At 48.9% G+C, this 57,671-nt stretch carries 44 protein-coding genes, 1 tRNA gene, 1 pseudogene and 1 other annotated feature (2 of these 47 cut by a window edge); of the genes and pseudogenes, 33 read left to right on the plus strand and 13 right to left on the minus strand.

The window, feature by feature from the left end:
- The 4 genes from WFJ73_RS00290 to WFJ73_RS00305 form a co-directional block, all read left to right on the plus strand.
- Positions 1 to 1,045, plus strand: the 3' portion of a protein-coding gene (locus tag WFJ73_RS00290; RefSeq protein ID WP_336770908.1) for a PAS domain S-box protein. It extends 368 nt beyond the left edge of the window; the window shows 1,045 of its 1,413 coding nt (coding positions 369-1,413); its start codon lies off the left edge, out of view; the stop codon is at positions 1,043 to 1,045.
- A 176-nt stretch (positions 1,046 to 1,221) separates the two neighbouring features.
- Complete coding sequence (locus tag WFJ73_RS00295; RefSeq protein WP_336770910.1) at positions 1,222 to 2,139, plus strand: bile acid:sodium symporter family protein; 918 nt, start codon at positions 1,222 to 1,224, stop codon at positions 2,137 to 2,139.
- Positions 2,140 to 2,191: 52 nt separating this feature from the next.
- The gene (pnpS, locus tag WFJ73_RS00300; RefSeq protein WP_336770911.1) at positions 2,192 to 3,967 is read left to right on the plus strand and encodes a two-component system histidine kinase PnpS; all 1,776 of its coding nucleotides are present in this window, start codon (positions 2,192 to 2,194) and stop codon (positions 3,965 to 3,967) included.
- A gap of 91 nt (positions 3,968 to 4,058) precedes the next feature.
- Complete coding sequence (locus WFJ73_RS00305) at positions 4,059 to 4,778, plus strand: response regulator transcription factor (RefSeq protein ID WP_116393787.1); 720 nt, start codon at positions 4,059 to 4,061, stop codon at positions 4,776 to 4,778.
- Between the two features lie 23 nt (positions 4,779 to 4,801).
- Here the strand turns inward: WFJ73_RS00305 and WFJ73_RS00310 are convergent, their stop codons facing one another.
- Positions 4,802 to 5,668 (minus strand): helix-turn-helix domain-containing protein, encoded by an 867-nt coding sequence (locus WFJ73_RS00310; protein WP_336770916.1) that lies wholly within the window; start codon positions 5,666 to 5,668, stop codon positions 4,802 to 4,804.
- Between the two features lie 165 nt (positions 5,669 to 5,833).
- On the opposite strand from WFJ73_RS00310, the gene WFJ73_RS00315 reads away from it, so the two are divergent.
- Positions 5,834 to 6,808 (plus strand): 2-hydroxyacid dehydrogenase, encoded by a 975-nt coding sequence (locus WFJ73_RS00315; protein WP_336770918.1) that lies wholly within the window; start codon positions 5,834 to 5,836, stop codon positions 6,806 to 6,808.
- Between the two features lie 62 nt (positions 6,809 to 6,870).
- Here WFJ73_RS00315 and WFJ73_RS00320 read toward each other — a convergent pair whose 3' ends face one another.
- Complete coding sequence (locus WFJ73_RS00320) at positions 6,871 to 7,419, minus strand: pyridoxamine 5'-phosphate oxidase family protein (protein ID WP_336770920.1); 549 nt, start codon at positions 7,417 to 7,419, stop codon at positions 6,871 to 6,873.
- Positions 7,420 to 7,532: 113 nt separating this feature from the next.
- Between WFJ73_RS00320 and pdxR the strand changes: the two genes are divergently transcribed.
- The 3 genes from pdxR to WFJ73_RS00335 all read left to right on the plus strand — a co-directional run bounded on the left by pdxR (position 7,533) and on the right by WFJ73_RS00335 (position 11,149).
- On the plus strand, positions 7,533 to 8,936 hold the full coding sequence (gene pdxR / locus WFJ73_RS00325; protein ID WP_336770922.1) for a MocR-like pyridoxine biosynthesis transcription factor PdxR: 1,404 nt from the start codon (positions 7,533 to 7,535) through the stop codon (positions 8,934 to 8,936).
- A gap of 52 nt (positions 8,937 to 8,988) precedes the next feature.
- On the plus strand, positions 8,989 to 9,345 hold the full coding sequence (locus tag WFJ73_RS00330) for a nucleotide excision repair endonuclease (protein WP_336770924.1): 357 nt from the start codon (positions 8,989 to 8,991) through the stop codon (positions 9,343 to 9,345).
- A 184-nt stretch (positions 9,346 to 9,529) separates the two neighbouring features.
- Entirely contained in the window at positions 9,530 to 11,149 is a 1,620-nt protein-coding gene (locus WFJ73_RS00335; RefSeq protein ID WP_336770926.1) for a glycoside hydrolase family 9 protein, read from the plus strand.
- Between the two features lie 602 nt (positions 11,150 to 11,751).
- On the opposite strand, the gene WFJ73_RS00340 is transcribed toward WFJ73_RS00335, so the two are convergent.
- From WFJ73_RS00340 to WFJ73_RS00355, 4 genes are all read right to left on the minus strand, one after another.
- Positions 11,752 to 12,624, minus strand: a complete 873-nt coding sequence (locus WFJ73_RS00340) for a GNAT family N-acetyltransferase (RefSeq protein ID WP_336770928.1) — start codon at positions 12,622 to 12,624, stop codon at positions 11,752 to 11,754.
- A 14-nt stretch (positions 12,625 to 12,638) separates the two neighbouring features.
- Entirely contained in the window at positions 12,639 to 14,333 is a 1,695-nt protein-coding gene (locus tag WFJ73_RS00345) for a M3 family oligoendopeptidase (RefSeq protein WP_336770930.1), read from the minus strand.
- 190 nt (positions 14,334 to 14,523) lie between these two features.
- Positions 14,524 to 15,705, minus strand: coding sequence for a M20 family metallopeptidase (locus WFJ73_RS00350; protein ID WP_336772097.1), 1,182 nt, complete (start codon positions 15,703 to 15,705; stop codon positions 14,524 to 14,526).
- 104 nt (positions 15,706 to 15,809) lie between these two features.
- A complete protein-coding gene (locus tag WFJ73_RS00355; protein WP_336770932.1) occupies positions 15,810 to 16,637 on the minus strand; it encodes an AraC family transcriptional regulator in 828 nt (275 codons plus the stop codon).
- 126 nt (positions 16,638 to 16,763) lie between these two features.
- Between WFJ73_RS00355 and WFJ73_RS00360 the strand changes: the two genes are divergently transcribed.
- The 7 genes from WFJ73_RS00360 (at position 16,764) to phoU (ending at position 26,865) form a co-directional block, all read left to right on the plus strand.
- Positions 16,764 to 18,839 carry a beta-galactosidase gene (locus tag WFJ73_RS00360; RefSeq protein WP_336770934.1) on the plus strand — a complete coding sequence of 692 codons (2,076 nt, stop codon included), beginning with the start codon at positions 16,764 to 16,766 and terminating at the stop codon, positions 18,837 to 18,839.
- A 68-nt stretch (positions 18,840 to 18,907) separates the two neighbouring features.
- Positions 18,908 to 19,136 (plus strand) — a binding site (T-box leader).
- 60 nt (positions 19,137 to 19,196) lie between these two features.
- Positions 19,197 to 20,456 carry a tyrosine--tRNA ligase gene (gene tyrS / locus WFJ73_RS00365; protein WP_336770936.1) on the plus strand — a complete coding sequence of 420 codons (1,260 nt, stop codon included), beginning with the start codon at positions 19,197 to 19,199 and terminating at the stop codon, positions 20,454 to 20,456.
- Between the two features lie 218 nt (positions 20,457 to 20,674).
- A complete protein-coding gene (locus tag WFJ73_RS00370) occupies positions 20,675 to 21,223 on the plus strand; it encodes a Gmad2 immunoglobulin-like domain-containing protein (protein ID WP_336770938.1) in 549 nt (182 codons plus the stop codon).
- A gap of 443 nt (positions 21,224 to 21,666) precedes the next feature.
- The gene (locus WFJ73_RS00375; protein WP_336770939.1) at positions 21,667 to 23,859 is read left to right on the plus strand and encodes a hypothetical protein; all 2,193 of its coding nucleotides are present in this window, start codon (positions 21,667 to 21,669) and stop codon (positions 23,857 to 23,859) included.
- Between the two features lie 191 nt (positions 23,860 to 24,050).
- Positions 24,051 to 25,190, plus strand: coding sequence for a methyl-accepting chemotaxis protein (locus tag WFJ73_RS00380; RefSeq protein WP_336770941.1), 1,140 nt, complete (start codon positions 24,051 to 24,053; stop codon positions 25,188 to 25,190).
- 206 nt (positions 25,191 to 25,396) lie between these two features.
- Entirely contained in the window at positions 25,397 to 26,170 is a 774-nt protein-coding gene (pstB, locus tag WFJ73_RS00385) for a phosphate ABC transporter ATP-binding protein PstB (RefSeq protein WP_116393773.1), read from the plus strand.
- A 23-nt stretch (positions 26,171 to 26,193) separates the two neighbouring features.
- Positions 26,194 to 26,865 carry a phosphate signaling complex protein PhoU gene (phoU, locus tag WFJ73_RS00390; protein ID WP_041614094.1) on the plus strand — a complete coding sequence of 224 codons (672 nt, stop codon included), beginning with the start codon at positions 26,194 to 26,196 and terminating at the stop codon, positions 26,863 to 26,865.
- Positions 26,866 to 26,923: 58 nt separating this feature from the next.
- On the opposite strand, the gene WFJ73_RS00395 is transcribed toward phoU, so the two are convergent.
- Positions 26,924 to 28,126, minus strand: a complete 1,203-nt coding sequence (locus tag WFJ73_RS00395; protein WP_336770945.1) for a HupE/UreJ family protein — start codon at positions 28,124 to 28,126, stop codon at positions 26,924 to 26,926.
- Positions 28,127 to 28,452: 326 nt separating this feature from the next.
- On the opposite strand from WFJ73_RS00395, the gene WFJ73_RS00400 reads away from it, so the two are divergent.
- The 6 genes from WFJ73_RS00400 (at position 28,453) to WFJ73_RS00425 (ending at position 41,319) form a co-directional block, all read left to right on the plus strand.
- Positions 28,453 to 35,532 carry an S-layer homology domain-containing protein gene (locus tag WFJ73_RS00400; RefSeq protein WP_336770947.1) on the plus strand — a complete coding sequence of 2,360 codons (7,080 nt, stop codon included), beginning with the start codon at positions 28,453 to 28,455 and terminating at the stop codon, positions 35,530 to 35,532.
- 129 nt (positions 35,533 to 35,661) lie between these two features.
- Positions 35,662 to 38,334: a DNA polymerase I gene (gene polA / locus WFJ73_RS00405; RefSeq protein WP_336770948.1), complete on the plus strand. Its 2,673-nt coding sequence runs from the start codon at positions 35,662 to 35,664 to the stop codon at positions 38,332 to 38,334.
- A gap of 98 nt (positions 38,335 to 38,432) precedes the next feature.
- Complete coding sequence (gene mutM, locus WFJ73_RS00410) at positions 38,433 to 39,296, plus strand: DNA-formamidopyrimidine glycosylase (RefSeq protein WP_336770949.1); 864 nt, start codon at positions 38,433 to 38,435, stop codon at positions 39,294 to 39,296.
- Between the two features lie 113 nt (positions 39,297 to 39,409).
- Positions 39,410 to 40,114, plus strand: coding sequence for a sporulation membrane protein YtaF (gene ytaF / locus WFJ73_RS00415; protein WP_336770951.1), 705 nt, complete (start codon positions 39,410 to 39,412; stop codon positions 40,112 to 40,114).
- 45 nt (positions 40,115 to 40,159) lie between these two features.
- Complete coding sequence (coaE, locus tag WFJ73_RS00420) at positions 40,160 to 40,756, plus strand: dephospho-CoA kinase (protein WP_336770952.1); 597 nt, start codon at positions 40,160 to 40,162, stop codon at positions 40,754 to 40,756.
- Positions 40,753 to 41,319, plus strand: coding sequence for a lytic transglycosylase domain-containing protein (locus WFJ73_RS00425; protein WP_015843144.1), 567 nt, complete (start codon positions 40,753 to 40,755; stop codon positions 41,317 to 41,319). Before coaE ends, WFJ73_RS00425 begins: the two co-directional genes overlap by 4 nt.
- Before the next feature lie 82 nt (positions 41,320 to 41,401).
- On the opposite strand, the gene WFJ73_RS00430 is transcribed toward WFJ73_RS00425, so the two are convergent.
- On the minus strand, positions 41,402 to 41,614 hold the full coding sequence (locus WFJ73_RS00430; RefSeq protein ID WP_116393767.1) for an alpha/beta-type small acid-soluble spore protein: 213 nt from the start codon (positions 41,612 to 41,614) through the stop codon (positions 41,402 to 41,404).
- A gap of 116 nt (positions 41,615 to 41,730) precedes the next feature.
- Between WFJ73_RS00430 and nrdR the strand changes: the two genes are divergently transcribed.
- From nrdR to WFJ73_RS00455, 5 genes are all read left to right on the plus strand, one after another.
- On the plus strand, positions 41,731 to 42,198 hold the full coding sequence (gene nrdR, locus WFJ73_RS00435; protein WP_336770956.1) for a transcriptional regulator NrdR: 468 nt from the start codon (positions 41,731 to 41,733) through the stop codon (positions 42,196 to 42,198).
- A gap of 73 nt (positions 42,199 to 42,271) precedes the next feature.
- Complete coding sequence (locus WFJ73_RS00440; RefSeq protein WP_336770958.1) at positions 42,272 to 42,655, plus strand: VOC family protein; 384 nt, start codon at positions 42,272 to 42,274, stop codon at positions 42,653 to 42,655.
- A 92-nt stretch (positions 42,656 to 42,747) separates the two neighbouring features.
- Positions 42,748 to 44,475 carry an SGNH/GDSL hydrolase family protein gene (locus tag WFJ73_RS00445; protein ID WP_336770960.1) on the plus strand — a complete coding sequence of 576 codons (1,728 nt, stop codon included), beginning with the start codon at positions 42,748 to 42,750 and terminating at the stop codon, positions 44,473 to 44,475.
- Positions 44,476 to 44,541: 66 nt separating this feature from the next.
- A tRNA-Ala gene (locus WFJ73_RS00450) sits at positions 44,542 to 44,617 on the plus strand.
- 423 nt (positions 44,618 to 45,040) lie between these two features.
- A complete protein-coding gene (locus tag WFJ73_RS00455; RefSeq protein WP_336770962.1) occupies positions 45,041 to 45,412 on the plus strand; it encodes a hypothetical protein in 372 nt (123 codons plus the stop codon).
- On the opposite strand, the pseudogene WFJ73_RS00460 reads toward WFJ73_RS00455, so the two are convergent.
- A pseudogene (locus WFJ73_RS00460) lies at positions 45,407 to 46,153 on the minus strand (ATP-dependent DNA ligase); the annotation flags it as partial. The gene WFJ73_RS00455 and the pseudogene WFJ73_RS00460 sit on opposite strands and share 6 nt — an antisense overlap.
- Positions 46,154 to 46,577: 424 nt before the next feature.
- On the opposite strand from WFJ73_RS00460, the gene WFJ73_RS00465 reads away from it, so the two are divergent.
- The 4 genes from WFJ73_RS00465 (at position 46,578) to WFJ73_RS00480 (ending at position 49,230) form a co-directional block, all read left to right on the plus strand.
- Entirely contained in the window at positions 46,578 to 47,261 is a 684-nt protein-coding gene (locus tag WFJ73_RS00465) for an HAD family hydrolase (protein ID WP_336770964.1), read from the plus strand.
- 159 nt (positions 47,262 to 47,420) lie between these two features.
- Positions 47,421 to 47,876: a hypothetical protein gene (locus WFJ73_RS00470; RefSeq protein ID WP_336770966.1), complete on the plus strand. Its 456-nt coding sequence runs from the start codon at positions 47,421 to 47,423 to the stop codon at positions 47,874 to 47,876.
- Positions 47,877 to 47,975: 99 nt separating this feature from the next.
- Positions 47,976 to 48,431 (plus strand): hypothetical protein, encoded by a 456-nt coding sequence (locus WFJ73_RS00475; RefSeq protein ID WP_336770968.1) that lies wholly within the window; start codon positions 47,976 to 47,978, stop codon positions 48,429 to 48,431.
- A gap of 289 nt (positions 48,432 to 48,720) precedes the next feature.
- Positions 48,721 to 49,230, plus strand: a complete 510-nt coding sequence (locus tag WFJ73_RS00480; RefSeq protein ID WP_336770970.1) for a hypothetical protein — start codon at positions 48,721 to 48,723, stop codon at positions 49,228 to 49,230.
- A 491-nt stretch (positions 49,231 to 49,721) separates the two neighbouring features.
- Here WFJ73_RS00480 and WFJ73_RS00485 read toward each other — a convergent pair whose 3' ends face one another.
- Complete coding sequence (locus WFJ73_RS00485) at positions 49,722 to 50,423, minus strand: DNA/RNA helicase domain-containing protein (RefSeq protein ID WP_336770972.1); 702 nt, start codon at positions 50,421 to 50,423, stop codon at positions 49,722 to 49,724.
- Between the two features lie 336 nt (positions 50,424 to 50,759).
- On the opposite strand from WFJ73_RS00485, the gene WFJ73_RS00490 reads away from it, so the two are divergent.
- The 3 genes from WFJ73_RS00490 (at position 50,760) to WFJ73_RS00500 (ending at position 54,389) form a co-directional block, all read left to right on the plus strand.
- Positions 50,760 to 52,046, plus strand: coding sequence for an IS110 family transposase (locus tag WFJ73_RS00490; RefSeq protein ID WP_336770975.1), 1,287 nt, complete (start codon positions 50,760 to 50,762; stop codon positions 52,044 to 52,046).
- A gap of 509 nt (positions 52,047 to 52,555) precedes the next feature.
- Positions 52,556 to 53,167: an alpha/beta hydrolase gene (locus WFJ73_RS00495; protein WP_336770977.1), complete on the plus strand. Its 612-nt coding sequence runs from the start codon at positions 52,556 to 52,558 to the stop codon at positions 53,165 to 53,167.
- A gap of 343 nt (positions 53,168 to 53,510) precedes the next feature.
- Positions 53,511 to 54,389, plus strand: coding sequence for a class I SAM-dependent methyltransferase (locus tag WFJ73_RS00500; protein ID WP_336770979.1), 879 nt, complete (start codon positions 53,511 to 53,513; stop codon positions 54,387 to 54,389).
- 365 nt (positions 54,390 to 54,754) lie between these two features.
- Here the strand turns inward: WFJ73_RS00500 and WFJ73_RS00505 are convergent, their stop codons facing one another.
- The 3 genes from WFJ73_RS00505 to WFJ73_RS00515 all read right to left on the minus strand — a co-directional run.
- The gene (locus tag WFJ73_RS00505; RefSeq protein ID WP_336770980.1) at positions 54,755 to 56,401 is read right to left on the minus strand and encodes an RNA polymerase sigma factor; all 1,647 of its coding nucleotides are present in this window, start codon (positions 56,399 to 56,401) and stop codon (positions 54,755 to 54,757) included.
- 520 nt (positions 56,402 to 56,921) lie between these two features.
- Positions 56,922 to 57,566, minus strand: coding sequence for a stalk domain-containing protein (locus WFJ73_RS00510; protein ID WP_336770982.1), 645 nt, complete (start codon positions 57,564 to 57,566; stop codon positions 56,922 to 56,924).
- Positions 57,567 to 57,645: 79 nt separating this feature from the next.
- Positions 57,646 to 57,671 carry the end of a hypothetical protein gene (locus tag WFJ73_RS00515; RefSeq protein WP_336770984.1) on the minus strand. It continues 163 nt past the right edge of the window, so the window shows 26 of its 189 coding nt (coding positions 164-189); the start codon falls outside the window, past its right edge; the stop codon is at positions 57,646 to 57,648.

Raw genomic sequence — 57,671 nt, forward strand, 5'->3', positions numbered from 1 at the left:
GCTCTTCAAATATAATCCGGATGCGGTATTTGCCTTTGATCTGGAAGGGAATTATCTAAGCGTCAATCCGGCAATGGAGCAGCTGTTAGGCTATAGGGCGGATGAATTTTTGAAGATGTCCTATATCCCGCTCATTCCCGCGGAGGAGCTGGAGAAGACAAAAAGTCTCTTCAAGCTGGCAGCAAAGGGAATGACGCAGCATTATGAAACAAAGGCGATTCACAAGAGCGGTAAAGTTATTGACGTAAAAGTAACGAATATGCCGATCATCGTCAATAACGAATCCGTAGGAGTATTTGGCGTTGCCAAAAACATTATGCAGGAGAAACATAACAAAACAAAGCTGCTGGAAGCGGAAAAATTGACGGCAGTCGGCCAGCTTGCAGCTTCCATTGCTCATGAAATAAGGAACCCGCTTACTTCGCTGAAAGGTTTTGTTCATCTCATAGAGCAGGCCGTATCCGGCGTTAACGAAAATTATTTTACGATTATGAAGGACGAGCTGCGAAGAATTGAGCTGATTACGAGCGAGCTGTTATACCTGGCCAAGCCGCAGGCTCAGGAATTCAAGGATGAACGAATTTGCCAGATTATTCAGGATGTTTACATGCTAATGAGCTCCCAGGCTTTAATGAATAACGTGGAAATCCGAATATCGGGTCTGGATGGTCTGCCGGCAATCCGTTGCGTGGCAGCGCAATTGAAGCAAGTATTTATCAATCTGATTAAAAACGCGATGGAAGCCATGCCAGACGGCGGAGTCATCGATATCCAAGCCTGCTGTCCGAATCAGGAAACGCTGGTCATTCAGGTGTCCGATACGGGAAAAGGCATTCCGCAGGAGCTTATCGCGAAGATCGGCTCTCCCTTTTATACAACTAAAGAGAATGGAACGGGTCTTGGCATGATGGCCACCCAGCAAATCATACATTCGCATGGCGGAACGCTTGATATCACAAGCACGGAAGGCAAAGGGACTACGATCCATATCTGTCTGCCGGCCGCTAGCTCACAGGATCAAGGTGAAACAGGGGATAAGAAATGAGGAAAAGTATAAGTGAGGCAGCCGGAATGCTCGGTTGTCTTTCTTTGTTTTCGGGCAGTTATCTTTCATGGAGTGTGCTATTATAAGGGCTATAATGTTGATCGAAATCATATAGAAACGAGGGATGGCTTACGAGGGAATTTGGACTTCGGTTTAATTATTTCTTTGAACGATGGATGTTTCTGCTGATCCCGGGATCGCTTGTCCTGGGTTTTCTTTTTGCCGATACGCTTGCTCCGATGGTGGATGCCGTTCCGTATCTGTTCGCTTACGTGACCTTGACGATGGGCATTGGCTGCGGACTCCGGCATTTATACGAGGTGGTCAAAAAGCCCGGCATTCTGGTATGGACGCTGATATTGGCGCATCTATTGTCTCCGCTGGTCGCCTACGGGCTTGGCTCGTTATGGTTTGGAGCGTCCTCGCCTTATGTGGTCGGGCTTGTGCTCTTTACGATCATTCCGCTTGGCGTATCCACCGTTCTGTGGGTCGGGATGTCAGGCGGCAGCGTGCCGCTTGTGCTTGCGATGGTCGTGCTGGACTCCGCGTTAAGTCCGCTTGTTGTACCTTACGGCATTCATTTATTTTTTAATACCTCCGTTGATATTGCGATTGGCCCAATTATGTTCGACTTGTTTGTTATCGTTGTTCTGCCGACTATCATTGGCGTAGCTCTGTATGAGCTGAGCAAGGGACGGATTCAGGAGAAGGTGAAGCCCGTTGCGATGCCAATCTCGAAACTTTGCTTTGTTGCGGTGGTCGCCCTGAACGCTTCCGCAATTGCGCCGTATGTTGACCAGCTGAAGCACGATATGCTGAAACTGATCCCGCTTGTTATTGTTCTGGTGGGGGTATGTTATGCGGTAGGGTTCCTCGGAACGGCGAAATTCGGCGGCAAAGAAGTACAGGTAACCGTATCCTATGCGACGGGCATGCGGAATATTTCGCTTGGCATCGTGCTTGCGCTGGGCTACTTCAGCCCGCTGGCTGCCGTACCGGTTGTACTGTCTATCCTTGTGCAGCAGCCGCTGGCGACAGTACATCATTTTGTTTTACAAAAACTTAACAAAAACAAGACTGGCGAAGCCGCATGACGGCATGTACGATAAAACGAGTGACAAATAGGCATATTGGAGATGAAAGGCCATGAACAGCTTTCGCAACCGATTAACGTTAACCATGATCATCATCCTTGCGTTATCCGTAACCGCAGCCGGTCTCTTCATGGCAAAGACGTTTAAGGATAACCATATTAATGCGCTTGAGGACAATATGATCCGCGAGATGCATATCATTCTGGCCAAGACCGAATGGAAGCAGGGAGATAATGCGGCGTTGTTCCCTTATTTCACGGAGGAAGCCGAGAACCTTAAGACCTATGCGGATACAAGGGTTACCTTCATCGCAGGCGACGGTACCGTCCTTGGCGATTCGGACCATGCTCCGGAAACGATGGATAACCACAGCACACGGGTAGAAGTTGTGGAGGCTCATAAAGACGGCATTGGACGGGCTATCCGATATAGCGATACGTTGAAGGAAAATTTATTGTACGTTGCCCTAGCGGTGGATCCTTCCGATCCGCACTCTAACGTTATCCGACTTGCGATGAGTCTGAAGGAAGTCGACAAGAGTATCGATCAGCTATGGACCGTATTGATTATCGGGCTGCTGATTTTGTTTATCGTTGCCGCTTTTATCAGTTACAGGATCGCCTTAAGCTTAACCCGTCCGCTTGAACAAATTACGAAGGTTGCCCAACGCATCAAGCAGATGGATTATAAAGCAAGGGTGAAGGTCAGGAAACAGGATGAAGTTGGCGAGCTTGGTCATGCTATTAATGCCATGGCCGAAAGCCTTGAGGTGCAGATGACACGGATCCGGCAAAACGAAAGCCAGCTTGAGAGCGTGCTGGATAACATGATTAACGGGGTAATGATGATTGACCCGGCCGGCAAGATTCTGCTGATGAGCCGCCGTGCGGGAGAGCTGCTCGGTATTTCGTCCGGCGAGCTCGTCGGAAGGAATTACGCGGAAGCCAAGCAGCAATATGAGCTGTCCCAACTGATTCAAGAGGCTTTGGAAGGACGCGAGCATATCCGCGAGGAGATTACGTTCTACTTCCCGGAGGAACGCTTGCTGGAGCTTAACCTCGTGCCGATTCATCAGGAGAACCAGGAATTCGGCGGGGTTCTGCTTGTGCTTGCGGACGTAACGGCGATCCGCCGCCTCGAGCGGATGCGCAGCGAATTCGTGGCGAATGTATCGCATGAGCTGAAGACGCCAATCGCAGCCGTAAAGGGCTTTGCCGAGACGCTTCTTGGCGGCGCTGTTAACGATGAGGAGACCGCGCGTTCGTTCCTGCAAATCATTTATGACGAGAGCGACAGGCTGAACCGTCTCATAGGGGACATACTGGCTTTGTCGAAAATCGAGTCGAAGCGCGTTCCGCTTTACTTCTCGCCGGTGGAAATGGATTCGTTCATGACGAAGACCGTGACGATGATGGAGTCGGAGGCAGCGAAGAAGTCGATCAAGCTGCAGCTGGAGATGGAGCATGGCTTGTATGTGGAAGCCGATGAGGACCGTTTACGACAAATTATGATGAATGTCATCGCAAATGGCGTAAACTATACACCAGAAGGCGGTAAAGTGTCGGTTCATATCGAAAGCATCGATGAGGATCATATCCGGATTCAGATCAGCGATACCGGCATTGGCATTCCGAAGAAGGATTTGCCAAGGATTTTCGAGCGGTTCTATCGGGTGGATAAAGCAAGATCCCGCAGTTCAGGAGGCACCGGACTTGGTCTGTCGATCGTCAAGCATCTGGTTGAGCTGCACAAAGGCACAATAGCGGTGACAAGCGCCGTAGGTGTTGGTTCCACATTTGTCATTGAGCTGCCCGTTCTCCAGCAATAACAGCCGGCCGAAAAATTTACCCATTCTTCATGAAATCGTGCTAAACTAAGGTAGAAAATTTGTGTCCAGGCTGGACAAGCTGGAGGTACTCATGTCACATAAAGTGCTCGTTATTGAGGATGAACCGACACTCGCGCGACTTTTGTCGTATAATCTGACGCAAGAGGGTTACGATACGACTGTCATTGATCATGGTGCGACCGGGCTGCAAACCGCTTTGCAGCGCACCTTTGATCTCATTATTTTGGACATCATGCTGCCAGGCTTGAACGGCTTTGAAATATTAACAAGGCTTCGCCAGAACGGCGTTAAGACGCCTATTATTATTTTGACCGCCCGCAATGCGGAGGAAGAAGTCGTTCAAGGGCTGAAGCATGGCGCTGATGACTACATTACGAAGCCGTTTGGCGTTGCGGAGCTCCTCGCGAGGGTATCGGCGGTATTGCGCCGGACGCAGCAGGATGACAGCGTGCCGATCGAGACGTCGGAGAAAGTCATTACCGTGGGAGATTTGTCGATTTATCCGGAAAAATACGAAGTTATTCTGAACGGAGAGACCGTTCCGCTTCGTCCGAAGGAATTCGAAGTGCTGCTGTATCTCGTACAGCGTCCGGGGATGGTTATTACGCGCGATGATTTGATGAACGTGGTCTGGGGCTTTGATTATATCGGCGGCCAGCGTACGGTTGACGTCCATGTCAGCTCGCTGCGCAAGAAGCTGGAGCTTGGTCAATCCGTACAGATCGAATCGATTCGCGGCGTTGGTTATAAATTAGTCATGTCAAAAAAACTCGTCACACCAAAGGGATAAGGTGGACGAGTTTTTTGTTTGCGCTATTGCCGGTTCCAATCCAGCATCTTGCGCTGGAATTGCTTAGGGGAGCAGTCATTGTACTTCTTGAACATCTTATAGAAGTGGGCCATGTTAGGCATTCCGATCCGTTCTCCGACCTCGGTAATGCTTAGATCCTTCGTAAGAAGAATACGTTCCGCCCATTTGATCTTCCGGTAATTGACGAATTCCGTGAAGGACATCCCTATTGTTTTCTTGAAAAACTTGACGAAGTAGTAATAGCTCATGTTGGCGATCCGGCATACTTCTTCCACCTGAATCCGGTCGGTCAGCCGGTTCTCGACATAGTCCAGGACAGGCTTAAGCCGAAGACGGTCGAAGTCGTCCTGCTCGGCGAGCATCTTCCGGTTATCGTTGCGCAGCAGCGTCAGCAGAATCTGCTTGATCAGCACGCTAACCGCGATTTCATAGCCGGTCTCCTTGCGCTCCGCCTCATAATGCAGCTGGCGGATGTAATCTCCGATCTGCTTCTTCACTATGCCGTTCTCTTGGAAAATATAATTGGCCATGCTGAGCGGATTCTCGGTCTCGGAGAAATAACGCATATATGCAATCGTGCTTTGATCGAAAAACGGCTCCAGCTCGAACTGCAGGACGATGTAGTCGAGATGCCCGACACTCTTGTCGCGGTGCAGCTGGGAAGCGCCGATCATAATAATGTCGCCGGGCTGCAGATGGTAGCTTTCTTCCTCGACATCCACATCCAGCCTGCCTTTTATAATATAGAGCAGCTCAAGCTGCCGGTGATAATGCCAGTTGGTGAAATCGTCATCCTTCCGGATCGGCTGCCAGACACGCAAGGATAACAAAGGGTTTTCATAGACAACTTTTTCGTTAAACGGCTCCACCTTTGCTGGTCCCACCTTACGTTGAAGTTTGATTCCGCACACTTGCCGCCATAGGCGACAGGTTGCCTTCTTCATTGTAGTGGGCTTCGGCGTTAAAGGCAACCATTCGCCAAATCGCCGGGGACATAGGTATAATAGAGTCAGAACGCGAGAGGAGATGACGGCATGCGGCCAAAAGTGTACCTATCATCCAAAGTATCCGATGAGGTAAAAGCATACCTCGACCAATATTGTGAATGCGAAATGTGGCAAAACCCGGAGAGAGCGATTACCGGACAGGAGCTTGCCGAAAAGATCGGCGACGCGGAAGGACTGCTTGCGGCCGGCAATGCCATCAGCGAGCGGCTGCTAAGCGCAGCGCCAAAGCTGCGGGCGGTCAGCAATATTTCGGTAGGCTATAACCATAACGATCTGGACGCGATGAAAAAACGCGGCATTATCGGCACTCATACGCCGTATGTGCTGGATGAAACGGTAGCCGATTTAACGCTTGCCCTTATGCTGGCAGCGGCTAGAAGAGTAACGGAGCTGCATAATCTCGTCCGTGCGGGGGGATGGCAGCGCGGTGTTGGCGAGCAGCTTTTCGGACTCGACGTGCATCATGCCAAGCTTGGCATTATCGGGATGGGACGCATTGGCGAGCAGATTGCCAAGCGCGCCAAATTCGGCTTCGATATGGAGGTTTCCTACTATAACCGCAGCCGCAAGCCGGAGACAGAGGAGCGTCTTGGCGTAAATTACCTGGCGCTGAACGAGCTGCTGGAGCAGTCTGATTTTATCGTGCTGATGACTCCGCTTACGCCGGAGACTAAGCATATGATCGGCGAAGAGCAATTTAACCGGATGAAAAGGACCGCGATCTTTATTAACGTATCGCGCGGCGAGACGGTTGATGAAGCAGCTCTGATTGAGGCTTTGCGCACGAAACGCATTTATGCGGCAGGCCTCGATGTGTACGAGAAGGAACCGGTCAGCCCGGACAATCCGCTGCTTCAGCTCGATAACGTGGTGACGCTGCCGCATATCGGCTCGGCAACCAGGAAGACGAGGAACGACATGGCCATGGTTGCGGCCCGCAATCTGGTAGATGCGTTATACGGCAGAGAGCCGCAATACGTGATTCCGGAATTGAAGAACTAATAGTGAAAGAGGCTGCTCCCGTGAGGGAACAGCCTCTTTTTAAGTGCAGGATAAGACCGTGTTCAATGCCGGTCTTCGTGGCTTTTCCGGCCTTCGAAGTACATTTTTGCCTCATTCACTTCGCTTTCCTTCGCGGAGATGGAGCTGGATACCAGCTTGAATACGGAGGTTTTGCTGCCCATTGAAGAGACGTACCGTTCCAAATGGGTTCTTGCAAGCGGCCGGTCGAAATAACCGGGAACGTATTTGTCCAGCATGATCTGCATCGCCGCGGTTGCTTCATCCCAATCAACGACCTTCTCGACGGTCCCGAAAATAATGGCGCTCATATAAGCGGTATCCACATGGGCAGGCGTGGGATCCGCGATCGTGCCGTACTCTTCGCTGACCGAAAAGCAGGCCGCCGGGTTTTCGGCAATCATTTCGATTTTTCGTCCTTCGGATGCACCGTGGAAGTAGATGGCGTTATCCTTCCAGACGAAGTTTAAAGGTACGACGTAAGGAACATTATCCGAGGCAAGGCCAAGAAATCCGGTCCGGGCCTGCCCCAGGAAGCGTTCGATTTTGCCAGCATCGGTGCAGGCTCTTTTTTGCAAGCGGATGGGAAACATTTTACTTCACTGCCTTTCTTTTTCGTTCATTGTGTTATCATTGTAGAAGGAATCTGTCCCTGTCAAAAGGTACAGTTTTGTTCGAAATAAGGGGTACAGATGGGGGTGACAGGATGATCAGCTTAACGCCGGAATTGGATAAACAGAGTGAGATTCCGCTTTATCAGCAGCTATTTGCCTATATAAAAGGACAGATCGAGTTGGGCATGCTGCGCGAAAATGACCGTCTGCCTTCGATCCGGCAGCTGTCCGTTTATTTGTCCGTCAGCAAAAATACCGTCGAGACGGCCTATCAGCAGCTTTTGGCGGAAGGCTATATTCAGAGCCGGCTTCGCAGCGGCTTATACGTCATGCCTCTTGATCGGCTTGAGGGGATTAAGGAGTCACAGCCAGCCAGATCGGAGGTAAAGCCTAGTGCGGAGCCGCTGCCCCCTAACGCGATCAATTTTGAATATGGCGATGTAGAGCTGGAGCATTTTCCGGTGAGGCTGTGGAAGAAATGCCTGGTGGATGCGCTGGAGGAATGTACGACAGAGGTATACGGCTACGGCGACCGTCAGGGGCATAAGGGGCTCCGGTCGGAGATTGCCCGTTATTTGTATCAGTCACGCGGGGTGGTCTGCGCGCCGGATCAAATTTTCTTAAGCGCCGGGACGCAAACGATGGTTAGTCTGCTGGCCCAGCTGCTGCCTTTGCCTGAGTCAATTGCAATGGAGGAGCCCGGATATAACGGGGTTAGAACGGTTCTGATCAATATGGGAAGAAGGATCATTCCTATGCCGCTCGAGCAAGACGGGATTTCGGTCGATCATCTTAAGGAAAGCTCGGCGAGTATGGTATATGTGACGCCCTCCCATCAGTTTCCCCTCGGGATGATCATGCCGGTCCACAACCGGATCAAGCTGCTTCAATGGGCTTATGAGCGGGACGGCTATATCGTTGAGGATGATTTCGACAGCGAGCTGCGCTATCAAGGGCAGCCTATTCCGGCGCTTAAGGCGCTGGACACCGGGGACAAGGTTATTTATTTGGGGACCTTCTCGAAGTCGTTCCTGCCGGGAATACGGTTGAGCTATATGGTGATGCCGGAACGGGCTGCGCAAGATTTCAGAAGCAAGCTGCAAGCGTACAGCCAGTCGGTATCGCCGCTTATTCAGGCCGCCATGTACCGATTCATGAAGGAAGGGTATTTCGAAAGCCATATCCGCAAGATGAAGAAGCTGTACCAGGCCCGTCACCGGATGCTGCTTCGTACGATTCAGGAACAGCTTGGCAGCCATGTCGGCATTATCGGAGAGCGGTCGGGCATGCATCTGCTGCTTGACGTCTATGGGCGCTCCGGCGATGAGCTTGTGGAGAAGGCATTGGAATATGGGGTCATTGCTTATACGCCAAGGAAGCATTGGCTGCACCCGGAGGCATGTCCGCCCTCGTACATCATGCTTGGATTTGGCGGACTAAACGAGCAGAAAATCCGTGAAGGAATTATTGGGCTGCGTAAGGCTTGGTTCCCCTAAGATGTGATACAATACGGTGGAGACCTAACTAAGGAAAGAGAAGTGAATTTTTTTGATTACGATTACGATTCCGGAACCGGACGTTACGATTTACAAGCAGACGAACCCGCAGCTTAGCCATATTTACAACTTTACGGATTTCCATCTGATTACGCGTGAAAAGGGCGGCTTCTTTATTTTCTACAATTTCAAAGGAGACGTGCTCTTTGTAGGCAAAGCGAGAAAGCTGAGACCGCGCATTAAGAAGCATTTCGAAGACAGTGTATCTCCAATGAAGAATTACCGCGACGAAGTGACCAAGATCGAGATTTACGTGAATGAAGATCCGGTGGAGCGGGAAATTTACGAGACTTACCTGATCAATCAATTCCGGGCGAAATACAATGTGGACAAGGTGCTGTTCCGCTAGGAAATAGAAGCGATTGGATGAAAAGGCTGCTCAGCTATGAGGGCCTTTTTTCTGTTGGGATCGTTGTTGGAATGGATAGATGTGAAGATCCTGCAGGATGTTCTATAGTTTCGGTAGTCCCATTCACGAGAGGATGAGCTATACTGTATCGGCATGATTGATTTCCTGAGAGAAGAGGGATTGCATGGAACAGGAGAAGCGGAATAGGATTGCGGTTAACCAGCTTGGCTTTCGGAGGCTGGACCGGAAGACGGCTGTTATAGAGGGTGAAGGCGGAACGTTCAAATTGATTAGCCAGGAAACGGGCGAAGTGGTGTTGGCGGGGGAAACCGGGACTGCCACTGAGGACAGATCCAGCGGCAGGAAGGTTTGCCGGGCGGATTTTTCGAGTGTGCAGCAAGCGGGGATCTATAAGCTGGAGATGGAGGAAGGGCAAGTCTCGGATTGGTTTGTTATTGGAGATGAGGGTTATAGGGCTGCTCATCAAGCATTATTGAAAGCGTTTTATTATTTCCGTTGCGGGATCGAGCTGGAGGAGCCGTACGCGGGAGTATGGAAGCATGATGCCTGCCATCTGACGCCTGCGATCGTATACGGAGATGAAACGAGGCATGTGGATGCTTGGGGCGGATGGCATGATGCCGGCGACTATGGCAAATACGTGGGACCGGGTGCAAAAGCCGTTGCGGATTTGCTGCTGGCTTATGAATATTATCCAGGTGCTTTTGCGCGTGCGCTGCCTTTGCCTGAAACAGACGGCGTGATGCCGGATGTGCTCCATGAATGCCGGTATGAGCTGGAATGGATGCACCGCATGCAGGATGCGGAGTCCGGCGGCGTTTTCCACAAGCTGACGACGCTGCGCTTCCCTGCTCCGGATACAATGCCGGAGGACGATACGGACGAGCTGTACGTTTCTCCGGTATCGGCCACGGCAACGGGCTGCTTTGCTGCTATAATGGCGATGTCGGCGCGCGTGTACGAAGGTTTTGATGCAGCGTTTGCTGCCGAATGCAAAGCGGCCTCCGAACGGGCATGGGATTGGCTCCAGAAGCATCCGGAGGTGCCGGGCTTCCGTAATCCGCCGGAGATCGTAACCGGTGAATATGGTGATGAGGTGGACACCGATGAGCGGTATTGGGCGGCGGCCGAGCTGTATCGTACAACCGGAGAAGAACGGTATCAAGAGGCTTTTCTTCAGTTGGCGGAGCGGGAATTCGACAAGTATGAGCTGGGCTGGGCCGATATGGGCGGCTACGGGACAATCTCGTATCTGTTGTCGGAACGGAAGGGAGAACCGGCTGTTATAGAACGGCTGCGGACAGGTCTGCTGGAACGTGCAGAGCGGCTTGCCGCTGTAAGCCGGAAGGACGGATATGGCGTATCTTTACAGCCGGAGGAGTACAACTGGGGCAGCAATATGGTGGTACTAAATCATGCGATGCTGCTGCTAATTGCTGATCGCGTGGCGGGAACAGTTACGTATGCGGAGCTGGCGCTGGATCATATTCATTACCTGTTCGGGATGAATGTGATGGGTATCAGTTATGTAACGGGATTCGGCAGTCGGCCGGTAAAACATCCGCATCATCGTCCATCCGAAGGCGACGGCGTGGACGATCCGGTTCCGGGGCTAGTATCGGGCGGGCCAAACCTTGGCATTCAGGACGATTATGCCCGCGAGCATCTGGCAGGCAGAGCACCTGCCGCTTCCTTCGCCGATGTGATGGAGAGCTACTCGACAAACGAAGTGACGATCTACTGGAATTCTCCTGCGGTGTTTGTGCTAAGTCATTTTGTGTAAGAGGGCCGGTTGCTGAGCGTGGATAGGAATAAGATCCTGATGGGGTCTTATTGATAAGTTCGAAGTGCTAAATGGCAGTGATAAGACCCTCATAGGGTCTTATTGCATTTGCGGGTAACTGAAAAGGCTCGCAAAGGCAGGCTAAACACGAAATAAGACCCTATGAGGGTCTTATGGATAAGTTCGAAGTGCTGAATGGCAATGATAAGACCCTTATAGGGACTTATTGCCTTGACGGGGAGCGGAAAAAAGGCTAGCAGCCGTAGTTTAAACATGAAATAAGACCCTCATAGGGTCAAATCAACTGCCGACAATTGTTTATAGACTTTTGATGGCAGGCTAGTAATGAAAAAGACCCCGACGGGGTCTTTTTGCGTAATCGAGAGTGTAAGTTAAAGTCCCTTAGGGACCTTAACTCACATCTGAAGGCAACGTATTTCTTAATTAAGGTCCCTAAAGGGCCTTAATTAAGAACCGACAGCCTAGAGTAGTAGAAAATGAAGGGAGTAACGGGCTGTTAGGGTCCTAAGGGACCTTAACAGGGAGTAAACGGAGCAACTCGATATGGTTAAGGTCCCTTAGGGATCTTAACCATATCCCAGTTACATCTCTCGCACCATCAACACCTGCTCCATCGTGGTCACAAGCCCCATCTCGGCGAGCAGCTCGACTAGCACCGCGTTGGATGCCTGGATATTAAAGGCCGAGCGCCGGCAAGTCTCGCCGGGCTGCCATATCTCGTGCAAGGCGGCCGTCATTACATCCTTGGCGTCGGTACGTCCCGGAGCGGCTTCAACCCGGTACAGGACAATACCAGTTAGGTCGCCGTCCGAGCTAAACGTCCTTCTGTATAAGGCATATCCGGCTGCTTCTCCGCCATCAAAGACGGCAACGCTTTCGCCATCCTTCAGGCTGGACAGACCGGCCTGCCAGACTTCGCCCGGGGAGTAGAACGGAAGACGTGCGGCTTCCGCTGCCATGCCTAGCGCAATCTGGTACGGATGGTCGTACGTGTCGTCCATATCCGGGATTGGCTGATCCGTGGACTGGATCAGCAGACGGTCGATCTGCTTATAACCAATCGATTCGTACAACCGAATGGCATTCGCATTTTGCGAGATCGCCTCGAGATTCGCTTGGTCAACGTCCAACTCCTCGTATAGCTGCAGGTTCCTCCGCATAAGTGCCTTGCCGATTCCTTTGCCCCGAAAGGCCGGTTTGATGGCGGTTCCGCCGTTCCATGCCAGCTTCCGGCCATCGTATTCACGGAAGCCGTTCATAACCAATCCGGCTGCTTCGCCGTCGACGTAACAGGCAAGGGAATGCTCAAGCGACAGACCTTCAGAGGCTGTCCGGCCGATGAACCGATCAAGCGGAAGCGCAGCCGGAACAAAATAACCTTCGAAGGAATGGTTCCACAGCTCCGATATTTCCTTAACCGGAAGCTCACTGAGAGGTCGGAATGTCACATTCATAAGCAGTAGTCTCCTTACAGCGCTTTGTCATCTACGCTTTCCAGCCAGCCATCGATGCTGCCGATGACGGAAGTTACGCAGCCATCCTCAAATGGCGAGATCAGGCCGGCCACCTTAACGAGCTCGGTGAAGGAGAGGCTGCCGCCCTGCTGGCAGAGCTTGAGATAATCGGCCCATGCCGAGGTACGGTCCTCGTGCATTCTTTTCCAGAACTGAAAGGCACAAATTTGCGCCAGGGTGTAGTCGATATAGTAGAACGGACTGCCGAAAATATGCCCTTGACGCTGCCAGAAAGCACCATGCTCGAGATAGCTGTTCTCCTCATAATCCCGGTGAGGCAGATACTTCTTCTCGATTTCGCGCCATGCAGCTTTCCGTTCGTCCGGCGTAGCATCCGGATTCTCGTAGACAAAATGTTGAAATTCGTCAACCGTTACGCCATAAGGAAGGAAGAGAAGGGCGCTCGCCAGATGCTGGAACCGGTATTTATCCACGTCTTCCTTGAAGAACAGGTCCATCCACGGCCAGGTGAAAAACTCCATGCTCATTGAATGAATCTCGCAGGCTTCATAAGTAGGGAAGGCGTATTCAGGCACGGCAAAGCTTCTGCTCTCGTACACTTGGAAGGCATGGCCGGCTTCGTGCGTGAGCACATCGATATCTCCGGAGGTACCGTTAAAGTTGGAGAAAATAAACGGTGCGCCGTATTCGCTGATATAGGTGCAATATCCGCCGCCTTGCTTGCCTTTTTTCGCAACGAGATCCATCAGGCCGTTATCCAGCATAAACCGGAAAAACTTATCCGTCTCCGGCGACAGCTCAGCATACATCCGAGCTCCGTTCTCGACGATCCAATCCGGGCTGCCTTTTGGCTTCGCATTGCCGGACAGGAAAGCTAGATTCTCGTCGTAGTAGTAGAGATGGTCGACGCCGATGCGCTCGCGCTGGCGTTCCTTCAGCTTGCTCGCCACAGGCACGATATGCTCAAGCACCTGATTGCGGAAGTTCGCCACCATCTTCGCCGTGTAATCGGTGCGGCTCATGCGGGCATAACCAAGCTCAACGAAATTAGTGAAGCCGAGTTTTTTGGCGATGCGGGTACGTACCTTCACAAGCTCGTCGTAAATCCGGTCAAACTCGGCTTCATTCTCGCTCATGAAACCGGAAGAAGCTTCGGAAGCTTGTTTGCGAACGGAGCGGTCGGTCGATTGCTGAAACGGCGATAACTGCGAAAGCGTCCGCTCTTCGCCGTCGAACATAATTTTGGCGGAAGCGATAAGCTTCGTATATTCGGTGGACAGCTTGTTCTCCTGCTGCAGATCCTCGATAACCTCGGGGCTGAAGGTTTTCAGCGAGAGTTCGGCCAATTGGAACAATTGACGGCCCCATTTGGCTTCAAGCTCCGTGCGGAATGCCGAATTCACAAGCGCCCGGTAATAATCCGTTATGTATTCCTGAACGACAGGTCCGTTCTCGTCGAAGAAATCCTGCTCGGCTTTATAAAATTCATCGTTGGTATCAATCGAATGACGGATGCTCGCAATTTGCTGCATCGTATCAAATTCGCTCCGCAGCTTGTTCAGGCCCGTCATTGCGTCGTCTTGCTCCTCGAAACGGCTTGCCGCGTTAAAGGCGGATAAAAGCTCCTTGAACTGCTTCTCGAAAGAAGCTACATCGGGACGTTCGTAACGGTACTCATTAAATTTCACTTGGATACACCTGCCCTCTCTTGATCATTGTTTTTTCGAAAAAAGGAAAAGGATGGGAGAACCATCACCTTGAATGTCTATTCGTTAGGATTAGCGGTTAATCCTGCTTCATCCGCAAGCAAAAAGGCTTCCTTCACCAATGCTCAGGCGAAGAGAAGCCTTTCATGAAAGTATGTTCAGAATGTTGCGGTTATTTCCGGGTTCTGAGCTCAAATTCCTCGCGAATCCGTGCAAGCAGGGCGGGATCGGCAACCACGTCATAAGCGGTCGTCGCCAGTGTCTTGGCGGCAAAAATCATCCGCTCGAGCGCGCGCTCCGTCATCGCCGCGTCACGGAATTCCGCGGTGTGGAGGAGGAAACGCTCCTCCACGATTTTGACGTAAGGATGAATCGCAGGACAGCGAACGGATACATTGCCCAAATCCAGCGAGCCGTGATCCTTTCCGGTCTCGATCTCCTCTTGCTTCACGCCTAGCGCAAGCAGATTGGCGGTAAAGCATTCGGACAAAGCCTCATTCGTAAGCAGCTCGTCATAGGAAAATTCATAATTGCTCATCTCCAGCCTGCAGCCGGTCTGCAGAGCGGCACCTTCGGCGCAGCGGCGAACCTTTTCGGCGAGCTCATTCGTGTAAGCCCGGGAAGCGGAGCGGACATAAAACTGGGCGGAAGCGTAGTCGGGAATAACGTTAGGCGCTTTGCCGCCGTTATCGATAATGCCATGTATGCGGGCATCGCTCCGGGTTTGCTGGCGCAGAGCGTTAACGCTGTTGAACAGCTGCAGAACCGCATCAAGGGCATTAATGCCTTCGTAAGGGCTTGCCGCCGCATGGGCGGGCTTGCCGAAATATTCGAACCGGATCGCGTCAAGCGCAAGCGAATCGCCGGAACTCTCAAACGTATAATAAGGATGGGCCATCAGCGCGAAGTCGCAGTCGTCGAACAGACCGGCTTCGGACATCGGCACCTTGGCGCCCTTGGTTTCTTCGGCAGGCGTGCCATAGACGCGGATCGTCCCGCCAAATTGATCCATCACTGCCTTTAGCCCAACAGCCGCCGCAATCCCCATCGTGCAGATGAGATGATGGCCGCAGGCATGTCCGATTTCCGGCAGAGCGTCATATTCGCATAGAAAAGCAACGGTTGGACCCGGCTTGCCGGTCGTATAGGTTCCGATAAACGCGGTTGGAATGCCAAGCGTTCTCCGTTCAACCGAGAAGCCTTGTCTTTCCAGCTCTTCGATTAACATGGCCGCGGATTTGAACTCCTGGTGGCCCAATTCCGGATTGGCGCCAATCGTTCGCGAGATTTGTTTGAATGAGTCCGCATGGGATTCAATGGTGTCAATTACGAGTTGTTTGTTGCTGCTTGTCATGGACATGGACAAGCCTCCTTCTATCAAGCTTCATCCCTATCATTATAACCGAAATGCCGCATGATTGCCTTCTAGTACCGGTCAATAAAGAATCCTTCCCAACCTTAATGAATGCCGTGCATCTTCTTGAATTGTTCCGGACTCATGCCCTCAAGCCTTTTGAAGACGGTGCTGAAATAGCTGGCGCTGTCGAAGCCTACCTTCGCCGCAATCTCTTGCATTTTATGTTCCCGGCCGAGAAACATCAGTTCTTTGCTGCGGTTAATCCGTTCCCGGTTTACGTATTCCATCGGACGCATGCCCATCAGCTGCTTGAACAAGCGGCACAAATATTGCGGAGTAACGCCGATGCGCGAAGACAAATCCTGTATCGTCATGACGCTGTCGATATGCTCCTCGATATAGCGGATGACGGGGTTGAGCCGCATGTAATATTGCTCTGCGGATTGGGTGCTGACCTGCACGACCTTCATCAAATCGAGCAGGAACAGATACAATAGCTTCGAGCATTCAAGGCCGAGAAAAGGAAGTCCAGACTCCGCCATGGCGGAAATGCCGCGCAGATGGGCAACGATCATTTCGCTGTCGGTAACGGAGTACAGACCGGGTTCCTTGATGCCGGCTTGGCCAAGCAAGTCCTTGGCAAGGCTGCCGCCAAAGCTGATGAAATAAACATCCCAAGGGTCCCGGACCGCGTAATAACGGTGGGGAACGCCGGGGAATAAACAAAACCCCTGACCGGGCTTTACGGTATAGCTCTCGTCACCGATCCAAAGCTCGCCTTCGCCGCCCGTGGACTGAAGCCATTGATAATGCGGAAAGCCCTGCTGCCGGTCGATCGTCTCCTGGTTATTCCAGTGCCCGATAATGTCCACGTAGATAGGGAGCTTGCGGTCGGAATCGGCAAGAATCGGAAATACCAATTTATCCATAATGGAGTCACTTCCAGTTTCATATATTTAAAGTGATGTGAATATAATGTGATTTTATTGGATCTGAAAGCGTATTACAATATTAATATCGTAATAGACATTATACTTGTATGGAGGTTAACACCGATGACCTTGAAGTTCCCGCCAATCAGCCCTAAATTCCCGCAAATGCTCCATGGAGCGGATTATAACCCTGACCAATGGCTTGATTATCCTCATGTTCTGGAAGAAGATATCCGCCTGATGAAGCTGTCGAGCAGCAACGTGATGTCTGTCGGCATTTTCTCTTGGGCAGCTTATGAGCCTGAAGAAGGCGTATATACGTTTGAATGGATGGACCAGCTGCTTGACCGTTTCGCGGCGAACGGCATTTATGCCTTGCTTGCCACGCCAAGCGGCGCAAGACCGGCTTGGATGTCGGAGAAATATCCGGAGGTTCTCCGCGTAGAGGAGAACGGAATCCGCAATATGCACGGCGCGCGCCATAACCATTGCTTCTCCTCGCCGGTATACCGCGCGAAGGTGAAGGAGATGAACGGCAAGCTGGCAGAGCGTTATTCGCAGCATCCGGCCGTAATCGGCTGGCATATCTCCAACGAATACAGCGGCGAATGCCACTGCAACTACTGTAGAGAAGCTTTCCAGAACTGGCTGGAGAAGCGCTACGGCACGATTGAAGCGTTGAACCACGCATGGTGGACAACCTTCTGGGCTCACAAATATACAAGCTTCAGCCAGATCGATACGCCAACCTACCGCGGGGAAAAAGCGGTACACGGCATGAACGTGGACTGGAGAAGATTCGTAACCGATCAAACGGTAGATTTCTGCCGCAACGAAATGGAGCCGCTTCGCGAGATTAATCCGGACCTGCCGATTACAACCAACTTCATGCTGGACTTTGAGCCGCTGAACTACTGGAAATTCTCCGAGCTTCTGGACGTAATCTCATGGGATGCTTATCCGACCTGGCATGACGCGAAGGATCAAAGCGAGCTTGCGGCGTGGATCGGCTTCAACCATGACGTATTCCGTTCGCTCAAAGGCGGCAAGCCGTTTATGCTGATGGAGAGCACGCCAAGCATGACGAACTGGCAGCCAATCAGCAAGCTGAAGAAACCGGGCATGCATCTTCTGGCTTCCCTGCAGGCGGTTGCCCACGGCTCGGATACGGTTCAATATTTCCAATGGCGCAAGAGCCGCGGCTCCAGCGAGAAGCTGCACGGCGCTGTCGTAGACCATGTTGGCCATGAGAATACCCGCGTTTTCAAGGATGTTACGGATGTTGGCCAGGCGCTTGAGAAGCTGCAAGAGGTAGTTGGCACTTCGGTTAAGCCTCAGGTCGCGCTTATCAATGACTGGGAGAACCGCTGGGCGGTGAAGGATTCGCAAGGGCCGCGCAACGGCGGTATCCATTACGAAGAAACGTTGAAACGTCATTACCGTCCATTGTGGGATATGGGCGTGCCAGTCGACATTATTGATTCGGAATGCGCATTTGATTCTTACAAGCTGCTGATTGCGCCAATGCTGTATATGGTTCGTCCTGGCGTTGGCGAGCGCATTGAGGAATTCGTTAAGAATGGCGGTACGTTTGTTGCGACGTACTGGTCGGGTATCGTTAACGAAAGCGATCTCTGCTTCCTGGATGGCTTCCCTGGACCGCTCCGCAAGACGCTTGGCATCTGGTCCGAGGAGATTGACTCCCTGCATGACGGGGAAAAGAACAGCGTTGTGATGACGGAAGGCAACAAGCTGGGGCTTGTTGGCTCCTATGATGCAATTGAACTCTGCGACCTGATTCATCTGGAAGGCGCGGAAGCTTTGGCCGTGTACGGCGACGACTTCTACGCAGGCCGTCCGGCACTGACGGTGAACCAGCTTGGCGAAGGCAAAGCTTATTATGTCGCTTCCCGCAATACCGAGCCGTTCTTCACCGATTTCTTCAAGAAGCTGGTCGAGCAGGAAGGACTTAAGCGCGTCGTTGAGACGGAGCTTCCGCAAGGCGTTACGGCTCAATTGCGTTCCGACGGCGAGTTTGATTATGTATTCGTGCTGAATTTCAGCGAGTCGGCGCAGCAAGTGAAGCTTGACGAGCAGGAGTACGAGGATGTTCTTGCCGGCGGCAAGGCGGGCAATGAGCTTGAGCTTCCGCTTAACGGAGTGCGAATTCTGAAAAGAAAAGCAAGCTTCCACTCCTAAGCCGGATGCGAGCGAAAGGCGATTGACATTTATTGCGCCATTCTCTATAATTTCTGTAACTTGATATAACTTATGCGGCGAAAGAGCGCAGTAGCGGCTTAATCCCTGTCCTAGAAAGCCGGGGGGCGATGGAACCCGGCACACATTAAGTCCCGCGAAATACACTCTGGAGCATCCCGGGTAATGCCGGGCGGTTACGGCGAACGATATCTCGCCTAGAGCGGTATGAAGATTAGCCTTGCGCTAGGCGGCTTCATGCAAGTTGGGTGGTACCACGGTAAACGAATCGTCCCTATGTCTATTTAGACATAGGGGCGTTTTTTTGTTTTTAACACGACTGAAAAGGAGAGCTAAACAATGAACATTATTGATGAACTGGAATGGCGCGACGCCATTAACCAACAGACCGACGCGGAGGGACTGCGGGAATTGACAAACGAGAAGGCCGTCTCGCTCTATTGCGGAGTGGATCCGACGGGAGACAGCATGCATATCGGCCACTTGATCCCGTTTATGGTGCTTAAGCGGTTCCAGCTGGCGGGCCACCGTCCGGTTATTCTGATCGGGGGAGCGACCGGTACGATTGGCGACCCAAGCGGCCGCACATCCGAGCGCTCTTTGCAGACGCTGGAACAGATTCAGGCGAATGTGGAAGCGCTTGGCGCGCAGCTTCGCAAGCTGTTCCTCACCGAAGGCGATAACAATATTCGTATGGTCAACAACTATGACTGGACGCATAAGATCAATGTCATCGAGTTCCTTCGCGACTACGGCAAAAACTTCAGCATCAACACGATGCTGGCGAAGGATGTCGTATCGAGCCGGCTTGAGAGCGGCATTTCGTTTACGGAGTTCTCGTACCAAATTTTGCAATCGCTCGACTTCCTGCATTTGTTCCGGGAAGAGGATGTACAGCTTCAAATCGGGGGCTCCGACCAATGGGGCAATATCACGAGCGGCCTTGACCTCATTCGCAAGAAGGAAGGCAGCGAATCGAAGGCGTTTGGCCTTACGATTCCGCTTATGCTGAAGGCTGACGGAACGAAGTTCGGCAAAACGGCGGGCGGCGCCATCTGGCTTGACCCGGAGAAGACAACTCCTTACGAGTTCTACCAGTTCTGGGCTAACACGGACGACCGTGACGTCGTTAAATACTTGAAATACTTCACGTTCCTCTCGAAGGAAGAGATTGAAGACTTGGCCGAGAAAGTGGCTACGGAGCCGCATAAACGCGAAGCTCAGAAGAAGCTTGCCGAAGAGATGACGCGCTTCGTTCATAGCGAAGAGCTGCTGCAGCAAGCGCTGCGCATTACGGCTGCGTTGTTCAGCGGGGATATCAAATCGCTGAGCGCAGACGAAATCGAGCAAGGCTTCAAGGAAATGCCGACATTCGAGTCGACGAATGAAGCGAAGAACATCGTTGATTGGCTGGTTGACCTTGGCATTGAGCCTTCCAAGCGTCAAGCACGGGAGGATATTACGAACGGTGCCATCTCCATGAACGGCGAGCGCGTAACCGACCTTACGCTCGAGGTGTCCTCGGAACACGCGATTGGAGGACGATTTATCATTATCCGTAAGGGCAAGAAGAAATACAGTCTGGTGAAGATGGCTTAAGGCTGATTGAAATAACAACCCCTGCTTCTACCCCGTTTGGGAAGAGGCAGGGGTATTTTTATTTTTGCCGATCAGATTCGTTGCAGTAATAGGCATGTCAGGCACGCTTGTCCACATAGAATGGAATATAGCAGGTAGGCGAATTCTTGAGATGGGGTGTAGACATGCTTCGAGGATATAAAGGGTTTTTGGTTGGATTAATAATGGGAGGTCTGCTCATGACAGCTTTTCCGTCCATGGCGGCTACGAATACGAATAAGACGGAATATACATTGAGAGAAGCGGCATACCCAATCGAAGTTAACGGCTCGGTCTATACCGGGGAGGGATTGCCTGTCCTCACTTACAAAGGCAACACTTACGTTCCGCTCCGGGCGATGGCGGATATGCTGGGTGCCTCCGTGGCCTGGAACGAGAAGCTGGGCAAGGTCGTCATTTCCTCGGGAGCCGCAATCGCCCCATGCAATAATGCGTTTTGCGATGTGTTGGTCACCGGCTCGGGCGGACATTACACTGTGACCGGAAAAGGCAGAGTGTTCGAAGGGGTTATGCAATACGCGGTGGAGGACGGGCATGATTATTTGCTCGAAGGCCATCAGCAGCTGGATGAGGGGGCGCCTGCCTGGTCTCCGTTCTCGCTCAAGATCACGATTCCGCCAGAGCAGCTGCCTGCGAACGGGACGCTCACGCTTGAGCTTTTCGAAAACAGCGCGAAGGATGGGTCTCAAATCAACGTGTTAAGCATCCCATTGGAAACGTTCCGGTAAACGCTCGAGATGTATGGCTGCTCTAAAACAGCCTCATTCGAACGGGACGGCAAGCAAAGCGCATGATGCGTTTAAGCTTGCCGTTTTTTTGTTGCCCCCGCCAGAAAATGATGCTTCCGCACTATCTTTTAATCGATGGAAATAAAAATCTATAAAATTAGTCCTCCTGTTTATAATATTAAATATAATAAATAGGTAGAAAAGGAGCGGAATTTCGCGAACTAGTTCGAAATTGGTCGTTTTTATCTAAAACCGGTAAAGTATTATGTCGAATTGTTCGCTCTGGATGTAATAATGAAATATTGATTATATCCAATATTTATATTAATATGTGGGGCAAGAACTACTTGTTGTACTTTCTGATTTCCGAATCATCTTAATGACCTTCGTAACCAAATGAAAAAGACAGGCCGAACGAACGGTTCGGCTGCAAAGGAGGCATCATGCGAGTGGGGAAACAGCATGAACGCGCCGAATGGACGGGATTTCAGGAATCTCGTCCTTATGGGCCGAAGTATGATCTTAGAACGGATTTTGTCATGGTGTACGGGTTGTCGGATAAGCTGGAGGAACGAATCGAGGGCTGGAGGAAAGCCGGCTATACGATTCATCTCATGACCGGCGTCTCGTGGGGCGAGTACCAGGATTATTTATACGAGAAATTCGACGGAAGAAATCACTGGGACGAAGCCCAAATGGACCGGTTCGGCAACTATATTCAGCATGGGAAAGACGTGCCGTATATGGACCCGACAATCGCTTTCTCCGAATATTTGGCCACTTATATCAAGAAGGCGATTGACTGCGGCGTTGAAGCGATCCATCTGGAGGAACCGGAATACTGGGCGGCGTCGGGTTATTCCGAGGCGTTCAAGCGCGAGTGGCTGACCTATTACGGGGAGCCGTGGAAGGCTCCTCACTTATCGCCGGACGCGCAATACCGGGCTTCGAAGCTGAAGGCGTATCTGTATTACCGTGCGCTTGACCGGCTTTGCGCGCAGATGAAGGAATACGCGCTTGTTACGTATAACCGCCAGGTTCGGTTCTATGTTCCTACTCATAGCTTGATTAACTACACGCAATGGCGCATTATCAGCCCGGAGGCGCTGCTTGTGTCGATGCCATCCTGCGACGGATTTATCGCGCAGATCTGGACGGGTACGGCTAGAACGCCTAACGTATACCGGGGCATCCGGCGGGAGCGTACCTTCGAGACGGCATTCCTGGAATACGGCGTCATGCAGGAGCTGACCCGCGGTACGGGAAGGGACATGTGGTTCCTTCACGATCCGATCGAGGATAATCCCCGCTATAGCTGGAGCGATTACCGTTATAACTACCGCGCGACGGTTGTCGCTTCCCTGCTTCATCCCGGCGTATCGAAGTTTGAGGTTTGTCCTTGGCCGTGGAGGGTATTCACGCGCGGCTATCCGACGGAGGACGGCACAGGCAAGGAAGGAATACCGGCGAGCTACAAGACCGTTCTGCTTACGGTGATGAACGTGCTCCGAGATCTTCATCATCATGAGGAAGAGCAGACTGATGTCTATACAAGCGGCATCGGACTGCTTTTGTCCAATTCGGCTATGTACCAGCGAGGTGATGTTCTACCGGGAGAGTCGGAAATCTCGGCAGGCAAAAAAGAAGGCGGCGTGACAACGTCGGATATGCTGTCACCGGAACAACGGGAGCTGCTCGATTTCTCGGCCTTTTACGGGCTGGCGCTGCCGCTTGTGAAGCATGGTGTTCCGCTCCGTCCGGTGCAGCTGGATAATGCGCTGACCTTCCCTGGGTATCTTGATGACTACAAAGTGCTGCTGCTCAGCTATGAGTTCATGAAGCCTGAGAATGCCGGCCTGCATCAAGCTATTGCGGGATGGGTCAGAGACGGCGGCGTGCTTGTCTACGTTGGCGACGGATCGGATACTTTCCACAATGTAAGCGAATGGTGGAACCGGGAAGGAAGCCGCCGCTCTTACGAGCGTCCGGACCAGCATCTGTTCGAAACGCTTGGGTTAGCAGCCAATCAGGAGGATGGCGAGTATGCTTACGGGGACGGATTTGTTCTCGTGCGACGCGTGCATCCGGCTGCTCTATCGCGTACCAGCGAAGGCGCTGATTCCGTCCGGGATTGCGTGAAGCTGGCGCTGAAGCTTAGAGGCGAAGCGGATGCTTACCGGGAAAGCGGAATTCTCCGCATCAAGCGCGGTCCTTATGTCATTGCGCAAGCTCTGGATGAGAGCAGCGTTACCGATGGCAGTACACTTGAAGGAAGATTTATCGACCTGTTCGAGGACGACCTTCCGATTGTCCGTAACGTGGAGCTAAAGCCGGGCGACAATTGCTTGTTATACGATTTGGAAGCTGCGCGGACATCCGACGACCAAGCGGCCAAGGTTCTGGTCAGCTCTTCGCGTATCGAAGACGTAACGGCAACCGCGAAGACGATTGCGTTCCGCTCGGAGAGCCCATCGGATATGACGGTCAGCATTCGTTTGCTTGCCGCTTCGGCTCCGAAGGCGGTAACGGCGGATGGACTTAAGGCGGATTATGCCTATGATGAAGCTTCAGGAACTTTGCTTATCCGTCACTCAGGCAAGCCGGAAGGCGTATGGGTGGAAGCGGCCTGGAACTAAAGAGATAAGTTTAACAAATAACGGCGCATAGATGCGCCGTTATTTTTTTCTGGCCATATGCGGCTTGCTTCGACAATAAACCGGTATTTTTCGATACTTTTTACGCTGCGAAAACATTTCTATGAAATGGAATTGATGCTTAAGCCCTATAGTAGGGCTAAAGGAGTCCACAGAGAGAAAGGTGAGAGACTATGACCATTGCTGTATTGGATCGTCAACCGCAAGAGAAACAAGTTGAAGCTGCTGCCCCAACCTCAACCCGCCTGCTGGAGTACATTCGCAAGGCGCCGGTTATTGCAGCCTCCTGTTCCTGCAAAGATACTATTGCGTTATTTAAGCAATATCCCGACAGTGAATGCGTAGTTATAGCCGGCGAGGGGATAGAAAAGGACAAGCCGGTTGGTCTTATGATGCGTAATCAATTTTTTATGCGGCTCAGCCAGAGGTTTGGCGTAGATCTGTATTATGAAAAGCCGATATCGGAGTTGATGGATTCATCCCCGTTAATCGTTGATCAATCTTATTCCCCGCAACAATTAATCGATAATGCTCTAAAACGTGACGATAGTGTTCTATATAACTGCGTAATTGTAACCGGAGAGGAACGGATTGTCGGGATATTGACCGTATCGGATCTGCTTCGGATGTCCAGGCAGCTTCAGCAGGAAGCGGTGGACGGACAGGTGAAGACAATCAACAGCGTTGGTGGCCGGATGAAAGAAATCGACGAAGCCGTAAGCTCGGTGCGTCAATCGGCCTTGCAAGGGAAGCAGATTTCCGCAGATATGGTGGATCTGACGTTAAGCGGCAAAAATCAGTTGGACAAGGTGACCGCAGCCTTCGGGAAGCTTGCCGCGAATTCGATGCAGCAGGAGCAGCGGATGAATGAGCTGCAGTCTGAAGCGGGCTCCATCAGCCATGTCTCCAAACTGATCAAGGAGCTGGCGGAGCAGAGCAACCTGCTTGCCATTAACGCTTCCATCGAAGCGGCGCGCGCAGGCGAGCATGGCAGAGGCTTCGCCGTAGTAGCCGGCGAGGTGATGAAGCTGGCCAGCGAGACGAAGCGTTCCGCCGAGGCGATTACGACGCTGACGAAGACGATTGTCGCGGCGATTGAACAGACCGCTTCGCTTGCGCGCGAAGGCAGGGAAGAAGCCGTAGTCAGCGAATCGTGCGTTCAAGAGGCAGGCAGCGTGTTCAGTCACCTGTTCCAGGCGTCGGCGAACAGCAAGAACAGCACGGAGCAAATTGGCAAGCTGTCGGAGCAGGCTTATCAGCAGACGGTACATGTCTCCAAGGAGATCGATAAGCTTCTGGGGTCCTATTTTTAACACGGAATTTACAAAACAACAATACCCGATTTACAAACGGCTAGTAGGATAGATACGTCAGAGAAAAAAACGAAATTTACGATTATCCAATAGGTTACCCATTATACTCACGGTTATGATTCGAAATGAATGGCCAAGCCTCAGTATGAAACTCGTTCATCTGGGGCTGCTGTTCATTATCCATGTATATACGGAGGAGAACGATCATGCAAACTTTATTGCAGACGCAACCCTTAATTAACATTAACAAATTGAATTTGTATTACGGAGCTTTCCATGCTTTGAAGGATGTATCGCTCACGATTCCGGAGAAAGCGATCACCGCGTTTATCGGACCTTCCGGCTGTGGCAAATCGACGCTGCTCCGGACGCTTAACCGGATGAACGACATGATCCCGGGAACAAGAATCGAAGGGAGCATCGCGATTGGCGGAACGGAAATCTACTCTAGCGATGTAGATGTCGAGACGCTTCGCAAGAAGGTTGGCATGGTGTTCCAGCAGCCGAATCCTTTTCCGAAATCCATCTACGACAACGTAGCCTACGGTCCGCGCCTCCATGGCATTACGAACAAGAAGCAGCTGGACGAGATTGTCGAGACAAGTCTGAAGTCGGCTGTACTGTGGGATGAAGTAAAGGATTATTTGAAGCGCTCCGCGCTTAGCCTCTCCGGCGGCCAACAGCAGCGTCTTTGTATTGCCCGTGCGATTGCCGTTAATCCGGATGTTCTGCTTATGGACGAGGCGACTTCGGCGCTTGACCCGATCTCCACGCTGAAGATTGAAGAATTGGCGCAAGAGCTGAAAGACCGTTATACGATTGTCATGGTTACGCATAACATGCATCAAGCGGCTCGTGTTTCCAATCAAACGGTATTTTTCTTGAACGGCGAGGTTGTGGAGTTCTCGGAGACGGAGAAGTTGTTCTCCAATCCAAGCGACCAGCGTACGGAAGACTACATTAGCGGACGTTTCGGCTAACACAAGGGGGAAGTGTACAAATGATGACGACAAGAAAAGAGTTTGACCACGGCTTGGAGCAGCTTCATAATCTGCTCGTTGAAATGGGAACGTTCGTGGAGGAAGCGCTTGTTGATTCGATGAAGGCGCTGAGCGGCACGGATACGGAAAAGGCAAGAGCGATTATCAACAATGACCAGCATTTGAACAATCTGGAGGACAAGATTACCGATCTTGGCTCTAAATTGATTGCAACGCAGCAGCCGGTTGCGAAGGATCTTCGCCGGATTCTGGCTGCGTTCAAGATTGCATCCGATCTCGAGAGAATGGGCGATCTTTGCGTAAACATCGCGAAGTTTGTTATCCGTCTCGAAGGCCAGCCGCTTATCAAGCCATTGATCGACTTGCCGCGTATGGCGGAAATCGTGCAGACGATGACGTACGAATCGATTCAATCCTTTGTGCAGGAAAACGTGGATCTGGCTTACAAGCTGGCAACGGAGGACGATCAGGTCGATGCGCTTTGCGCCCAAATCTCGCGCGAGCTGCTATCGCTTATGATGGAGAACCCGCGCAATATCTCGCAGGCAACGGTTCTGAACTTCGTAGCCCGCAATATCGAGCGGATTGGCGACCATGCGACCAACATCGGCGAAAGCGTCGTGTACCTCGTAACGAACAAGCGTCCTGATTTGAACACGCAGCATAGTATTTAAGAAGTTGAAAAAAGCCTGTTATCCGAGTGACTCGGGTAACAGGCTTTCTTATCGCTAATTACAGAAGGCGCTCATATAACCAGAAAGCGCCGGCCGCGGCGATTAGGATCGATGCGGCTTGTACGGTCCGGAAGTAACCTTTATAACGCTGTGCATACCGGATTACAGGGACGGCCAAGGCGATCAAGCAAAGCTGGATGACCTCAATCCCGATGTTGAAGCTTGCCAAGTCTATAGCTACGTACGGTTTAGGGATGTCCATACCAAGCAAGATATCGGCAAAGCCCATGCCATGAATCAGGCCAAAGGCGAAGGTGACAAGCCAACGGAAACGAACTTTTTTGAAGAAAATATTTTCGATTGCTACGTACACAATGCTAAAGGCGATGACCGATTCGATAAAAGTCGAAGGAAAATGAAGAACATTCAAATACGTCAATGTCAGCGTGATGCTGTGGGCAATCGTAAATGCTGTAATGGTGGCTGCATACTGCTTAAAGGTTTGTCTGCCTAACAGGAGGGCGAGCAAGAATAGCAAATGGTCGTAACCGCCCAAGATATGATGCATGCCAAGCTTGAAGAAAGAGAGCCAGGCGGAATCCTTCAGGCTAAAAACAGATTTAGCTGCAGATTCCTGGGTTGCCTCGGGTTGCGATTGTGCGGTATTTGCCGCAGCGGCTGACGAAGAATCTGATGCTGGTCCTTGTCCTTGTTCGACCTGCGGTTCCGTATGAATCATCGTCCAATCGCGGTCCTTACCCGTTAGGATAGCCTGACTAACATCAGAGCCGCTTTTAGCGACAAGCAGGTTTGCGTAATTCGTATTGCCGTCATTGTAATAAAGGCCGTCGTTCAAATGAACGGTTTCGCCGTAAGGGACAGCCGGGTAAATAAAATGAACGGTGACATAGGTCATGTCGTTCTTCTTCGAAAACTCAATGCCGGCATCTTTCCCTGCCTGATCCTGCTGTCCGACTTCGAGATACATGGAATCCTCTATAAAATGAATGATCGTTGCCTGATTAGCCGTCAACTCATTCTGATCAAGCTTGCCGTCTCCGTTTGTATCCACATCAACCTTCTCCAACACGGATAATTCGTCAAGAGAGAAATCCAGCTTGGTCTGGTCCTTCTCAAACGTAATCTCGGTATAGCTTGCACTAAGCGGGTGAGCGCTAGCTATTCCCGGCATCGTCATAAGCGGAAAAGACATGAACAAAAGCGACATAATTAACCGCTTACTTCTTGAAATTTTGTTCAATAAAACAACCCCCAGATGTAGCTATGATTAATTAAAATTATAGGTCTGAAGGAAAAGTCATGTCAATTAAATTGACCTAAATAAATTTAAAGTTTACATATACTTAACATAAAACAAGGAATTTGTTTACAGCTCGAAATTTCAATGGTTATATTTAATAAAACTACATCAAACGTTGATTTAGAGTTTACATTGTAATGTTAAATTCAGGTGTGGTTTCGACAAAAAGTGCAGGAAGGTGATCGAGGGTCGTTCATGATTGGGTTTTTGCGGTTGTTCAAGAGGAAAGTGAAATTTGAACATTTGTTCAAATAGGAGAGTGACATATGTTTAAGTCTTTGTCAAGCAAAAAGAAGAAATGGACAAGCATGCTCCTGCTTGCTTCGATGTCAGCAGGAATAGTGTCCAGTGTTGGTGTTCCCAAGGTACAAGCAGCAACCGGGATAGCCGACCACGTGGTAATCAGCCAGGTGTATGGAGCAGGCGGGAACTCGGGCTCCGTATATGTGAGCGATTTTATCGAGCTGTACAACCCGACCAATTCGGATGTTTCGCTTAATAACTGGTCAGTGCAATACGGAAGTGCGGGAGGTTCGTCGGCTTTGACGAGCAAAACCAATCTTTCAGGTACCATCCATGCTCATGGTTATTATTTAATTCAAGGCTCGAGAGGTACAACTGCGTCTGCCGAATTACCTACCCCTGATGCCTCCGGAACTATTTCGATGGCGGCTGGCAGCGGCAAGGTTGCCCTGGTCAGTTCTACAGTATCGATTCAAGGTACTCCTGCAGGGGACATCGGGCAATTAAACGATCCGACGATAGTTGATTTCGTCGGATATGGTGATGCCAATCAATTTGAAACAGCAAAAACACCTATTATATCGGCAACAACAGCGGCTATCCGCAAAGCTTCCTCTACGGATACAACAGGAACAACAGGTTCAGGTTCAGGTTACGACACGAATGATAACTCTGCCGATTTTATCGTAGTGGCTCCTAATCCAAGAAACTCTGCTTCACCGCTTGAAGCTCCGCCATCTGACGGCGGAAGCGAGCAACCGGCTAGTTCAAAAGCTTCTGGCAAGGATATTCAACTGCTCTCCGGTACTTTGACCGGATACGCTGGTGCAGTTGCATCAAGCTCCACTGTACGTATTTATACAACGGATACTCATACGCTGATTACTTCAACAACATCCCAAGCAGACGGTACGTTTGAGGCGGTTGTTGGTACGGCAGCTTCGGTAATTGTTACGGTACATGAGACGGGCAAAACCGAAAGCGTTGACCTGACCATTAATGAAGCTGCAAAATCGCCTGCCGTTACGGTGAACGGTTATGTGGTTGACAGCTCGAATGTTGGGACGGTTACCGGCACAGCCGGAGCGGGCGGTGCTATTATTTCCGTTTATTCGGATGAAGCAATGACGAATAAGCTGTCGACAACTGGCGGTGCCCAATCGGTAACGGCTAACGGCGACAAATCGTTTAGCTTCGCGCTTAATAATGCTCCTGCTGCGGTCTATGTGACGCAACAAATCAATACCGCAAACGGAAGAGGACTTGAAAGCGATGCGGTTAAGGCAGAAAGCCTGGATACTTCAGGCGTAACGCCGATCAGCACATTGCGTCAGGTTGATTCTACAGGATCACCTGTCTACAAGAATCAGACGTTTACCATTGAAGGCGTGGCAACAGCCGCGAACAATATCCTGGGAGCAAATACATACTATGTCCAGGATGGTACAGGAGGAGTTAATGTATACGGAAGCACAACCTCCGGGTTGACGATCGCTCAGGGTGACCGTCTCCGTTTGACAGGGACGCTTATCTTCTACAACGGTTTATCCGAATTCCAGCCATCTGCAGTAGAACGGTTGGGGGAAGGCGCTGATCTGCCGGCTCCGGTTGAGACAACGGCATCGAGCTTAACCAATTACAGCTCGGCTGAGCCGCTGGAAGGAAAGCTCGTCACTCTTACGGCGACGGTAACCTCGCAAACGGCTTCCGGTACAAACTATAACATGACGGTACAGGATCCAGCTGACACAAGCAAAACAATTACTGTTCGCGTCATGTCGACAACCGGAATTGATGTTTCGTCCTCCATGCAAGTAGGCAAGACGTACGTAATTACAGGATTAGTAGGGCAATATGACAGCAGCAGTCCATATACGACGGGCTATCAGCTGTTCCCTCGCTCTGCAGCGGACATTGTTCCTACGCTTTCGATCACGCATACGCCTATCCAACAAACGTATATCAATGTTGATGTCAACATTGAAGCAAGCGTGGACGGGGCGACTTCGGTTAAGCTGTACTACCGCAAAGCGGGAACGACCGAATATACGGCTGTTCCAATGACATTGACAAGCGGCAGCTCGTATACCGGTACAATTTCGAAGGACGCGATCGGCAGCTCCAACTTCGAGTACTATATCGAAGCCGCTTCCGCTGTAGCGACCAAAACTTCAGGCTCGGCAGCATCACCTTATGCCGTGACCTTGATTTCGGATGCGGAAGGTCCGGAATATACAGGAGCTGTGCCTGAACAGGATTACCGGGTGGAAACTTATCGTCCTTCGATCGCAATCGAGCTGGATGATTTGAGCGGCGTTGATATGAATACGATCAGTCTGGCTCTGGACGGAGCAGACGTTACGCCTTCCATTACGAAAACTCCTGCATCGGCAGCGAATCAGCATGTGAAGGTAACGTATACGCCTGCAACAGATCTTGTACTTGGCACTCATACGTTAAAGATTACCTCTAAAGATGCTGTTGGCAACGCAAGCTCCTTCGAATGGTCGTTTATTGTCAGCGAGCCATTTACGGGCGGCAATCATTACCGCGGAACTACGCATAACCATACGAATATTTCGCATGACGGCACAGGCGCGCCGGAAGATGCCCTGAAGGCCGCTCAGAAATACGGCTACGACTGGTTTGCTTTCTCCGACCACTCCCATGATATCGATGCGCCGGCATCGGGTACATTCACCGACACGGTGAAGAACGAGGGCGGCATGGAGGAAAGAACAGGCGGTGCGGATTGGCAGCTGACGAAGACTCTTTCCAAGGAATATACGAAAAATAACGAATTTGTCGTATTCCCGGCATTTGAGATGACCTCGACTTCATGGGGACACTCCAATGTATTTGGTACGGAAAACTTTATTGACCGCAAAGAAAACGGCGGTATTTACAATACCGATGTGAATCAGTATTACGCGTGGGTATTGACCCATGACGAAGCGGTAGCTCAATTCAACCATCCAAACGATCCGAAAGGCTCCTTCAATAATATGAAGCCTAACGTGGAAGCGGAAAAGCTGTTTACGATGTTTGAAGTCGGCAACGGTTCGGGCCACTACTCGTACGCAAATGCGGAACAGACTTATTTTGGCGCGCTTGATCTTGGCTGGAAGGTAGCTCCGACCTATGGGGAAGACAACCATGACGGCACATGGGGCCAAACGATGAAACGCACGATTATCGTATCGAAGGATCTGTCGCCGGAATCGCTTCTTGATTCGATGCGGAAGAGACGCGTGTACATGGTCGAAGATCCTAATATGACACTGGATTTTATGGCTAACGGCACTTATATGGGCGGCGTTGCCGAGGGTTCCAAGCTGAACTTCAGCGTAAAAGGCAATGACACGGTTACGGAATCCCGTTCCATGGCCGAATATAATTATTTGCCTGCTAATTATGTGTCGAATGACAATATCGCGAAGGTTGAACTGATCTCGAACGGCGGCAAAGTAATCGATTCGTATGTACCGACGGAGAGCTCGAAGTCGTTCACATGGGAGCCATCGGTTGAAGTATCGGGCGGCCAGCAATGGTACATGGTCCGCGTAACGCAAATGGACGGCGAGCGTGCCTATTCGGCTCCGATCTGGTCGCAGGATACGGCAGTAGATGTCAAAATCTCTGCAGCCGAAGTTGAAGGCGCTGCTCTGATCCAAGGAACGGAAGCGTCGCTAAAAGCAGATATCAGCAATACGGGTACTAGCGCGCTTACTAACCTGTCGTTGAAATTCTACTACGACAACATGGATGAAGCGAATTTGATCGGCAAAAGCACCATTGATTCGCTTGCGAGCAATACGATCGCTTCGGTAACGGTGAAATGGCCGGATCCTGTTGTTGGTAATCACAAGCTGATTGCAGTTTTATCCTCGCCTGAAGGAGATAACCCGGCAGACAATACCTATACGATTGATGTTACGGTAAAAGCTCCGCTTGGCATTAAAATCATGATTGATGCCGGCCACAAGAACGAGAATACTTCCGGAGACCCTAGCAGCACCTATAAAAACAAAATGGGCTTGTTCAAGCAAATGCTTGCGCAGGAAGGCTACACCGTTGCGGAAAATACTTCGGCTTTAACTGCGGAAGTGCTGTCGGGGGTTAAAGTGCTTGTGGTAACCAACCCTAACGTAGATTTCACGGCAGACGAGAATGCTGCGGTCAAAACCTTTGTCGACGGCGGCGGTTCCTTGTTCATGCTCGGCAAAAGCAACTTCAGCCTCGACCCAACTTTGAACAATGATTTGCTGGAGTCGATTGGTTCAACGATACAGATCTCCAGTGACGGTATTTTTGACGATTCCGCTACAGGGAACTACTGGTCAACGCCAGCTACAACAAAACACGCGGTGAAGATGTTCCCTAATATTGTAGACAACGGCATTATGGACGGTGTGAACTGGCTGGAATACTATAGCGGCTCAAGCTTGTTCAAGCTTGGCGGCGGTCCGCTGACGAATAGCGATTCCGTATCGATTCTCGCCGGCGGTAACGAAACGACTTACCAAGGCAATGTGAAGTCACCGACTTATACGTATGACGTCGTGTCCGATGCAACTGGCGGCTCGGCTATTCCGGCTATCGTTTCAGAAGTTCTGCCTAACAACAGCCGTATCGTGGTTACAGGCATGAACGTCGTAAACGACCTGGAGTGGGATAATACGTACGGCGACTATGGCAACAATGATTTTGGCCTGAATGCAATTAACTGGCTGGCGGGACGGGGAGCAGCCGTTTCGGATATTGGCTCAGCACGCGCTTTGCAAGACGGTACGGATGTAGTTGTTCAAGGCGTGGTTACTACAGGTGCTGGCGTGTTCTTTGATGCCTTCTACGTGCAGGACGCAACAGGCGGCATTATGGCGTTTAAAGAGGTTCCGGACGGCTCGCTCAAAGTTGGCGATACCGTTCGCGTTCACGGTAAGATTAAAACCTTCGAGAACAATAAAGAGCTGGAGTTCAACTCTTTCGCGAAGGATGTCGTTGTCGTTAAACATGGCACGGCTCTTACGCCAAGATCAATAGCAACCGGCGATGCAAGTCTTCCGGCAAATCAAGGCCTGCTAGTCAAAGTAAAGGGATATGTCACGAAAAAATATGATGACAACTCCTATATCATCAATGACGGCAGCGGAGAAATTCTGGTCTTCACGGACGGTTATATCGTTAATCAGTCCGGTCCGGTTCCAACAGCGGCAATCGGTGAACAGCTTGAGGTAGTTGGCTTGCTCGGCGGCTTTTCGGATGGCGTAAGGATTCGTGTACGCGATACGAAGGAACTGAAGGTGAGCACAGATGAAGGTATGCGCGGTTTGACCGATCTGACAATTAAAGACCAGGATAATCATACTATTGCGCTTACGCCAACATTTGATATGCAGCGTATGACGTACGATGCAACAGTGAGCACTTCGGTGACACAGCTGTCCATTGCGGCAACCCCATTGCTTGAAGGAGCAACGGTTACCTTTGAAGGCGTAACTTCCACTTCGGGCACAAACGCTATATTGGCAATGCCAGACAGCAAGACGTATATTGTTCAGCTGAGCGTTGAAAAAGGCGACTGGAAAGCCTCCTATATGCTTCAGATCAAACGTACCGATCCGAAGGACGTGTCCATCAAGAAGCTTCAAGTCTTTGATAACACGAACGAAGTAGACAAATCGCCGGTTGTTACTCCAGGCTTGAAGAACTATTCGGTAGAAGTGGAGAGCAACGTAAAACAATTGCTGTTATCCGCTACTCCAACGGATATGTACGCAAAAGTGACCATTACCGGCGGTGTTCAGGATCCGAATGAACCGATTAAGGCTATGTTCAACATCCCGGACAAAACAACCGTATTTACCATTACGGTCACTTCATCTGACGGAACAACGAGCGACACTTACGTCTTAACCGTCACGAAAAAGGATGCAACTGTTGTTACGCCTCCAACAAGCGGAAGTGGTGGCGGTGGCGGTACAACTACCCCTTCAAGCCCGCTTGAGGAAGCCTTGAACAATGCGAGTTCTTCCACGATTACCGTGAAGGTATCAGGTACAAGCTTTACCATCAGCGCGGCAGAACTTGCGAAGTTCCTGGCTCAGAACAAGGTAGAGACAATCGTCTTTGAATCGCAGTCAGGCTCGTATAGCATTAATCCGGGGCAATACGACTGGAGCAAGCTCGCTGGTTTACTTGGTCTTTCGTTGACCGACTTGCAGTTGAAGCTCGAAGTAGCAAACGACCAGACGGCAGCCGATTCTGCAGAAAAGACAGGTCTCGAAGTTCTGGGTTCGGCTAACTTTACGCTGAAGGCTGTGAAGAAGGATGGTCAAGAGATCGTTCTGAACGATCTTGGCCATTACATCAGACATACGGTTAAGCTTGGCAGCCAGCCAGCGGCCGGACATGTAGCGGTTGTCCGCGTTGATAGGGACGCGAATGGCAAAATCGTATACATGCCAGTACCGTTTACGGTCAACGGCTCCGAGATTTCCGTGATGAGCCGTACCGATGGGACCTTCCTGATCGTGCAGACAGACAAATCGTTTGACGACACGGCGACCCATTGGGCGAAAAAAGAAATTGATGCGCTCGCGAGCCTCCTGATTGTTGACGGAGTAGGCGATGGAACATTTGATCCGAACCGTTCCATCACGCGTGCCGAATTCACGGCGCTGGTCGTTCGCCTGTTTGGTCTTGCGACACCGGCTGCGGCAGGAAACAGCAAGTTTGGGGATGTTCAGGCGGATGATTGGTTTGCATCCGTTGTAGCTGCTGCAACTGGGGCCGGTCTTATCAATGGTTATGAAAATGGCGAATTTAGACCGGATCAGACGATTTCGCGCGAGGAAATGGCAGTCATTCTGTCTCGCGGTCTGGCGTTCGCAGGGGACAAAGGTGACGCAGCTGGCGCTGGGGCATTTACGGACCAAAGCGATATTCCGGCATGGGCAGCTGAAGCGATCAGCCAGCTTGCAGGCTTTGGCATTGTGAACGGCAAACCGGGCAACGAGTTTGACCCTGCCGGTGAAGCTACCCGCGCCGAAAGCGCGGCCATGCTGTATAGACTGTTGTCGATTCTGACGTTTACGAAATAAACGGAATTAGTTGAAGTGAACCGCCGAGGCGAATGCCTTGGCGGTTTTCTTTTTGACCGGCCGCGGGCGAGGAGATTGCTTCATAAATATGGTATGATAGAGGGTAGAACGATTAGGTGAGGTGTCGGAATGGACAAGTGGATATTAATTGATGGCAATAGTATCGCAAACCGTGCCTTTTATGCGATGCCGCCGCTTACGAATTCAGCAGGTTTACATACAAACGCGGTGTTTGGATTTACGACAATGCTGCTTAAATTGCTGGAAGACGAGAAGCCGACCCATGTGCTGGTTGCATTTGACGCGGGTAAAGTGGTGTTCCGCCATGAAGGCTATACCGAATATAAAGGCGGCCGCGCGAAAACGCCGTCGGAGCTGTCCGAGCAATTCCCGGTGATGAAGGATTTGCTTAAGGCGTTTGGCATTTCGCAGTTTGAGCTGTCCGGCTACGAAGCCGACGATATTATCGGTACGCTGACGCGCCTGGCCGATGAGCAGAAGGTTGAGACGCTGGTCGTTACGGGCGATAAGGATATGCTGCAGCTCGCTTCGGATAACGTTACCATCGCGATTACGCGCAAAGGGATCAGTGAGGTTGAGCATTTCTCACCGGCTGCTATTGAGGAAAGATACGGATTGAAGCCGATGCAGATCATTGACCTTAAGGGGTTGATGGGCGATACATCGGATAATATCCCGGGTATTCCGGGCGTAGGCGAGAAGACGGCGCTCAAGATGCTGCATGAGTTCGGCACGGTTGAGGAAGTGCTGGCGAATACGCACAGCCTCAAAGGCAAGATGAAAGAAAAGGTCGAGACGCATAAAGACGATGCGATCATGAGCAAAAAGCTGGCTACGATCTTCCGCGAGGTACCGCTTGAGCATAGCGCGGAGGATATCCGTTATGAAGGCTACCAGCCGGCAACACTTGCGGATGCGTTCCGCAAGCTGGAATTCAAGTCGCTTATCGAGCGGCTGGATTTGAATGGAGCAATTGCGGGAAGCAGCGAGTCGGCAGCTCCAGCTGTAGAGCTTAACATTGTAGTCATTGAATCCGATAATGACGGTGAAGCGCTGAAGGACATGCTGTCGGCATTGCAAAGTCCGGAGCATGGCTTGTATGTGGAAGCAATCGGCGAGAATCCTCACCAAGCGGAAGTATTGGGACTTGCCGCGGCAGTTGGGGATAAGGCATACGTTGTGCCCGTAGCGGCGCTTCAACAACCGTTCACAGCGGAGCTGCGGAAATGGTTGGAGGATGCGGACAAGCCTAAAAACGGTTTCGATACGCATAAGACGGAGCTTGCGCTTGGCTGGAGAGGAATCGAATGGCGCGGCGTAGCTTTTGACGTGCAGTTAGCCGCTTATCTGCTCGATCCGACCGATACGAACCTGACGCTAAATGCGTTATGCGACCGTTATGGCCAGTCTTCGGTGCCTCATGACGAAGCGGTGTATGGCAAAGGCGCCAAATTCAAAGTGCCGGACAACGAGACGTTGTATCGCCATCTGTCCGTGAAGGCGGATGCCGTCCGTAAGCTTACGGCTCTGATGCGCGCAGATCTTGAGAAGCGGGGCATGAACGAGCTGTATTTCGAGCTGGAACAGCCACTGTCTGTCGTGCTGGCCGGAATGGAGCGCCAAGGCATCAAGGTGGAAATAGCGGAGCTGCAGCGTCTCGGCAGCGAGCTGGAGAGCAAGCTGTCGGCAACCGTAAGCGAAATCTACCGCTTGGCTGAAATGGAGTTTAACATTGGCTCTCCTAAGCAGCTTGGCGAGGTATTGTTCGAAAAGCTGGGACTCCCCGCTCAGAAGAAGACGAAGACTGGCTATTCGACAGACGCGGAAGTATTGGAAAAGCTGGCTCCTTATCATGAGATCGTTCCGCTCATTCTGCATTACCGTACTTTGTCCAAGCTGCAGTCCACGTATATTGAAGGTCTACTGAAAGAGGTTCGTCCGGAAACAGGCAAAATTCATACGTATTACCGTCAAACCATTGCGGCAACGGGACGTCTCAGCAGCCAGTTCCCGAATCTGCAGAACATTCCGATCCGGCTTGAGGAAGGCCGTCAGATCCGCAAGGCGTTTGTACCGTCCGAGCCTGGCTGGTATGTCCTCGCTGCGGACTATTCGCAGATCGAGCTGCGCGTTCTCGCCCATATTTCCGGCGATGAGCGGCTTAAGGAAGCTTTTATCCACGATATGGATATCCACACGAAAACAGCGATGGACGTATTTGGCGTATCGGCTGATCAAGTGGATTCGAATATGCGCCGCTCGGCGAAGGCGGTTAACTTCGGTATCGTATACGGCATCAGCGATTTTGGTTTATCCCAGAACTTGAATATTACCCGTAAGGAAGCCGCGAAGTTTATTGAGCAGTATTTCGAGGTGTTCCAGGGCGTACGCAAGTATATGGACGATATTGTTATGCAAGCCCGTCGCGATGGCTTTGTGACAACCTTGCTGGAGCGCCGCCGTTATCTGCCGGATATTAAGGCCTCCAACTTCAATCTGCGCTCCTTCGCGGAGCGTACGGCGATGAATACGCCAATCCAGGGCACGGCAGCCGATATTATTAAGCTGGCGATGGTGCGCATGGATGAGACGCTCCGGGAACGCGGGCTGAAGAGCCGTATGCTGCTGCAGGTACATGACGAATTGGTATTCGAAGTGCCGGAGGAGGAGCTCGAGCTCATGAAGGAGCTTGTGCCTAGCACCATGGCCGGGGCGCTAAAGCTGGACGTACCTCTTAAGGCGGACGTGAACTACGGGGTCAACTGGTACGAGGCGAAGTAAGAAGCGGGCGAAAGTTTCGCCTAAGCAACGGGATTGACAAAACTATCCCGTCCCGCAGCCCATCCGAATCAGGTATAATGGGTTTGAGGTGAATAATAATGCCCGAATTGCCAGAGGTAGAAACGGTTAGAAGAACATTAATCGAATTAGTTGCAGGCAAGCGAATCGCTTCGGTAGAAGTGAAGCTGCCGCGTATCATACAACGCCCGGCTGAACCGGAGGCGTTCGAAAGGGCGCTAGCCGGACGGACGATCCAGACTGTTGAGCGGCGCGGAAAGTTTTTGAGAATCGTAATGGACGGTCTCGTGCTGGTCTCCCATCTTCGGATGGAAGGACGCTACGGCGTATTCCCAAGCGACGAGCCGGTTGAGCTTCATACGCATGTCTTGTTCCACTTCGATGACGGAACGGATCTGAGATATAAGGATGTACGCCAATTCGGCACGATGCATCTGTTCGAGCCGGGAACGGAATTCGAGATGAAGCCGCTAAGCAAGCTTGGTCTAGAGCCGCTGGAGAATGAGGCTTTTACGGCAGATGCCTTGAGAGGTTTGCTTGGAAAAAAATCAGGCCTAATTAAACCACTTCTTCTAAATCAGGAATATGTGGTGGGGCTTGGCAATATTTATGTGGATGAGGCATTGTTCTTGGCAGGCATTCATCCTGAGCGGACGGCCGATTCCTTGAAGAGGGCGGAATGGATCCGTCTTTATGAGGCCATTGTATCGACGCTTGCGAAGGCTGTTGCGGCAGGCGGTTCATCCATTAAATCCTACGTGAATGGGCAAGGCGAAATGGGGATGTTCCAGCACCAGCTCCTGGTGTACGGCAGGAAAGACGAGCCCTGCACAAGCTGCGGCAGATTAATCGAGAAATCGGTTGTGGGCGGAAGAGGCACGCATACCTGCGCGAGCTGCCAGCCTTTGCCTAAGGCACGTAAAAAGGCTGTCCCGCAGGTTTAATGCACCGTAACGATTTCCCCGCATATGCTATTGTTGTTACGAACAATAGGCGGATGTCTAGATAAGCGCGTTGGCGCAGCTAGAGACATCCGGTATGCGGGGAGGGCTGCGGGTTGTTCGCGCATTTTGCTTCTTTGCTGGTGCTTGCTTTTGCCGTCAGTGTGGACGGCTTCGGAGTAGGCGTGACATACGGATTGCGGCGAATAAGAATACCGCTCTTGTCGGTTGTCATTATCGCTTGTTGCTCAGGGTTGGTCATCTTTTTATCGATGATAGTGGGTTCATGGATTACGGGGTATTTGTCGCCTTTTGTGGCTAAGCTGATTGGAGCGGTTGTACTTGTCGGCATTGGCACTTGGGCGCTGCTGCAGCTTAGGCGGAGCAGCCGGGAAGCGGGAGCTGCCGAAGGCCAGGCCGAAGGAGATTCGGAACATCCGGCGGAGACTGATCAGGAGCAGATTGACCGTACGCATCCGGTTCTTGTCGTGATCGTTGAATTGAAGCGCCTGGGATTGGTTATACAAATATTGCGGACTCCGCAAGCCGCCGACGTGGATAAGTCGGGAACGATCTCCGCAGCCGAAGCGTTAATGCTTGGAGTAGCCTTGTCGTTTGACGCATTTGGCGCCGGAATCGGAGCGGCTATGATCGGATTATCTCCTTTACTAACACCTATTATGATTGCTGCGGCCAGTGCTTTATTTCTGCTTGGCGGGATGCGGTTTGGCTTCCGGTTCTCGAACTGGAAAGGCATGCAGGCGATATCGGTGCTGCCGGGCATTTTATTAATCATAATCGGCATTTTAAAGCTGTTATAAAGTCATAAGCAATACGCAGGAGTTACTTGAACGGGGTGAAAGCTAATGAAGATCGGTTTAACCGGCGGGATCGCTACCGGCAAAAGCACCGTGGCTGCCATGCTGGTAGAACGCGGTGCGATGCTGGTCGATGCCGATCAGGTTGCGAGAGAAGTTGTTATGCCCGGCGAACCGGCTTTAGAAGCGGTCGCCTCCGCGTTTGGACAAGCTGTTATACATACGGATGGAACATTGGACAGAAAGGCGCTTGGTAGCATCGTGTTCAATAACCGCGATTTGCTGGCGCAGCTTGAGAATATCCTTCATCCGGCAATACGTAACCGCATGCAGCAGCGGATAAGGCAGTATGAAGAGCAGAACCCACGGCAATTGGTCGTTGCGGATATCCCGCTTTTGTACGAGACGGGTCAAGAAAAGCTGTACGACGGGGTGATGGTCGTTTACGTTTCCCAGACGCTTCAGCTAAAAAGGCTGATGGAACGGAACGCAATCGCAGAAGAGGAAGCACGGAGACGCATTGGACTTCAAATGGATATTGAGCAGAAGAGAAGCCGCGCGGACTGGGTTATTGATAACGGCGGTTCGCTTGACGAGACTAGGCGGCAGGTGGACGATTTCTGGAAGAGCAAGGGTTTGCCATGAAGTGGTTGGTTCGGAAAAGAGTGCTTCTTATTCTGCTCATTGGCTTCATTGGCGTCTTATTTCTTAATTCTAATTGGCTTGCCCGGATGATGTATCCGATTCAATATAAAGAAGACATACGCGCAAGCGCATCGAATTACGGTGTTGATCCGCATCTGATTGCGGCAATTATCCGGACGGAAACGAATTATTCGACGGGACAAGTCTCCAAAAAAGGGGCGCTTGGCCTTATGCAGATTATGCCGGATACGGCTGACTGGATCGTGAAGCAGGCAGATTTCAACAATGTCACAAGAGATATGCTGCAGAATCGGCCGGATGTCAGTATCGAGGTAGGAGCATGGTATTTGCAGTCCTTGCACAAACAGTTCAAGCAGAATACAGTAGCCGTTATTGCGGCTTACAATGCCGGTCCCGGCAATGTGAAAAAGTGGCTGGATACGGGCAAATGGGATGGAAAGCTGGACACAACGGATCAAATTCCGTATGGGGAAACCCGTCACTATGTACAACGCGTTATTTATTATTATAATAAGTACAAAGATCTTTATCCTGTTATTTAACTTGGACAAGAAGAAGCCTTGGCTGTCCGCCGCTTCAGGACGGAACAGCCAAAGCATCTGTTATACATGACTGATGAAATCATTATTGACGGCCAGCAAGGGATTGTTCGGCAATTTGCACTAGGCGGCGAGTAATGTTACCCCCGATGTAGCCTGCGTCTTTAGTAAGCAGGTTGCCGTAGTAACCGTCTTGCGACAACGCAATACCCAGCTCTTGAGCGACCTCATATTTCATTTGGTCCAGTGCTGCAGTAGCTTGCGGTACAAGTACTTGGTTGCTGTTGTTCGAGCTCATTGATGTTCACCTCCTTGCGGTTGGTAAATGTATTATGTGCGGAATTCGCAACTTCATTCAGGTAACGACTGGAAAATTCTTAAAAATAAAAACAGGATTCGGAAGGAGTGAAAAAAATGAAATGCCCTTACTGCGATTTTGCCGGTACGAAAGTGCTTGATTCCAGGCCAGCTAACGAGAACAAGTCCATCCGCAGACGGCGTGAATGCGAAAAATGCAACCGCCGTTTTACGACCTTCGAGATGATTGAGGAAACACCGCTTATCGTGATTAAGAAAGACGGGAGCCGGGAAGAATTCAGCCGCGACAAAATACTGCGCGGTCTCATCCGTGCATGCGAGAAGCGTCCTGTCTCGGTTGAACGACTCGAGGTCATCGTCTCCGAAGTGGAGAAGGAGCTCCGGACAACAGCGCTCGCGGAAGTCGAAAGCCGCGAGATCGGCGAGATCGTGATGAGCCAGCTGTATCCGGTTGACGAAGTGGCTTATGTGCGCTTTGCATCCGTGTACAGACAGTTCAAGGACATTGATATGTTCATGAAGGAACTGAATAGCTTGTTATCCAAACATCCAATGAACAATTAATTTTGCTGCGTGAATAGTCCTCCCTTTAGGGGAAGGACTATTTTTGCATCTATACAAGCCGGGAGTTGAGAAAATGGTAAAGATTGAAGCATTGGATCACCTTGTATTGACCGTGGCCAGTATTGAGAAGACGGCAGCTTTTTACGAAAAGGTGCTGAATATGGAGGTCATTGTCTTTGGCGATAACCGAAAGGCGCTGCTATTCGGCCGGCAGAAGTTCAACCTGCATGAAGCGGGGAAAGAATTTGAACCGAAGGCAAGGAGCCCGCGTCCGGGGTCTGCGGATTTCTGTCTCGTTACGAAAACGCCGCTGGATGAGGTCATCCGGCATTTGGCTGCTTGCGGGGTGCCAATCGAGGAAGGGCCGGTCGCCCGTACGGGGGCAGTAGGAACAATCGTATCGGTGTATTTTCGCGATCCGGATTATAATCTGGTGGAAGTATCGAATTATACATAATTTCTTCTATAACATCTTTAATTTCTACCGCGCGTGCTCGCTTGGTGGTTCTCTATAATGTATAGAGATACCCGGAGCAGGAGGCGATAGATTTGCATAATAGCAACTTCACAGGTCCGGCAGCACCTAAAGATCCGGCCGAGAAACGAAGCGGATTTTTTATTCTTTTTGATACCATAATAGAAGCAAGCCCCCGTCAAGACGGGAAGTTCACGGAAGAGATTTACCTGGAAGGAAGGCTGAGCGAGAAAGCAAAATTCTCCGGAGGCGTTGAGAACGAGGAAATATTGGCGTTTCTATCTAGCTGCGAAGGGTTCCGCAAGCTGGTACATAGCATGGGAATAACGGTGAACGTACATGACGACAGCACCCGATCGGACGTATTTTTCAGCATGGAGAATTGGGGGAAAACCAGCAAATATGAGTCAGGCACGAGGATCCGGATTCCTTGCGAGACTGACGGATCGGAGACCGTAGTTGTTCTAGCAGACATTGAATGGTCAACGGATGATGACGTGCCAGGCAAATTTGCTTTTGAATTTGACCAAGCCGGCGCGCTTGCGACAGTAAGTATAAGGCTGTACCTGAATGATGGCTTTGAAGTTCCGGAGATGGAAGTTGAACCTCCGGTTGAATTCGGGACGGATGTTTATCGCGGGATGATCGCCAAATCGTTATTGAAGAAAGGTAATAACAAACGGTTAAAGGCCGCTATTGAGAAGGCAAGACGAGGCGAGGATGTCACCATTGCCTATATCGGTGGTTCCATTACGCAAGGAGCCGGAGCGAAGCCGATTCATACGGAGTGTTATGCGTTTAAAGCCTATGAATGGTTTAAAAGGATGTATGGCCAGGCTGGTGCTGAAGCTGACCGTATTCATCTCATTAAAGCCGGGGTCGGCGGCACGCCTTCCGAGCTTGGTATGATCCGCTACGAGCGGGATGTTTTGCGGAATGGAGCCTCCGAGCCGGATATCGTTATCGTTGAGTTTGCCGTAAATGATGCAGGGGACGAGACAAAAGGGAACTGTTACGAAAGTCTGGTGCTTAAAGCACTCAATGCTGCCAACGCGCCGGCCGTTATTTTATTGTTCAGCGTATTTGTGAACGAATGGAATCTGCAGGACCGTCTTTCCCCTGTCGGATGGCATTATGATCTTCCAATGGTAAGCGTAAAGGATGCCGTGGTTGACCAGTTTAAGTTGACTAAGGCAGAAGGGAATATTATTTCCAAGAGGCAGTTTTTCTACGATATCTATCATCCGACGAATGTTGGCCATACCGTCATGGCAGATTGCTTGGCCTATTTATTCGAAGAGACGGATCGTTCAGCGGCGGATGCAGAAGACATAGAGACCGATAAGCTCCCGGTAATAGGGAATGATTTCGCGGATGTGCGGTTGCTGGATCGGAGCAGCTATGAAGGTGTTGCTTCGATAGAAGCGGGAGGGTTCGATCAGAGCGACATCGATTTGCAGTTCGTTGAAATGGACAGCAATCCCTTCGGAACGCCGCAGTTCCCTCATAACTGGATGCATTCGGCTGAGTCGGGAGAGAGCGGCTTCAGAATGACCATCAACTGCAAGCGCCTTTTACTAGTGTTTAAGGACTCGGGCAGTCAGGATTTCGGCAGTGCCGATATCTTGGTGGACGGTCAGTTGGTGGTGACCGCGGATCCACATGCGAACAATTGGACGCATTGCAATGCGGTTATTTTGTATAACGAGCAGGAGTCAAGAGAGCATAACGTCGAGATCAGAATGGCTCCCGGACAGGAAGATAAGAGGTTTACGATACTAGGGTTCGGCTATGTGAAGTGAATGTAAAAATAACCGAGCAAAATGATTGACAGTGTGGAAATGTCTGTGCTATTATTTTGCTTGTCCGGGGCCATAGCTCAGCTGGGAGAGCGCATCGCTGGCAGCGATGAGGTCAGGGGTTCGATCCCCCTTGGCTCCACCAAAATAAAATTACTCAAAACCCTTGTGTATCAAGGGTTTTTCTTTGTTTTATCGGGTAGATATGTATTCTTTATAGTGTATGAATCCAGCAATTGGGGACGAATTGGGGACCAAAAAAATTATTATGTGCTGCTTGAGGTATTAGAATATTATAACAGTTGAATATTGCAAATCATTTGCTCAAAAAACCATTTAAAGAGGTAGCTTTTCAAATGAAAACTTTGACTAAAGAACGTGTGTTCTGTAATAGCCATGAGGTGATTTGCGTAGATGAACGCGAACAGTAAGAAACTTCATGGCAATGGCCGATGGGAATCATCCCGAATGCGGGAGCAATATATAGAGCTCATGCAACTGGAACGTATAAAAGCAACTGTTTTAAAAGCCTGAGTCGCCTCCTGCGTCACGCGAGGAGCTGCAGCTGATGCATGATCTCGTTTTGCTGCCGATGGCTTACACAATAGCTAAGAAGAATAGCAGGCAAGTCGAAGAGAAGGCGCGATCGATGCGCGACCTCTTTACTAAGGCTACCGATATCGTTCTTAGCCGTATGCATGAAGATATAGTCGAAATAAAAAAATCGCTAAAGCGGGCGAATATCACGGTCATTACCGGTGAACGTATTGATGGAGTAGCAAGCTATTCCTATAAATGCTGCAATCACAACGGAGCGTTTGCGATTACACGCGAGTATGCGAAAAGATCACATCGGCAAGATGATCGGACGATATATAAATGGATTATTCTAAACACAAATAAAGCTGTGCTCAAAGTAGCGCAGCTTTATTTGTTATAGGACAAATTCCACAAAACTAGGACTTCTCATGAGCCCTTTTTTTGTCCAGCACTGAAATTTTACCAGGTACGAAAGCTTTGGATCGAGATAAATCCAATGTTTATCCTCACCAGTCACCAGTTGCTCGGATATACCGGAGAAAGCTTTCCGTGCTTGAGGCGGAACAAACTCGGTAAGCCCAACATACTTTTGATTCTTAATGAGACTCCAGCCGAAATCGCCTTTACGGATAGCACCAATGGACACCGTCTCGTACAAATAATTTTTTATTTTTAACCAATCCGGGGAGCGGAAGTCCATCCGATATTTGCTTTCACGCCTTTTGGATACGATACCTTCCAATCCCATGGTTTTGACTTGTGAGAATAGATTTTCTCCATCACCATAACTTGGAACAACAGAAATTACATTGCTTGGAACGACTATTTCGTGCAGCAGCTTAATTCTTTTGTAAAGTGGCTCATCCATCACAGATTTGCCATTCATATAAAGAAGATCAAATGCCGCAAAATGAACGGGTATAGCACTTTTCTTCGGACCACTACGAGCCATAAAACGCTCCATAACAAATTCAAAGCATGGCTTACCGGATTCATCAAAGGCGATCATTTCGCCGTCTAAAACAGCTTTGGCGGCGTTTATTTCGGCATTTAACAACTCAGGATATCGTTTCGTGCAATCAGTTTCATTCCGGGTATAAACTTTGAAACCATCTCCAGATAAATGCAATAATGCACGATGACATCGAACTTTATCTGATGAATATAATCTCCGTTTGGGACAGCCTTACTTTTATGAAGTAGCATCGGTTTAATTGTTTCAAATAACATAGAAATCACCAACAATAACGTAACATATCCAATCTCAATGCACATTAGGGGAATAATGGGTAAAATATGTGTCGCATAAGGCTTGAGTTTTAGTTAACTGTCGTGAAAATAAAGTTGTAGACTGAGAAAATAAAGTGTTAGACCGTAAAAATCAAGATCTATACTGACACGGCGGCATTAAGCTAACGGGCAGGATACTTCCAATATGTGTTAATGTATAGATAAATGGTTGAAAGCCCGTGGCTGTCAATAAACTCGGCTGGACAATCCATTCAAATATAGACTACTTGAATACCAACATCATTTAAGACACCTATAAAGGAGGTTTGGTGTAAATGCAAAAAATCGGAAAGGCTTTAATATTTGATTTGGATGGTGTCATTGTAAATAGTCAAGACTTATACGAAAATTCATTTAGTATCTTTTTACGTGACTTAGGTGTACACAATATTGATTTTAAATCTTTAATAGGAATGACAACCGCTGGAGCGTTGTCACACATAAGCGCTACACATGTATTGCCTGGAACAATTGCCGATTTAACGAAGGAATTTCAGAGGATTTATCAGGAGTCCTTCAAGTTATCGCTAAGTGAAGATAATTTGATAGAAGGAGTAAAGCATTTCATTATTAGAGTTGCAAATACAAATGTAAGATTAGCGGTCGCTTCCTCGGCATCAAGACCTAAAATTGAAATGGTGTTGACTAGATTCGGATTGTCACGCTACTTTGATTCTATAGTTAGTGGATATGAAGTTAAGGAATCGAAGCCTGCTCCTGATGTATTTATACAATCTGCCTTGAATTTAAACATTGAGCCTAGCGATTGTATCGTCATTGAAGATTCTACGAATGGAATTATTGGAGCAAAGACGGCAGGTATGTTATGTGTAGGTTTTCGTAATCCCAAGTCTGGTAATCAAGATTTAACATGTGCAGATTGTGTTCTTGAGAGCTTCTTAGAAACTGAAATTATTTCTCTACATAATGGATTTCTTGAACTGAATTTAAAACAATAGACTAAAGTATCATTACGCTAACGGGAGACGATAGTTCAATAAACACAGCCTGCCGGAGTGATCCAGCAGGCTGTTCAACTAATGGACAGTTTAAGTTGATGAATTATGTACCCAGATTTTGGATATATTGAATTCAAAATCGTTGGATGGGGGCATAAAATGAAAGTAATTCAGAGCATTTACATGGTTGTGGCACTATTAATTTTTACAACCTTTAACACTTCTACAATACGGAATCTAAAGGTTGATGATGTTAATTCAATACAGGTAGTTACTGGACCTCACCTTAGGGACGAGTTAGGAATAGAAGCGATTAAACAAGTAGTTAACTGGCTTCATTTATCAAAGGAAACGAAGCTAACAGGTAAATTTGACAAGCGCCCGGCGATGTTAAAAATAAAATTGAATGATGGAAGACTACTAATTGTTACCAAAGCGGTTAGATGGATCCATACTAACAATCCTGATGGGAGTGGATTTTCACGAAGCATCCCCATTCAGGATGAAATACTAATAAATTTCGATTCTAAACGGATACAGGTTAAATCGCCAGATTTGTTTAATTTTCTTACTGAAATCACTTACGTGAATTCTCCAAACGGCGGACGACACTAATTAAAATTTTTAAGCTAACGGCGAACATTAGCTCAATAAACACGACGACTGTTTATATGCTCAATCTTCTTGAAAATTAAGGAAAAGGAGATGTATGTTTTGCGGAAACTTAGTTATAAAAGCGTGCTACTTAGTATTGTCACAGTTTGGGCAGTGGCAAGCTCCATCTATCTAGTTTACTCAAAAGATAACAATCAGGAACGATATAACACTCTCCAAGAAGAAACTAATAAGACGTTTCAACGTCAAATGGGGCAGGTAAGTGAATGCTTTGGTGTACAAATGGACGACTCTGCTTACACAAAGTGTATTGCTGCTGTCTCTGCTGCTGATTCAATTTCACGCCTGACGACTTACGAACAAGGGCAAGGAGAAACATTCGATTTTCTCTTGAACAAACTATATATAGAAATGTTGGTTCCAGATAATAAGTCCACTATTATTAACCATCAAGAGCAATTATTCAGTTTATTCGGGCGCTTAACACAGAACCCAGCCGATTCGCAGCTAAAGCAAGAACTGGAAGAAATCGTTGAAGGTTTAAAGATTAGTTAGTAAGAAATCAAATGCTTACTCATGTTCAATTATCGAACTGGCCGTTGAACTAACGTAAGAACGATAATTCCATAAACCACGTACAGCTGTCGGCAAGCATCGGCAGCTGTACGTGGTTTATGGAATTATAGGGCGAATAAAAGGGAATATTATTACAAAAATCGGACGATCTTCAAATGTGTAGGGCGTGATCACATTATTTATTGATCATAACGAAGCAAAAACAGTGTGGTATTCAACTTGAAGTGCCGCCATATTTTCAGCAATAACAACGGAGGAGTAGAGCAAAGTGTTGAAAAAGATAATAATTGCGCTATCACTAGTGTTACTTCTAAATTCGAGTGTTGTCTATGCCGGAGATCCCTATCCATACCATTCAAAGCTCAGAAACGATATTACAATGTATGAGCAGAAAGTAAGTCAGCATGTACTTATTCCAACCTGGTTACCACCTAAGTACAAACCGATTTTCGCCCGTATAACACGCAAGACGCATCTCACAATTACATATTCTCAGGGGTGGGAAATACACGACGGAGAAATCGAACTACAAGTGAATAGTAAATCCGAAATAAAAGAAACTCGCTTATCCAAAATCAAGCTTGAAAACGGCTCAACAGCTTATTTCAAAGAAGAACGCCTGGAAGGACCATTCGATAATGTCCCTTTTGATGGCGACTATGTGAGATTGTATTTTTACGATAACAATCTTTTGTACACGCTTGGTATGGGGTCGAAAGCAATAAATACGGCTAAAATGAAACGGATTCTTATCAAAATAGCAAATTCAATGACTTGAGCTAACGGGAGACTATAGTTCAATTAAAAAAGCTGCAGAAGATCGGAGGATCCGCTGCAGCTTTTGTATAGCAAAGAGCTGTATGTGCCTGCCATTATAGTGGTAACAAAGCCGCCAATCGGCGGCTTTTATTCATTCGGAATTACTTCGATTTTTTTTTGGCTGCGGATCTGCCTTGCTTCCTCGGATCATCTGAGGGCGGGGCCGCATGCTGTGAACCGTTAGGTTTAATCACATCAGTCATCGTCCAGTGCTCCTTTCTTAAGAATTGTCATTAGTTATATGTAGATATCCCTGCTTTATCCGAAAAACAATAGAGATATGGGGAAATTTAATTGATACGGATAAGACTGAGAAGAGGCTCAATGCATCTTGAATTACGCTAAAGGGAGACACTAGTTCAATAACAAAACGGCAACTGATTGCAGTTTCCATTTTTTGTTCAATCAAGATCGGGAGTTCTAGTGCATCGCCAAAGGTAAAAGAAAATCCTATGGTTCTTCGACTTTTGAACCAAGCAATGTTTCTGCAATAAAGCTATCTATTTGTGTATCATATTTAGTCCAAGCATAATCCAAGTTCTCGATAATTAACTTAGGTACTGGCCATATATTGATGGCATCGCGGACAAAAGCCTGACTTTTGCTCCACACCTCGCCAGCTTGAACAAAGTCTTCGTCCGATTGAAAGGACACTGGTCCCCATTCGTTGCCTCGCACTCCACATATGAACCGCCACTGCCCTTCAACATCGACATGATGATAAAAGATAAGGTGAGGGTTAAGCGGCATCAAAAGCTGCTGCAGCGACTCGGTAAAGTTTTGGAGAAGTGTGATATCCATACCTTGCAGATGTGCGACGCTGACGATGTCCTGGAAAAGGACACTTTCGATAATGACAACATCCTCGGGCTTACTGAGTTGCTCTTTGACGAATTGAGCGTATCGATTGAAGAGTTGCTGTGTGAAGGCATCGGCTCCTTCAACGGTATTCAGCGCATTGTACTGCTCCATGGGCGGCAACAATGGGTGATTCTCTTCCAATTCGAGCAAGCATTTTACACGTACACCTAGAGCTGTCAAATGGTTATGGAGGCGGATTGCTGTCGTCGTTTTGCCGGAGCCGGGGATGCCGTCAATAATAAGCAATCGTTTTGTAGAATAGATTGCTGGTGAGTATAGATATTCATCCATTTAAGTTTGTAGCGCTCCCTATAATCAGTCTATAATAAATCATTTTCGGTATCAGAAATCAATTTCCTTCTGAACTACCATGAAAGAACGAACTAACTTTAGTGCTCTGTGGTGCAAATATCAGATGCATGGATGGCTAACGGGAAACATTAGTTTAAAATAAAGACCGGCAGCAGATCAGAGATCCGCTGCCGGTCTTTGTTGAAGTAAAGGGCAGCATTCCTATAATGAAGAAATACGAGGTTTGAGAAACAAAAAGACTCCTTGGTATGATGTATGAGGGTCCCAGATGCTGGCCAGCGACCGGATCCAAATACAAACCAAGGAGACTACAAAATGAATTCTACTCAAAATGAACGCATTAATCAAATTACTTCTTCTACCTTAATTGTCGGTGTAGACATCGCTAAATTCAAACATGTTGCTCGAGCACAAAACTACCGCGGAGTCGAGTTCGGGAAATCAATTACGTTTGAGAACGACCGTGAAGGCTTCGAAATGTTCGTTAGCTGGTTCAGAAAGCTTGCGACGGAGCAGGGGTTCCAGGACGTCATCGTTGGCATGGAACCGACCGGTCACTACTGGCTGAACCTGGCCCATTTTTTAAGAGAACAGCATGTTACGTGCGCTGTGGTTAATCCGCTCCACGTGAAGAAAAGCAAAGAATTGGATGACAATTCACCAACCAAGAACGACATTAAAGATGCTAAAGTCATCGCACAGCTCGTCAAAGACGGAAGATATGCTGTACCCAACCTTCCCCTGGGCATCTATGCTGAACTAAGGGAAGCGATGAAAATTCGCGATCATCTGTCGACTGACCTGCGCGTGGTGCAAGGCCGCGTCCATAACTGGTTGGATCGGTACTTTCCAGAGTTCCTCACGGTATTTAAGGACTGGGAATGCAAGTCAGCACGCCAAATGCTCAGTCTTTGTTTGTTGCCGCATGAGCTGGTTTCTGAGTCTGAGGAAGCCTTGCTAAGTCACCTCAGAAAGGTTGCCAAGCGAGGTCTCGGCATCGAGCGTATGAGAAGTCTGAAAGCAGCGGCAAGCCGTTCTGTTGGTTTACGAGAAGGGACCGCACTAGCAAAACTAGAGCTTCAACTGTTGTTAACGCAATACGAGTTGCTTGAGAGTAAGTTTCAGGAGCTTGAGGCAAGGCTGGATGAGCTCTTGAAGCAAATCCCCCATGTGAAGCAATTACTGGACATAAAAGGCATTGGCCGGGACAGTATAGCCGGTTTTCTCGCTGAAGTTGGTGACATTACGTATTACCGGCATCCGAAACAAATCATTAAGCTCGCCGGCTTGAACCTAAAAGAAAACACGTCCGGTAAACATAAGGGACAAACGAAGATCACGAAGCGAGGTCGTAAGCGACTACGAGCGTTGCTATTTCGCGTCATGATGCCACTGGTGGCTAAGAACCGAGCGTTTAAGGCATTGCATCAGTATTACACGACACGGCCAAATAATCCCTTGAAAAAGATGCAGTCGCTCATTGCGCTATGCAACAAGCTGATTCGCATTCTATTTGGGGTCTTGAAGAAGGGGCATCAGTTCAGTGAAGAAAAGATGTTGCAGGATATCCCAAGGTACACGGCAGTGTCGTTAGCAGCTTAGATTCAAAGTTTTCATAGAAGTCGAACATCAATAAAAGGTACAGACAATTGAAGCACGGATGAGTCGGAACAGAACTAACATACGGACGAAGATCCTGTCGGGCAGCATATCCGACCTCCACCTCATGGACAGGTTGAATGAAGGAATGTGGGAGCGAAGACTCTGTGAGACATGGGAGGGTTGACCGCCATGAGCCTAAGTGGAGATCCGAAGGTGCGACCATATATCTCCAGAATGTCCACTTTTTAAAACGAGTGGTCTGGGTGGATATATTTTTGCACTTTCTTCGCCCCATATTTTACATCCTCTACAACCTTATTCCATTCAGTGGTTGTCTGGTATGAAAGAAAAACGTTCAAAACCTACGAAAACAAGCGAATTTAAGAGAAAAACGATTCTCCATAGAGGGAGGATAGTTCCAATAACTGGTTGAATATATATTTAAGCAATTACATGACTTAATTGTTGGTGCATGCACATAAAACTGATAATCAAAGGGATGATGAGAAATGAAGATAGAAGTTGTTTCTATTCCTTCCTACTGGGGAACTGAAGTGAAGCAAAAATTTATTTCCGTTAAAGAACAAAACAATAAACTAGTGGTCCTGTTCCCTGGTAAAAATTACTCTTGTGAACTTCCGCTTCTTTACTACGCTGGGAATGCCGCGATTCAACACCAATACGATTTATTTAAACTAGAATACGGATATCAAGCAGCGCGAACCAGCCTTGAAATCAATGATTTATCTAAAGTTATAAATGAGTGTTTTGACTCTATTAAGAAAAAAGTGGATAACTATGATGAAATTATCTTCATAAGTAAGAGCATGGGGACTATTGTAGCAGGTGAAGTATATAGAAGATTACAAGTAAGGGTAAAGCATATTTACTTAACACCTTTAGTCGAGACTATTCCATTTATTAATGCATCAGAAGGAATTGTAATTTATGGTGGGAACGACCCGAACTTTACAAAGGAAAATGCAAATGAAATTGAAAGTAAACAAACGGTTTTTGAAATTCCAAATGCAGACCATGGATTAGAAACGGGAAACATCAATGAGAACCTTACTATACTTAAGAAAGTCATTGATGTTTATAAGCAAATCTTGCGTGTGTAAGGTAGAGTTAAGGATTAATCAATCTAAAACCAAATGATTTACATTAAGCTATTGGCGAACGTTAGTTCAGAACAAAACGATGGCAGCTGATCTTTTGATCGGCTGCCATTTTTTCGTAATATAGGTCTGGTCATTCAAAAATAAAACCGGCAACATTATATGCTGGTTAAAAGGGCTTCCTAAAAATGCCATGGATATATACTACTTTATAAAAAAATTCAACATAAGTCTATTACTTTTTTTGCATTAATTGTATTGTAATTATGCGACCGCGGCGCAATGTAAAAATGATAATGATCGCTCATAAGCCCTGAATTTATTTTGCTCCTAAGGAGATAACCGAATGGAAAATTACTATTGGAACGATAAACTTGATTATTTAAGCAAGACCAGATGGTTGTATTACAATGATGATTATTTAAACTTCCTTATAAGCTCTGTTTGGAATATCAACAAACCTGTTCGAATCATCGATTTTGGCTGCGGCTATGGGTATTTGGGAACCAAGCTAATGTCGCTACTCCCTATGGGATCTACGTATACTGGTATAGATGCTGGTGGTAAGTTAATTGATCAAGCTAGAGAGATTTTTCGAGACGCACCATTCAAAACAGAATTTATCCTTGGTGATATTCAAGAAATGGATTTTAATAAAACGTACGATGTTGTAGTTTGCCATGCCTTCTTATTGCATATGGATAATCCAAAAGCAATACTACAAAAAATGATAGATAGTTTGGTGGATCAAGGCAGAATAATTTGCTTTGAACCTCATTGGATCTCAAGCATGGCAAGCTATCATCTTGAAGGTCATCCACTATCAGATGTAGTGCAATTGGGGTTCCTCCAGGAGTTATATGAAAGGGATGCGCAACGGAGTGGGAAAGACGGTAATATAGGAATAAAGTTGCCTATTTATTTAAGTCAATTAGGAGTTAAACGAATCGAATGTAGAGTCAGCGATAGGGTTAATTTTTTAGATCTCAATTCTGATTTTGAAAAAAACAGTGTACTTTACAACTCTCTAAAGGAAGATGGTTTCGGGGCTGATCCAGGGGAAGAAGAACCGTTTATTAAGAATTTGGTGGACCGTGGTGCTACCCTTGAAGAAGCGCAAAAAGAACACAGGCTGGAATCTTCCTTGTCGATAGCTTTTAACAATGACGTCTTTCTGTCGTATGCGCCAAATATGAAGATAACTTCCGGAATCATTGAACAATAGGAATCTCATTCAACTATCGGGAGAACGATAGTTGAACAAAGAAACAGGAAGAGGCTGCCGACGAACGGGCAGTTTAGCTGAATAGATCTGCTGAGTATGTGGAGCATCTGGCCTCTCACGGTTGGTTGCGGACAAGAAAGATTAAAAATCGTAAGGTAAAGGAGAAATCCGGCAGATACGATTGCGATCAAAAACTACCTATGACGCACATGCGTCATAGGTAGTTTTTAATCATTTTCATACGTTCAGGAGGGGGCTGTGGTGAAATAGCGATGTCCTAATCACTTCGTTGGACAGACAGAGTTTTGTGTAAAAATGGCCACCGCCCGGGAACGGCCATTCTTCGTATACATTTCCGAACCGACTTACTTGACCGGCCCCATCCAGGTTGAAATCGTCTTCTGCTGGTGCGGCAACGGCGGTTTCAACTTCCCGTTATCGATCAAATGCTTCAAAATATAAGCGACAAGCCGGCCTCCGCCGGTGTTGCCTCTCACCATGTAGGCAAGCTGCGGCTCCAAATGCTTCGGCTGATTTTGCAGGAACAGCTTGAGCATTTTATCGTAGAGCTTGCCGACAGCAGGCGCATACAGAGCGGACAAATCCGGCATTGCCTTGTTCAACCGATCCAACGTTTGCGGAGAGTCGATCCAAACCGCATTGAACTTGTACCCCTTCTTCGTCTTGCGGATGTACCCCTTCTCCAGCAGGAACGAATATTGCTCGCTGTTCTCTTCGTTGTCGGGCAGTTCCCCTTGTTGGAACGCATGACAAATCTCGACATTCCGGTATTCCAGGAAACGCCAATCCACCTGGCGGTCGCTCCAGTACGTATTGAATTGCCACAAGTATAAGGGAGTGTCTTCGACGTAGCGGAGCGACGGACCGAAGGTGACGTAACTACTCAAATCAAAACCCGGATCCGCATTGCGGCTCCGGTTCAACGCCGCATAGGCAATATACTGACCTCCGTCCTTTCGCATTGGTGCGACCGCATCGAAGTTGTCGCCCGCCGGCATGCTCCGCCAAGATTGCTCCTCGACGTTCTTGGGCAGCAAGGTCCAGAGCAGGAAGTTATAGTCGCCGTCCGGAACGTACACTCCGCTATCCTCGACTTGCCGGCGAACTTCCATTAACGCGTCGAAATGAACATCGGCCACTTCGGCGGCGCAATCTTGCCAGAATTGATGACCGGCTACGACCAACTCGAAGAGGTCCCAGACGATGGTATTGCTTTGATATTTGCCGGGAGAGGTTTGGATGAGAAAATTGTAATCGGCCAGGTGCCGGACTTCGCCTTCCAGCAAAGACGGCGGCATTCCGAGCTCCTCCGCGATTTGATGTACGGTACGCGCCTTGTGATAAGCCGCGTAAACGATATTTTGCGCCAAGGCGCGTCCAAGAAAATCGTTGGTTTCGCCCAGTCTGCCGGCCGAACCGGAATGGCCCATTTCCCCCATGCTGACCGGATTGACACTTAAAGTTCCTGTTGCACGCATACGTTTCATCCCTTTCCGTAACTCCTTTTTGGCCTCGCTCAAATGCCACTTCACCGTGTTGACAGGAATGTTCAGAGCAATCGCGATATCGCCGATTTTAAGCTCGTCGTAGTAATGCATGACCACGATCCGGCGATGAATGTCGGACAGAAACGCGACTTCTCGGCGCAGCTCGCGGTAAGCTTCGGTTACCAGCAGCCGGTCAAGCGGCTCCCGGGAAGGGGCGGCCGACAGTTCGGACATGCCGTTGATTTCGATCGCTTGGGGAGCGTGCGCACGCTTTTTCAACCAATTCACCCAAGTGTATCGGGCAACCGTCCAGACGTAAGCCTCAAGGCATCTAATGTCCCGCACCCCGGAGAAGGATTTCAACAACTGCAGCATAATCTCCTGAGCCAGATCCTCCGCCTCCGCCCGCTGCTTGACCCGGTTTAATGCAAAACCGAAAATCGGTTTGACATAGCTCCGAATCGCTTCCGCCGCTTCTTTTCCGTTCTTCCCAATTGAATCCATCTTTTGCCTCCGTAGTTGCATCTGTAATTCCTGACAATTAAATAGTGTGCCAGGCGAAATAAAGGTTGGGATATTTTCAAAAAAATTTAGACGTCCTACCGGATCACTCATACATGTATAATTACAAACATCATGAGTAGGTCATTTGAATGGTTAAAGAGACGTTATGAACTTTTTGTTAAGTATATTGGAAAAGAATTAAACAAGTTGAAGATTACTTTAGATGTAAAGGTCTTACTTTTAGTATATAAAGATACTTTTTTTCGTTCAACTAAGGGAGGATACAAACTAGGAGCACGAGCCGAAGTTCTTCTTCGGGTACTTGGGGTACTCCTTCGTTCCGTAGTTAACCAGGAGTGGTCTCGATTAATTATTCAAATGCATAATAGAGGCTCATTAAACTAAAGGGCAGGTTAACGTAATGAGTGTGACCCCCAAATTACGAGATAATATAAATACATATAAATAAAAAAGGAGCCCATAAAGGACTCCAGAAAGCTTTAGATTTAAGTGTTTGTTTTTAATGTGGTTCCATTACTTCGCCAGAGGATTTAAAGGAAGTAAGATTCCAAGTATCCCCTTTCTTAGTCATTACAACATTAATATTTTGTTCCTTCAGAAAACTCCCATCTTGCCAATCTGAGGTGTATACTACTTCGATCGTAGTAGAATTTACCCAATCAACAGAAGACTGTTCACGATAGTCAGATTCTTTTTTATGGCTAAGATATTCAATCCATTCTTTCTTCTTGGAAATTGCATTAGAAGTAATCTTATAAACTTGTTGATCAGTCAATGGGCGAGCCACTACAGTCATATGTTCAGAAGTTCCAGTCATTGTAGATTTATTCCATGAGAGAAGATCGTTTGGATAGAAGAAGTTACTCAAAGCTTTAAATTGAACATACACAGTTCCATCTTTCAACAATACTCCATCACCCACAGTAGCATTAAAAGTTTTGCCATCTTGAGTCAATGAAGCAGTTTTAGTGTTCTGATTCCAATTTATCTTCGCTCCAAAATATTCTCCAGTTGTACGAAGAGGAGCATATAATCTCCCTTCAGAAAGAATTCCATTAAGACCTGCAGCTTTATCTGCGTAAGAGCTCACTGGACCAACCATTAAAGCAGCACTCATTAAACTTACTAATACAGTTTTCTTCATTCCAACCTCCGAAATCTTTCAGTTTAAGTGAAAGGTTAATTGTTTATACATATTAACGTCTATACATACACATTGGAAGTTAAAAAAAAGGAAAATCAGCTGTAT

Source organism: Paenibacillus sp. MMO-58 (assembly GCF_037146255.1).
Taxonomy (GTDB): Bacteria; Bacillota; Bacilli; order Paenibacillales; family Paenibacillaceae; genus Pristimantibacillus.

Excerpts from the sequence above, each read along its gene's own strand:
- WFJ73_RS00295 (WP_336770910.1), top strand. The coding sequence starts at position 1,222 with ATGTTTCTGCTGATCCCGGGATCGCTTGTCCTGGGTTTTCTTTTTGCC.
- pnpS (WP_336770911.1), top strand. The coding sequence starts at position 2,192 with ATGAACAGCTTTCGCAACCGATTAACGTTAACCATGATCATCATCCTT.
- WFJ73_RS00305 (WP_116393787.1), top strand. The coding sequence starts at position 4,059 with ATGTCACATAAAGTGCTCGTTATTGAGGATGAACCGACACTCGCGCGA.
- WFJ73_RS00315 (WP_336770918.1), top strand. The coding sequence starts at position 5,834 with ATGCGGCCAAAAGTGTACCTATCATCCAAAGTATCCGATGAGGTAAAA.
- WFJ73_RS00320 (WP_336770920.1), bottom strand. The coding sequence starts at position 7,419 with ATGTTTCCCATCCGCTTGCAAAAAAGAGCCTGCACCGATGCTGGCAAA.
- pdxR (WP_336770922.1), top strand. The coding sequence starts at position 7,533 with ATGATCAGCTTAACGCCGGAATTGGATAAACAGAGTGAGATTCCGCTT.
- WFJ73_RS00335 (WP_336770926.1), top strand. The coding sequence starts at position 9,530 with ATGGAACAGGAGAAGCGGAATAGGATTGCGGTTAACCAGCTTGGCTTT.
- WFJ73_RS00340 (WP_336770928.1), bottom strand. The coding sequence starts at position 12,624 with ATGAATGTGACATTCCGACCTCTCAGTGAGCTTCCGGTTAAGGAAATA.
- WFJ73_RS00350 (WP_336772097.1), bottom strand. The coding sequence starts at position 15,705 with ATGACAAGCAGCAACAAACAACTCGTAATTGACACCATTGAATCCCAT.
- WFJ73_RS00355 (WP_336770932.1), bottom strand. The coding sequence starts at position 16,637 with ATGGATAAATTGGTATTTCCGATTCTTGCCGATTCCGACCGCAAGCTC.
- WFJ73_RS00360 (WP_336770934.1), top strand. The coding sequence starts at position 16,764 with ATGACCTTGAAGTTCCCGCCAATCAGCCCTAAATTCCCGCAAATGCTC.
- tyrS (WP_336770936.1), top strand. The coding sequence starts at position 19,197 with ATGAACATTATTGATGAACTGGAATGGCGCGACGCCATTAACCAACAG.
- WFJ73_RS00370 (WP_336770938.1), top strand. The coding sequence starts at position 20,675 with ATGACAGCTTTTCCGTCCATGGCGGCTACGAATACGAATAAGACGGAA.
- WFJ73_RS00375 (WP_336770939.1), top strand. The coding sequence starts at position 21,667 with ATGCGAGTGGGGAAACAGCATGAACGCGCCGAATGGACGGGATTTCAG.
- WFJ73_RS00380 (WP_336770941.1), top strand. The coding sequence starts at position 24,051 with ATGACCATTGCTGTATTGGATCGTCAACCGCAAGAGAAACAAGTTGAA.
- pstB (WP_116393773.1), top strand. The coding sequence starts at position 25,397 with ATGCAAACTTTATTGCAGACGCAACCCTTAATTAACATTAACAAATTG.
- phoU (WP_041614094.1), top strand. The coding sequence starts at position 26,194 with ATGACGACAAGAAAAGAGTTTGACCACGGCTTGGAGCAGCTTCATAAT.
- WFJ73_RS00400 (WP_336770947.1), top strand. The coding sequence starts at position 28,453 with ATGTTTAAGTCTTTGTCAAGCAAAAAGAAGAAATGGACAAGCATGCTC.
- polA (WP_336770948.1), top strand. The coding sequence starts at position 35,662 with ATGGACAAGTGGATATTAATTGATGGCAATAGTATCGCAAACCGTGCC.
- mutM (WP_336770949.1), top strand. The coding sequence starts at position 38,433 with ATGCCCGAATTGCCAGAGGTAGAAACGGTTAGAAGAACATTAATCGAA.
- coaE (WP_336770952.1), top strand. The coding sequence starts at position 40,160 with ATGAAGATCGGTTTAACCGGCGGGATCGCTACCGGCAAAAGCACCGTG.
- WFJ73_RS00425 (WP_015843144.1), top strand. The coding sequence starts at position 40,753 with ATGAAGTGGTTGGTTCGGAAAAGAGTGCTTCTTATTCTGCTCATTGGC.
- WFJ73_RS00430 (WP_116393767.1), bottom strand. The coding sequence starts at position 41,614 with ATGAGCTCGAACAACAGCAACCAAGTACTTGTACCGCAAGCTACTGCA.
- nrdR (WP_336770956.1), top strand. The coding sequence starts at position 41,731 with ATGAAATGCCCTTACTGCGATTTTGCCGGTACGAAAGTGCTTGATTCC.
- WFJ73_RS00440 (WP_336770958.1), top strand. The coding sequence starts at position 42,272 with ATGGTAAAGATTGAAGCATTGGATCACCTTGTATTGACCGTGGCCAGT.
- WFJ73_RS00455 (WP_336770962.1), top strand. The coding sequence starts at position 45,041 with ATGCATGATCTCGTTTTGCTGCCGATGGCTTACACAATAGCTAAGAAG.
- WFJ73_RS00465 (WP_336770964.1), top strand. The coding sequence starts at position 46,578 with ATGCAAAAAATCGGAAAGGCTTTAATATTTGATTTGGATGGTGTCATT.
- WFJ73_RS00470 (WP_336770966.1), top strand. The coding sequence starts at position 47,421 with ATGAAAGTAATTCAGAGCATTTACATGGTTGTGGCACTATTAATTTTT.
- WFJ73_RS00485 (WP_336770972.1), bottom strand. The coding sequence starts at position 50,423 with ATGGATGAATATCTATACTCACCAGCAATCTATTCTACAAAACGATTG.
- WFJ73_RS00490 (WP_336770975.1), top strand. The coding sequence starts at position 50,760 with ATGAATTCTACTCAAAATGAACGCATTAATCAAATTACTTCTTCTACC.
- WFJ73_RS00495 (WP_336770977.1), top strand. The coding sequence starts at position 52,556 with ATGAAGATAGAAGTTGTTTCTATTCCTTCCTACTGGGGAACTGAAGTG.
- WFJ73_RS00500 (WP_336770979.1), top strand. The coding sequence starts at position 53,511 with ATGGAAAATTACTATTGGAACGATAAACTTGATTATTTAAGCAAGACC.
- WFJ73_RS00505 (WP_336770980.1), bottom strand. The coding sequence starts at position 56,401 with ATGGATTCAATTGGGAAGAACGGAAAAGAAGCGGCGGAAGCGATTCGG.
- WFJ73_RS00510 (WP_336770982.1), bottom strand. The coding sequence starts at position 57,566 with ATGAAGAAAACTGTATTAGTAAGTTTAATGAGTGCTGCTTTAATGGTT.